This is a genomic window from Kitasatospora sp. NPDC057692, assembly GCF_042799475.1.
Lineage (GTDB): Bacteria > Actinomycetota > Actinomycetes > Streptomycetales > Streptomycetaceae > Kitasatospora.
On the sequence record NZ_JBHVIV010000048.1, the window covers coordinates 1 to 55,123 of the forward strand.

Consider the following 55,123-nt stretch of genomic DNA (forward strand, 5'->3'; position numbering starts at 1 on the left):
TCACCTATACCCCTCGTGCTAGCCCCACTGGCGGTATTCCGGCCGGGCCGCGCCGCTCCCCCCCCCCAACCCCCGGCCGCCCCCCCCCCCCCCGGCCGGGGCGCGCCGCTCCGTGAATCCCGGTCAGGCCTTCGGGCCGGTGGCCTGGACGACGTCGAAGGACCAGAGGGTGGAGCCGGTGGCGGCGGGGCGCTTCGGGGCCTCGCCCTCCGGGGCGGCCGGGCGGTGGGCGGCCTGCATCGGGCCGGAGAGCCAGGCCTGGAAGGACTCCTCGTCGCGCCAGCGGGTGTAGACCAGGTACTGGTCGGTGCCCTCGACCGGGCGCAGCAGCTCGAAGTACTCGAAGCCGTCGGAGTTCTCCACCGCGCCGGCCCGGGCGGCGAAGCGCTTCTCCAGTTCCTCCCGCTGCTCAGCGGGGACGGTCAGGACATTGATCTTGACGACGGACATGCCGTACCTCCTCGGGGTTGCTCTGAGAAGGCAGTCTGCTACACCTGACGCAATCGACGGCGCGGCGGGCGGGTCAGAAGGAGCGGCCCTCGCCGTGGTACGGGGCCTCGGGGCCGGTCCGGTCGGGGCGGTCGCGGGGATCGGCGCAGAGGGTGGAGGCCAGCCGGGTGAGCAGGTCGGCGAGGTCGTCGAACTGCTTCTCGTCCCAGTCGCCGAGGAGTTCGGCGAGCTGCGCCCGCCGGGCCGCGACCAGTTGGAGGGCCGCCGCCTCGCCCGGTTCGGTGAGGCGCAGCGGCAGGCCGCCGGTGCGGGCCGCCAGGCCGCGTCCCTCGACCTCGCGCACCGCCTCCTCCACCACCGGGAACGGGATGATCCGGCGCTCCGCCAGTTCGGAGGGCTCCACGGAGCCGTGCTGGTGCATCTGGAGCAGCAGCCAGCTGGAGGCGGGCTTGAGGTCGAGGCCGGCGCCGGCGGTGATCCGCTTGAACAGGTCGCGCCGCGCCTCCCGGGTGCTCAGCACGGACAGGGCCCGGCTGATCTCGTCCAGCGAGGTGCGCTCCACCGGGTTGACGCCGATCGACTCGCCGAGGTCGGGGGCGGTCACGGTGCTGCGCAGCTTCTGCTCCCGCAGGAACAGCGAGAGGACGAAGGCGACCGCGGCCACCGGCACCGCGTAGAGGAAGACCCGGGTGATCGACTCGGCGTAGGCGTGGTGGATCCCGTCCTGGACGGCGGCGGGCAGGGTGTCGACGACGCGCGGGTCGGCGGAGACCGCGCCGGGGTCGAAGCCGGGCGGCAGCGGGATCCCGGCCAGGGCGTCCCGCAGCCGGCTGTTGAGGCCGGAGGCGAAGACCGTGCCGAAGACCGAGACGCCGACGGAGGCGCCGATGGAGCGGAAGAAGGTGGCACCGGCGGTGGCGACGCCGAGGTCCTGGTAGCCGACCGAGTTCTGCACGATCAGCACCAGCACCTGCATCACCAGGCCCAGGCCCAGGCCGAAGACCAGGAAGTAGCAGCTCATCACGAAGGTGCTGGTGTGCTCGTCGAGCAGCGAGAGCAGCAGCAGGCCGACGACGGTGACGGCGGTGCCGGCGATCGGGAAGACCCGGTAGTGACCGGTGCGGGCCACGATCTGACCGGAGCCGATCGAGGTGACCAGCATGCCGATCACCATCGGAAGCATGTGGATGCCGGACATCGTCGGCGAGACGTTCATGACGACCTGGAGGAAGGTCGGCAGGTAGGTGAGCGCGCCGAACATCGCGAAGCCGACCACGAAGGAGATGACGGCCACCAGGCTGAACGTCCGCGAGCGGAACAGCCGCAGCGGCAGGACGGGCTCGACGGCGGTCCGTTCCACCAGGACGAAGGCCAGCAGCAGGACCAGGCCGAGCACGCCCAGTCCGACGATCTGCCAGGAGCCCCACGCCCAGGTCGTACCGCCGAGCGAGGTCACCAGCACCACGCAGGTCGCGACGGCGGCGATCAGCACCGTGCCGAGGTAGTCGATCCGGTGCCGGCGCCGGGTCTGCGCCCCGTGCAGCACGGTCGCGATCACGGCGAGGGCGACCACGCCGATCGGCAGGTTGATGTAGAACACCCAGCGCCAGCTGAGGTTGTCGACGAACAGCCCGCCGAGCAGCGGCCCCAGCACGCTGGTGACGCCGAAGACGGCGCCGAAGACGCCCTGGTACTTCCCGCGGTCCCGGGGGGCCACGAGGTCCCCGACGATGGCCTGGGAGAGCACCATCAGACCGCCGCCGCCCAGGCCCTGGACGGCGCGGAAGGCGATCAGCTCGCCCATGTTCTGGGCGACGCCGCACAGCACCGAGCCCAGCAGGAAGATCACGATGGACGCCTGGAAGAAGACCTTCCGGCCGTACATGTCGCCGAGCTTGCCCCAGAGCGGGGTGGCGGCGGTGGAGGCGAGCAGGTAGGCGGTGACCACCCAGGAGAGGTGCTCCAGGCCGCCGAGGTCGCTGACGATGGTGGGCAGGGCGGTGGAGACGATGGTCTGGTCGAGCGCGGCCAGCAGCATCGCCAGCAGCAGGGCGCCGATCGACAGCCACAGGGCGCGGCCGGTGACCGGGGTCGGCCCCGGTTCGCCCGCCGGCGCGCGGGCGGGGTCGGCGATCGGATCCGTCATGGCGTCTCCGTATCCGTAGCGGCTCGGCGGTGATCACTCCCGGCTCACCATGCTGTCAGAAATGCACCGGTTCGCGCGTTTTGAGTTGAGCCGAACGTAATCCCGTCAGGTCGTGCGACGTTCAGGTCGACACATCGACCGTTCACCGGTCCCCAACCCCCACCAACCGGCACAAGGCCCCCACCACGGGCCGGACGCCCCTGTCCCCCCTCAGGGACGTCCTGCATAATCAGGCCCGTCCCCGTCCGAGAACACGTGTCCGACCGCAGCCCGAGTTCGAGACCGCCACCGACCGAGAACCGAGGAGGGCCGGCCGATGCCGGACCAGCACTGCCCGACGTGCGGCGCCGCCCGCTCCCCCGGGTGCGGCTGCCTCGTCCCGGACGGCAGCCTCGACGAGACCGCCGTCCTGCCGCACCTGGAGGGCCCGCCGCTGGTCCGCCCGTACGTGCCGCAGGCGGTCGGCCAGGTCGCGGACGGCCCGCCGGTCGGGGTGGCCGTCCGAGCGCACGTCGAACCCCACCCCGGACCGCGCCACGACCCGCACCCGGGACCGGCGGACGACCCGTTCGGCACGACCGTGCTGCCGCCGGGCGCGCCGCCCGCCGTCCCCCCGCTGGGCCCGGACGCCGACGCCTACGCGACCACCGTGCTGCCGCCCGTCTCCTCCGCCCCGCCGTTCCAGCCCCCGCAGCCGCCCGCGCCCACCGGGAACGCGCCGGAGGACGGACCCGTGGAGGGGCCCGAGGACGAGCTCGGTGTGTTCCCCTTCGCCCACGCCGCCCCCGCCGCCGCTCCCGGCAGCGGCCGGGCCGCCCGGCGCGCGGCGGAGCAGCCGGACACCGGCGGCCCGCTCGCCCGCCGCAAGGGTCTGCTGATCGCGGCCGGCGCCGGCCTGCTGGCCCTCACCGTGGGCCTCGCCTACGCGCTCACCCCCTCCGCCGGGTCGGACGACCGGGCCGTGCCCGCACCGACCGCCACCCTCGGCCTCACGCCGGTGGACCCGACCGTCCCGGCCCCGCCGAGCCCGAGCGCGCCACCGCCCGCCTCGGACACCCCCAGCGCGACGCCGACGCCGACCCGGACGAGCGCCAAGCCCTCCCCGGCCCGGACGACGGCCGCCAGCCCTCCCCCGGCGGCGCCCGCGACCACGGTCGCGGCCGCTCCCCCGGCACCGGTCCCGATCCCGGTCCCCGACCCGGCGACCACGCCCCCGCCGTCGGCCCCCACGCCGACGCCCCCGGCACCGACCACGCCCCCCGCCCCGAGTGCCACTCCGACCCCGACCCCTACGGTGCGCGTCCTGGAGTACGGCATGGAGGGACCCGACGTCCAGGCGCTCCAACGCAAGCTCAGTGTCGTCATCTGCTGGGAGAAGGTGCCCCCGACCGGCAGGTACGACGACCGCACCAGGCTGATCGTCACGTACTTCCAGGACATCTACAGCGTCCGGGGTGACGCCCGGGGGGTCTACGGCCCGATCACCCGCGCCGCCCTGGAGCCGCGCAACAGCTGCTGAACGGGTGAACGGGTGTCGGGCCGCCCGCCGGGTCAGCCCTTGATCGCCTGGAAGATGCTGAACGCGGCCATCAGCACCATCACGCTCGCCGCGACCCGGATGATCATCTTCATCGGCACGTGCTTCAGCAGCTTCTGCCCGCCCAGGATCGCGATCCCCGCGACGGCGCACAGCGCCAGCCAGGCGCCCAGGCCCACGGCGAGCGGGTCGGCGTACTTGGCGGCCAGGTTGGCGGTCATGATCTGGGTCAGGTCGCCGAACTCGGCGATCGCCACGACCACGAAGCTGGCCCCGGCGACCTTCCAGAAGCTGTTGGCGGACGGCTCCTTGGCGGCGTGGCCGTCCTCGTCGTCGCCCCCGCCGTGGAACAGCAGCATCGCCGCGCCGGCCAGGAACAGCACGCCGGTGACGCCCTCCACCCAGCGGTGCGGCAGCAGCGAGAGCAGGTGCCCGGCGACCAGCGCGATGCCCACCTGGAGGGCGAAGGCGGCGGCGATGCCGGCGAAGACGTAGCTCGCCCGGTACTTGGCGCCGAGCATCAGGCTGGCCAGGGCGGTCTTGTCCGGCAGTTCGGACAGGAAAATGATGCCGAACGTGATCGCGGCGACGGTCAGACTCATCGGGGGTGGTGTCCCTCGGGTTCGGGCCGCCGGACCGCAGCAGCTCCGTCAGGGGTCGCTCCGGCCCGACAGCACTGGTTGGCAATCCACGGGACGCGCACGACGCGCTCCCGCACACACAGCACTGCGGCCGAAGGTCTCGCCGGCACCGGTCGCGGAACCGCGGTGCCCCGGGCGCCGGGCCCCGAGGGGCCAGTGTGTCGACGGTCCGGTGGAGGGCTACTCCCCTTCAACGCGCACCAGCCTACCCGATCGGGCCTCCCGGCCGCCCGGTGCGCACCAGGCCCCGGCCGACCAGCTCCAGCACCACCACGACCGCCACCGACTCCACCGCCAGCAGCCCGACCAGCACGAACAGCTGCACCGCGCCCGCCCGGACCGGCGAGGCGCCGCCGAGCAGCATGCCGACGAAGGCGCCCGGCAGGGTGACCAGGCCCACCGTCCGGGTCTGGTCGAGCGCCGGGACGAGTGAGGTCGCGGCGGCGGTGCGGCAGATCTCCATCCGGGCGTCCCGGTCCTCGAAGCCGAGCGCCAGCGCCGCCTCGACCTCGCCGTGCCGCTGGCGCAGCTCGTCCAGGGCGCGCCGCCCGGACAGCGAGGTGGCGGTGAGCCCGCCGCCGATCAGGATGCCGGCGACCGGGATGACCGACAGGCCCTTCGGCGGCAGCAGTCCGCTGCCGAGCAGCAGCACCAGCACCGGCAGCACCCCGGCCCCGATCGGCGCGGCCGCCCACAGCCACCCGCGCCCGGGGGCCGGCACCATCCGCCGCCCGGCCGTCCGCACCGCGACCGTGAACATCAGCAGCACGAAGAGCGCCGACCACCAGCGCGAGCCGACCACCCAGGTGATCACCAGCGCGACGGCGGCGAGCTGCACCACCGCGCGCAGCCCGGCCCGCAGGACGGCGCGCCCCTGGCCGAGCCGCCCCCAGCCGGCGACCGCGACGGCGGCCAGCAGCAGGAGGGCGGTGACCGCGCCCAGCCCCGGGGTGACCGGCAGCAGTTGCCCCGCGTCGGCGAGCGGCGCGGCGGCCCACCCGCCGGACACCGGTCAGATCCAGCTGGTGAACCACATCCGGTCCTGCCAGGACGTCATCGGGATCACCTCCGCCGTGTACAGCGGGTAGAAGAAGGCGAAGCAGGCCACGATCGCCAGCACGATCACCCCGGCGCCGACCGCGCCGATCCGGCGCCGCTCGGGCGGGCAGCCCGCCGGGCCGAGCATCGCCCCCAGCATCTGCGCCACGGCCAGGCAGAGGAAGGGGACCAGCACCACCATGTAGAAGGAGAAGACCGTCCGCTCCTGGTACTGGAACCAGGGCAGGTAGACGCCGGCGACGCCGCACAGCACCGCGCCGGAGCGCCAGTCCCGGCGGAAGAACCAGCGCCAGAGCAGGTAGACCAGCGCGAAGCAGGCGGTCCACCAGAGCAGCGGGGTGCCGAGGCCGAGGATCTGCGCCGCGCAGCCGCCGGAGTCGGTGCAGCCGCGCTGGCCGGCCGGCACCTGCTCCCAGTACATGGAGACCGGCCGGCCCTGGACCAGCCAGCTGAAGGGGTTGGACTGGTAGGTGTGCGGGCTGCTCAGACCGGTGTTGAAGTCGTACATCTGGGCGTGGTAGTGCCAGAGGCTGCGCAGCGGCGCGGGCACCCAGCTCATCGACACCTGCGGCAGTCCGATGCCGAGGACGCTGTCCGGGGAGAGGCCGGCCCGGTCGTCGGCCCAGTGGCGGTCGAAGCCGCCGCCGGTGGAGAGCCAGCCGGCCCAGCCGCCGACGTAGACGACGAAGGCTGAGCCGACCATGGCGAGGAAGGCGGGCAGCGCGTCGAGCCGGAGCATCGAGCGCCAGGGGCGGCGGGCGCCGGCCCAGCGGCGGCCGGAGTGGTCCCACAGCACGGTGAGCAGGCCGAAGGCGGCGAGCACCATGACGCCGTTCCACTTGACCCCGGTGGCGGCGCCCAGGCAGAGCCCGGCGGTGATCCGCCAGGGCCGCCACCCGAGCCGGACGGTGTCGCCGCCGTTGTCGGGCAGCACGGCGGCGAGCCGGGCGCGGGTGCGGTCGCGGTCGATCAGCAGCGCGCCGAAGGCGGCCAGGACGAAGAACATCTGGACGCCGTCGAGCAGGCCGATCCGGCTCATCACCAGCTGGAGGCCGTCGACGGCCATCAGCAGGGCGGCGGTGCAGCCGATCAGGGTGGAGCCGAAGAGCCGGCGGCCGATCCGGGCGAGCATCAGCACGGTGACGGTGCCGAGCAGCGCGGTCATGAACCGCCAGCCGAAGGGGTGCAGGCCGAAGCCCCACTCGCCGAGCGAGATCACCCACTTGCCGAGCGGCGGGTGGGCGATGAACTCGGGCGCGGAGGTGAGCGGGATCTGCTGCGGGACGGCCAGGACCTGCTCGTTCGCGTGCTCCGGCCAGGTACCCTCGTAGCCCTGCCGGAGCAGGGACCAGGCGTCCTTGGGGTAGTAGGTCTCGTCGAAGACGAAGGCGTTGGGGTAGCCGAGGTTCCAGAACCGCAGCAGCCCGGCGAAGAGCGCCACGGCGATCGGTCCGAGCCAGTCCGAGCGGTCCGCCGCCCGGCGCAGCAGCCCCCGCCGCCGCTCCGGTGCCGGGTCGGCCGGGGCCGCTGCCGCCGGGGGGTGGGTGAGCGCCGCTTGGGTCATGGTGTCGGTAGCCTCGCCGGTTCGCCTGTCTCGCCTGTGCCGGCCGCCGTGCGTTCCGCCGGTGGCCGCGGTCGGCCCGCACCGGCCGGAGGGCGGCCTGGACCGGCCCGGACGACCGCGGCCGGACGGCCGACAGCCACCGACACTATGTGCCGGTGGGCGCGAAACCAAGCGCGACGGGCGCCGGACAGGTGACCTGTCCGACGCCCGTCGGGGCACGTCCGCCCGGGGATCAGGCGGCCGCCCGGAGCTCGCGGACCGCCGGGACCGGCGTGCGGACCGGGGCCGCGGGGGCCTGCTCGCCCCCGGCGGAGCCGGCCGGCGCGTTGTCCTGGGCCGCGGTGAGGTACGGCCGCAGGCGCAGGGCCAGGACGACGATCAGCACGGTGGAGCCGGCCATCGCCGCCAGGTAGAGCGGCCAGGTGCCGGAGCCGACCATCAGGACGCCCACGGCCGGGCCGACGGCGATCGCGACCTGCTTCACCAGGGCGTACCCGGAGTTGTAGGTGCCGAGCAGCCGGGCCGGGGCGAGGTCGGCGACGATCGGGCCCATGGTCGGGGCGAGCAGCGACTCGCCGACCCCGAACAGGGCGTAGATCGAGACGACCGCGACCGTGGCGGCCAGCGCCTCGGTCCGGATCAGGCCGGCCACCAGGGCCATCGCCCAGGCGCCGAGCCAGACCACGCCGGCGGCGGCCATCGCGGTGGTGCGCCGGCGGCGGGCGGTGATCCGCACCATGAACATCTGCAGCACCACGATGGTCAGCGCGTTGGCGCCGATGGCGATGCCCAGGGTGGACGGGGCGGTGCCGACGGTGTCGGTGGCGAAGGCCGCGACGCCGGACTCGAACTGGCCGTAGCAGGTGAAGAAGATCAGGCCGGCGAGCACGCTGAGCCGGACCATGGCCTTGTCGGCGAGCAGCGCGCGCAGGCCCTGCGGCCCGTCGTTCCGCTCCTGGACGAGCAGCGGCGCGGCGTTCGGGATCCGGGCGGTGCCGGTCACCAGGGCCAGGCCGAGGAAGGTCGCGGCCTCGATGGTGAACAGCCGGGTCAGGCTGGCCGGGTCGGCGACGTCCACGATCTGCCCGCCGACCAGCGCGCCGATGCCCATGCCCAGGTTGATCAGGGTGAACTGCAGCGCGAAGGCGTGCGAGCGGGTCGCCGCGGTGGAGCAGCGCACGATCATCGTGGCGAGCGCCGGCTGGCAGGTGGTGACGCCCGCGCCGAACAGGAACGAGGAGACCAGCAGCGCCGGGGTGCCGGTGGCGTGCCCGAAGGCGAACGCGCCGGTGGCGGCCAGCGCGGCGCCGGCCAGCAGCACCGGGCGCGGCCCGTACCGGTCGATGCCGCGGCCGGTGAACGGCAGGACGGCGAGCGCGGCCAGCGCGAAGACGGTGAACACCATCCCCGCGGCCAGCGAACCCAGCCCCCGCACCTGGTCCACGTACACGAACATGTACGGCATCGTGAACCCGCTGCCGAACGCGCTGAGCGCGTTGCCGATCTGGACGCGGCGCAGCGGGCCGCCCGCCCCGCGTCGCTGCTGCCTCTGCTGCTTCACCGTGCCGATCACCGTGCACACCCCTTCACTGCGGTCGGAGCCGTCAGGGCTCCGTCAGTTTTCGTTGCGTACTCTTAAGGGAAGAAGACTTAAGAGCTAAAGTTTGACTCTAAAGTCTTAGCACCAGAAGAGTGCCGAGTCAAAGGCTTAAGGAGTGCACTTCACATGGGACACTGGTCCGCATGACTGCAGAGAAGCCCGCGCCGGCCACCCCCCGCGAACCGGGCATCGCCGAGCAGGTGGCGCTCTACCAGCGGGAGTTCCCCACCGTCGACCCGCAGGTGGAGACCATCGTGCAGACGCTCTCCCGGGTCGCCCGGCGGATGACCGTCGCCTACGACCGGCAGCTCACTGTGCTCGGAATCACCTCCGCCGAGTGGGAGGTGCTCAAGGCCCTGGTGGTCGCCGGCAGCCCGTACCGGCTCGGGCCCGGCGAGCTGGCCAAGCGGCTCGGGCTCACCCCCGCCGCGATGACCCACCGGATCGACCGGATGGTCACCGAGGGGCTGGTCACCCGGGAGCGGGACGAGGCCAACCGGGTCCGGGTGATCATCGAGCTGACCGAGCTCGGCCGGGACAAGTGGCTGGAGTCGATGCGGATGGCCGCGGTCTTCGAGGAGGAGCTGCTCCAGGACCTCGTCGGCGAGGACCGCACCGTGCTCTCCGGGATGCTGGCCCGGATGCTGCGCCGGATCGAGGAGAGCCAGCCGGACGCCCTGGGGCGCACCGCCGACCTGGCCTGAGCGGCCCGCGGGCAGACAGAAGTCCGGCCCGCCGGGGGACTCCCCCGGCGGGCCGGACTCCTTGGTGCGAGGTGCGAGGTGCGAGGGTCCGTCAGGCCCTCATCCGATCAGTGGTGGGTCGGGGTCAGCAGGGACCGTTGTCGGTCCAGACGCCCCACTGGCCGCTGAGCGACGGGTCGTCGCCCTTGGTCCACCACTTGTTGGTGTAGTAGTGACCCTTCCAGGAGACCTTGGTCGAGGTCGCGTAGGTGGCGGCCGCGTCCCAGCTCGGGGCGCCCGCGCAGCCGGCCGGGGTGGTCGGCGGCGTGGTCGGCGGGGTCGTGGGCGGGGTGGTCGGCGGCGTGGTCGGCGGAGTCGTGGGCGGGGTGGTCGGCGGCGTGGTGGTCGGCGGGGCCGGGCAGGCCGCGGCCGAGCCGTTGGTCGCCTCGACCATCTTGTCGAACAGCGCCGTCTTGGTGCCCAGGTCGTACAGCGAGAAGGCGAAGGAGCCGCCGAGGCCGTTGCAGTGCGCGTAGTCCAGCTTGGCCTGGATCGAGCGGGCGTCCTCACCGGACCAGAAGACGTTGCCGTCGTAGAAGTACGTCGCCTTGGCCGCGTCGTCCCAGTAGGTCTTCGACGGGTTGTCGACGAAGCCCGCGAGCTCCTTGTACATCTGGATGCCGGCGACGCTGCCCGAGAGCGGGGCGCCCGGAGCCGGGGCGGTGGCGGACTGGAACAGGCCGTTCTTGCCGTTGTTCGGCACGCCGGTCCAGCCGCGGTAGTAGAACGGCACACCCACGTTGATCTTGTTGGCGGGGAAGCCGCCCGCGATGCCGTACTGCGGGTCACCGGCGGTGTAGGCCTTGATGGCCGCGTCGATGTTGTACTTGCCGTTGCCGCCCGGGACCGGGGTCATCGGGTCGTTGGGGCCGGAGTAGATCGGGGCCTGGTGGTTCGTCGGGCCCTTGGCCTCCCAACCACCGTGCATGTCGTAGGTCATGACGTCCAGGAACGTCAGGTACTGACCGATCTTGTCGGTCTCGACGTTCTTGATCTTGTCCTGACCGGCGCCCACCGCGGCCGCGGTGTAGTACTGCTTGCCGTCGGCCTTGCCCTGCGCGTCGAGCTGCTCGCGCAGCTCCTTCAGCAGCAGGGTGAAGTTCTGCTTGTCGTTCGGGCTCGCCTGGTTGCCGAGGTGGCCGCCGCCGCCCGGGTACTCCCAGTCGATGTCGACGCCGTCGAAGATGCCGGCCGCCGTGCCCGGGCCGCCGTAGCCGGCCTCGACCGGCAGGTTGCCCTTGATGAACATGTCGATGCAGGACGAGACCAGCTTCTTGCGGGAGGCGTCCGTGGCCGCCGCCGACGAGAAGTACTTGGAGTAGGTCCAGCCACCGAGCGAGATCAGGATCTTGAGCTTCGGGTTCTTCGCCTTCAGCTTCTTCAGCTGGTTGAAGTTGCCCGCGATCGGCTGGTTCCAGACGTCGCCGACGCCGTCGACCGAGATGTCCGGGCCGAAGCTCTTCTGGTAGTCCGCGAACGCGTCCGCCGCACCGTCACCCGCGTTGGGGTTGTTCTCGTCCTGGCTCGCGGCCTTGGTGGCCTGGAAACAGGTGCCGTTGGTGGGGTGGATGTTGGCGAACGAGTAGATCATGTAATCCAGCTTCCCGGCGACGCCGGTGTCCTGGATCGTCTTCGGGTAGTACGCGTTCGAGTAGATCGACCACTGGTCGAAGTAGGCGACCTTGATGCCACCGCTGGTGGCGGGCGCGCCGGTGGTGTTGCCGACCGCGGCGTTGGCGGTGGCGCCGCCGCTGAGCGCGAGGGCCGTGCCGAGCAGCAGGGAGGCCGTGGTACCGGCGGCGATCGCGGTCAGGCTCTTGGACCGCTTGCGACGGCCGCCCTCCTGAACCGGGGCCCCGGCCCTTTCGATGCGTGAACGGAGCATGGGTGCGTGACTCCTGGGTGTGGGGGATTCCGACCTGTCCCGGGGCGCAGGTACGGGGTGGGGCCGTACGACCGGGACATGACAGAACGGGATGGGGGAATCGAGCGGAACATGCCTTGACGGACGCCGGGATATGCCGAACCGGCGTCAGCGGCGAACCACTGACGCCGGCTCAGGGGCTCCCTGCACCTGGGGACTAAAATGGACTAGACCAACTACCCCGTCAAGGGGTGCCGTTGCGGCTTGAGCCGCCGTTAAGGTTCCCCGGAAACCCGCGGGCCCCCGCTGACCTGCGGGTCAGCGGGGGCGCACGGGTGCTTCGACCGGCCCTGCGCGGGGCCGGCGGCGCTCAGTAGCGGACGGCGTTGGCGACGACGGCCTTCACCGAGCCCGAGAGGTCTCGGTTGCTCTGCGCCTTGGCCTCGGTGCTCTGACCCGCCGCCAGATCCGGCACGGTCACGGCCGTCACGTCCAGCACGTTGCCGCTGTCGTCGGTGAAGTTGACCTGGATCACGTACCGGCCGGCCTGCTGCCCGTGGTTGGTGACGGTCAGCGTCGCCTCGGCCTTGTCGTTGACGATGGACACGGATCCGACCGCGATGTCCCCCTTCGCGTCCAGCCCGCCCTTGATCCCGGCGATCGCCGAGGAGGCCTTCGCCTCCGCCGAGGCGACCGCGGAGGCCGCCGCCGAGGAGAGCCCGGTCGCCGCCGTGCCCAGGGCCGCGCTCGCCGCCGAGGCCGCGGCGGAGGCGGCGCCGGCGATCGCCGAGCCCGCCTGTGCGGCGGCGGAGGAGGCCGCGCTGCCGGTCGCGCCCCCGTCGCCGTCGGAGGAGCAGCCCGCCAGCGCGGCCCCACCGAGCAGAGCGGCGCCCAGGGCGGCGGCCAGCGCCCGGCGCGGGCGGCGGACGGCGGGGGCGTGCGGGTCCGCGGCGGTCGGCCGGGGCGGGGCCGCGGGGCTGCGGGTCGACTGGCGGTCCATCGGGATCCTCGATTCTTCGCCGGTGGCGTCTGGCCGGCGCCGGGTAGCCCGGCGTGCCTCCCCGCCCACGTTCCGGGGCCCGGCCCCGGCCCGCCAACAGGGCTGGGGCGTTCGGGTGAGCCCGGGCCGCGAGGGGCCGCCGGGGGCCGCGCGGGTCCGGCGGGACGGGCTCAGGAGAGCCCCGCGCCGTCCTGCGTCTCCGCCTCCACCGCCGCGCGCTCCTCCGCCAGCCGGACGGCGTGCCGGCGGCGGGCCACCACCCCGTACGCCGAGGCCGCGCTCGCCGCGAAGGCCAGCAGGCCGGTCCACGGCTGGTTGAAGGCGTGCCCGGTCAGGTGGTCCAGCGAGTACCGGCCCGGTCCGGCCAGGCCCAGCGCCAGGCCGGTCGCGCCGAGGAACGCCGGGTACTCGTAGCCGCCGGACATCGCGAAGAAGCCCGCCGGGGCGTGCACCGCGACCGCGCCCGCCATCGTCCCGGCCACCACCGCGCCGGCCGCCGGCGTGGCCAGCCCGGCCACCAGCATCGCGCCGCCGCCCGCCTCGCCGAGGCCCGCGGCCAGCGCGCTCTGGCGCGGCGGGTGGAAGCCCATCGCCTCCATCGCCTTGGTGGTGCCTTCCAGGCCGCCACCGCCGAACCAGCCGAACAGCTTCTGGGTGCCGTGGGCGATCAGCACCCCGCCCACGGCGCCTCGCAGGGCCAGCAGGCCCAGGTCGATACGGTTCAGAGCCATGTCCTCGTCCCCTTCGGGAGCCCTCCGCCGCGCGGAGGGAAGGTCCGGCTTCCATGGCAGCCGAAACCGCCCGCGGACTCGACCCGGGGCACCCGTTCGGGCGAACCGCGGTACGAACGGGAATAATTCGGACAGGCGTGGCGGCCGGGCGGCGATGATCGCCGCGGCCATGCTTGGCGCATGTTCGTCTTCGACCTGAGCAGCGCCTTCATCGCCTTCTTCGCCGTGGTCGGCCCGCCGAAGGTGCTGCTGTCCTTCGCCCGGCTGGCCTCCACCCGCAGCGCCGGGGAGCTGCGGCGGCTGGCGGCGTGGAGCACGCTCATCTCGGCCGTGATCGGGGTGGTCCTCGCCTTCAGCGCCGACTTCGTCACCTCGCTGTTCCACATCAGCGACCAGTCGCTGCAGCTCGCCGGCGGGCTGATCTTCTTCGTCTACGCGGTCGCGCTGGTCTTCGGCGTCCACCTCGGCGCCGGCGCCGACGAGGCGGACGAGCACCTGGCCGGCCCGCTGGTGGACGGCATCCGCGAGCTGATGCTGCCGTACCTGGCCAGCCCGCTCGCCGTCACCGCGGTCCTGGTCGGTTCGCTCGCCAAGGACGACTGGGGCTGGCACGCCACGGTGGCCGGCGCGTACGTCGCCGTGGTGGTGATCAACTTCATCTGCGTCGCCGCGCTCGCCCCGCTGATGCTGCGCACCCACCGGACCTCGCTGGAGGTGGTGGCCCGGCTGCTCGGCCTGCTGCTCGCGGCGGTCGGCGCCGAGCTGTTCCTCGAAGGACTGGCCGGGCTCGGCGTGCACCTGCCCGAGGAGCACTGAGCCGCGCGTCGAGCCGCGTTCCGGCGCGGCCGGCGACGGCGGGGCGGGCGACGGCGCGCCGGGTCAGCTCGCCGCGGCCAGCCGGACCAGCGCCTCCCCGATCCGGTCGCGCACCAGCGGGTCGGCGACCAGCCCGTCCGCGCCGACGTCCCCGCGCGCCAGCGGCACCCGGACGCAGGCCGCCTCGACGACGGCCGCCCCCGTGTAGCGCAGCACCGTGCCCAGCGCCTCCTCGGCGCCCAGGCCGCGGCCGGTCCCGGCGGCGTTGATCCAGGCGGCCGGCTTGTCCGCGATCTCGACGCCGCCCACCGTCCAGTCCAGCAGGTTCTTGAAGGACCCGGGCAGGGTTCCGGCGTACTCGGGCGTACAGATCAGCAGGGCGTCGGCGGCCTCGACCGCCGCCCGCAGCGCGGCGACCGGCTCCGGCAGCGGATCGGTGTCGAGGTCCGGGTTGAAGTGCGGCAGCCCCGCCAGCCCGGTGAAGTAGGTGGTCGCGAGGCCCTCGGTGGCCAGTGCCACGGCGGCGGCGGTGCGCAGCACGGTCTCGTTGACGGACCCGGCGCGCAGGCTGCCCGGGAGCAGCAGGATGTGACGGTCGTTCGGCATGGGGAGGAACCTATCGGCCGGCTCAGGGCACGACCACAGGCCGCCAGGGAACGGGGCTGGAGAGGATCATCGAACTGGCCGGCTGTCCGTAGCCGCCGAGGCGGTCGATGAGGGCCTCGAAATCGGCCATCGCCGGAACGGCGACCAGCAGCGCGCAGCAGGCCCCGCCGGTGACCCGGTGCAGCTGGAGCACCTCGGGCCAGCCGGCCACCTCCGGGTCGCGCAGCACGCAGCGCGGGCCGTAGCACTGGAGCTGCACCAGCGCGGTGATGGGCAGGCCGGAGCGGGTGAGGTCGACGTGGGCGTGGTAGCCGGTGATCACCCCGTCGGCCTCCAGGCGGCGGACCCGTTCGGCCACGGCGGGTGCGGAGAGGCTCACCCGGCGGGAGAGTTCGTTGTAGGAGAGCCGCGCGTCGGCCTGCAGTTCGGCCAGCAGTCTGCGGTCGACGGCGTCCACGGAGGCTCCTGAGGGTGTGGTCCGGTTGGCTGGATCCCGCTGCTTTGCGATCGTGAAGAGGATCGGGAAAACACCTCTCGTACGACAGGCGCGGCCGCGGTTGCCGTGCCCGCCGCCCATTCAAATGCGCGGCGGGCCGCCGCACAATGGGGCCCCGGTACTCGCCGACGACTTCTGGAGGGATCGGGCATGGGGCACGACACGGTGGAGAGGCCCAACCTGTCGTTCGGACGGACCGACGAGCCGGAGCGGGGCACCCCGTACGCGCGCTACGTCCGGCTGGACGAGCTGCACAGCCTGCAGCACCCGCTCAGCGAGCAGCCCGCCGAGCTGTCGTTCATCGTCACCACCCAGGTGATGGAGCTGCTGTTCGGTCTGCTGCGGCACGAGTGGACCCTGGCCCAGCAGGCCCTGCGCGCGGACGACCTGCCGGGTGCGCTGGCCGCGCTGCGCCGGGGCACCCACGTCCAGGACGTGCTGGTGGAGTCCTGGGACCTGCTGGCCACGCTCACCCCGCGGGAGTTCAACGCCTTCCGCCCGCTGTTCGGCGAGGCCTCGGGCTTCCAGTCCTCGGCCTTCCTGCACCTGGAGTTCCTGCTCGGCAACAAGAACGCCGCGCTGCTGAACATGTACCGGGACAGCCCGCGGACCCACGCCGAGCTGGACGCCGCGCTGCGCTCCCCCAGCCTGTACGACGACGCGCTCGCGCTGCTCGCCCGCCGCGGCCTGGCCGTGCCGGACACCGTCTCCGCCCAGCGGCACCAGGCCGACGAGGCGGTCGCGGCCGCCTGGCGGCGGGTCTACACCGAGGCGGAGCACGCCGGGCTGCTGCCGCTGGCCGAGGCGCTGCTGGACGTCGCCGAGCGGGTGACCCGCTGGCGCCAGCGCCACCTGGCGGCGGTCAAGCGGGCGATGGGCGGCAAGCCGGGCTCCGGCGGCTCCAGCGGCCTGACCTGGCTGCGCCGCTCCGCCGAGCAGGACGTCTTCCCCGAGCTGTGGGCGATCCGGGACGGGCTGTGACGCCGCCGCGTCCGGCGGGCATGAACAGGCAGTGGGCAGGAAGCGGTCGGCAGGAGCAGGCCGCGGGCACGGGCGACACGATGGAGGGGCAGGGCATGATCACGCGCGAGGAGTGCGCGGCGCTGGACGCCGCCGACCCGCTGGCGGCGTTCCGCGAGGAGTTCGCCCTGCCGCCGGGGGTGATCTACCTGGACGGCAACTCGCTCGGCGCGCTGCCGGTCCGCACCTCCGAGCGGGTGCGGACGGTGGTCGAGCAGGAGTGGGGCCGGGAGCTGATCCGCAGCTGGAACGACGCGGGCTGGTTCGAGCAGCCGTACCGGCTGGGTCGGCGGATCGCCCCGCTGGTCGGGGCCGCCCCGCAGGAGGTGGTGGTCTGCGACACCACCTCGGTGAACCTGTTCAAGGTGCTGGCGGCGGCGCTGCGGCTGCGGCCCGGCCGCTCCGCCGTGCTGGGCGACCGTGCCGCCTTCCCGACCGACCTCTACATCGCCGAGGGCGTGACCGGGCTGGTCCCGGGCACCCGCAGCGTGCTGATCGACCCGGCCGAGCTGGACGCCCACCTGGACGGGGACGTCGCCGCGGTCGTCCTCTCGCACGTCGACTACCGGACCGGCGAACTGCTGGACATGCCCGGGATCACCGCCCGGGTGCGGGCCGCCGGGGCCCTGATGATCTGGGACGTCTGCCACTCGGTGGGCGCGCTGCCGGTCGAACTCGCCGCGAGCGGAGCCGACTTCGCGGTCGGCTGCACCTACAAGTACCTGAACGGCGGGCCCGGCTCGCCGGCCTTCCTGTACGTCGCCGAGCGGCATCTGGCGGCCGGGGCGCCGCAGCCGCTGAGCGGCTGGTTCGGGCACGCCCGGCCGTTCGCCTTCGAGCCCGGCTACGCGCCGAAGGAGGGCGTCGGCCGCTTCCTCACCAGCTCGCCCTCGCTGCTCGGCCAGGCCGCGCTGGAGGCCTCGCTGGACGTCTGGGAGCGGGCCGACCGGGCCGCGGTCCGGGCCAAGAGCCTGGCGCTGACCGATCTGTTCATCGGACTGGTGGAGGGCCTGGACGGCATCGAGGTGGTGACCCCGCGCGAGCACGCCCGGCGCGGCAGCCAGGTGGCGCTGCGGCACTCCGACGGCTACCCGGTGGTGCAGGCGCTGATCGCCCGCGGGGTGATCGGGGACTTCCGGGCGCCGGACCTCATGCGCTTCGGCTTCACCCCGCTGTACCTCTCGCACACCGAGGTGTGGGACGCGGCCCGGCACCTGGCGCAGGTGCTGGAGAGCGGCGAGTGGAAGGACGAGCGCTTCTCCCGCCGCGGCGAGGTGACCTGAGGCGGGGCCTCGCGGTCCCGCCCCCGGGCGCGCCGGGGCGGGACCGCCGGCGTCACGGAGCCGTGAGCTCCTCGATCAGCCTGCCGTACACGGCGAACGCCGGCTTGGGCGTGTAGTCGTCCCGGAGCAGGCCGAAGCGGTGGAACGGGCCCGGGCCCGCGCTGTCCGCGTCGCGCAGCCCGAAGTGGCCGTAGCCGGTGAGGTTCAGCTCGCCGGCGAGGCCCGCGATCGTCCGGACCACCTCCTCGACCACCTCGGCCTGCCGCCGCTCCGACCGGTCGGGGCCGGTGGGCCAGCCGTGCTCGCAGATCCGGACCGGCACCGCCGGACCGATCCCGGCCCGGGTGACGACCTCCCGCCGGAAGCCGGTGAGCACCGCCGCGACCGCCGCGCCGAGCCGCGCGGCCGGGACGGGGCGGAAGACGTCGGGGAAGAAGTCCAGGCCGACGTAGTCGAGCGCGCGGTGGAACCGCTCGTCGGCGAGCCCGCCGAGGGCGGGCCAGAACGGGTCGGCCGGGTCCGGGCTGAACGCCGCGTTGAACCCCACGGCGAGGTCGAGGCCGAGCGCCAGCGCCTCCTCCTTGGCCGCGACCACCCCCTCGACCAGGGCCCGCCGGACGTTCGGCACGGAGCCGTCGAGCACCGGGCAGTCGGCGTTCGGCTCCTCGCAGATCTGCAGCGTGCCGATCCGCCGTCCTTCGGCGCGCACCGTCCGCCGGACGAAGTCCGTCCAGCCGTCCAGCCGCCCGGCCGGCTCCCGGAACTGGAGGACCAGGTCGAGCCGGCGCCCCTCCCGGGCGTACCGCTCCGGGGCGGCCGGGGTCGGCGGGGTGGCCGGCCCCTCGGGGAACGAGCGGTAGGCGCGGACCAGCAGGGTGGGCGCCGCGCCCTGGAGCGCGCGCAGGGCGGCGGTGATCCGCTCCGGGTCGTCGGGGCGGACGGGGGTGATCACGCGGCTCTCGTCTCCGAGCAGGCCGCCGGGATAGACGCCGAAGGTGAAGGTCATGGCCCCACCGTAGCCGAAATTTTTGGTGTCACTGCAAATTTGGCGCGGCGCTAGGATTTTCCCATGGGACTTCGCGAGGAGAAGAAGCGGCGGACCCGGACACTGCTGGCCGACACCGCGACGGCGCTGTTCGCCGAGCGGGGGTTCGAGCGGGTCACGGTGGCCGAGGTGGCCCGGGCCGCCGGGGTGGCCGTCAACACGGTGTTCAACTACTTCCCGACCAAGGAGGACCTCTTCTTCGACCGGCAGGACGAGGTGGTGGACCGGCTGGCCCGGGTGGTGCGGGAGCGGCCGACGGGCGCCTCCCCCGTCGACGCCGTCCGGGCGGAGCTGCTCGCCGGGCTGGACGCCGGCGAGCCGACGTACGGGCTGGACCCGCAGGCCGCGGCCTTCTGGCGGACGGTCGGGGACAGCCCCGCACTGCGGGCCCGGCTGCTGGACCTGGGCGAGCGGGCCGAGGAGGCGCTGGCGGCCGCCCTGGCCGAGGAGGCCGGCCTCCCGGCGGACGCCGCGCTCCCCCGGGTGGTGGCGGGCGCGCTCGCCGGAGCGCACCGGGCGGCGCTGGCGGAGGTCCGGCGGGGCGTGGTGGCCGGTGAGCCGGTGGACGCCGTCCGGACCCGGGTCGTGGCGGCGGTGACGGCGGGCTTCGACCTGCTGGCGGCCGGACTCGCCGGGTGGCCGGCCGGGCGCGCGGGGGCCTGAACGCGTCGGGCCGCCCGGTCGGAGTGACCGGGCGGCCCTGGGTGCGGCTACGACCGCGAGCGGCTAGCTGTGGCGCCCGCGGCGACGGGCGGCCACGACGGCGAGGCCGCCGAGGGCGAGCAGGCCGGCGCCGATGCCGAGGAGCAGCGGGGCGTTGTCCGAACCGGTCGACGGCAGCTGACCCCCGCCACCGCCGCCGTGGGTGGGTGCCGGGTGCCCGGTGGTCGGCCCGCCGGTCGTCGGACCGCCGCTGGTGGGCGCGGCACTGGACGAGCTGGACGTCGCGGTCGGGCTCGTCGGGGCCGGGGACGTGGTGGTCTGGGTCGGCGTCGGGCTCGTCGGGGCCGGCGAGGTGGTGGTCTGGGTCGGCGTCGGGGACGTCGGGGCCGGCGAGGTGGTGGTCGGGGTGGGCGTCGGGGACGTCGGCGAGGGCGAGGTGGGCGTCGGGCTCGGCGTGACCTCGCAGTCCGGCAGGTCGCCGTCGAACGGGTAGCTGTGGATCTCGTAGCCGCCGTTACCGGTCTGGACCAGGTTGCCCGCCAGGTACACCCGGCCGTTCAGACCCGGCATGGCGATGGTCGTGGTGCCCGCCGGGTTGCCCGCCATCACCGAGCCCTGGAACTGCGCGCTGCCGTTGATCTGCGCCGAGGTGGCCGTGGGGAAGTTCCACATCAGCTTGGAGCGCATCTCGGTGGTCTGGTCGCCCGGCAGGCCGGTGCCGGTGTAGGTGTTGACGACCGGGTCGGCCGACAGCATGTTGACCACGACGGTCGCGCCGGCCGGGATGCCCGCGAACACCAGGCCGATCTGCCCACCGGTCGGCGAGGTGAGGTTCCCGGTGACGTTGAAGACCTGCTTCATGCTCGTGCCGTCGCCGGTGAAGGTGGCCTCGCTGGCGGTGAGCGCGACGGTGCCGGTGGCGGTGGCCCGGCCGACGCAGGCGGAGACGTCCTCGATCTGGGTGAGCACCGACCGGTAGGGGGCGGCCGCGTTCGCGTCCTGGATCGCCTGGCCGGTCGGGTCGATGGCGACGGTACCGGTGAGCGCGCCCGCGTACCGCAGGTTGCCGAAGGCCTGGCCCTGGGAGTCGCTGCCGCCGATCAGCAGGGAGTTGCCGGGCAGCACGGTGACGTTGCCGCCGACGGTGAGGAAGTCGCTGCCGTTGGGCGGGACGACCCGCGAGCCGACGCCGACCACGCCCGCGTTGAAGTTGCCGCCGCCGTTCTTGTCCACGGTGAAGTCCCCGAGGGTGACGATCTTGCCCTCGGCCTCGGCCGCCCGGCCGGCGACCGTGTAGTTGCCGCCGGTGAAGACGTTGATGCTGGCGTCCCGGCCGGTGAAGTCGCCGTTGTTGACCGGCGGCCAGGTGGCCGGGCAGTCCGGCCCGCTGCACGCCCCCAGCGGCGGGGCCAGCGGCGCCGCCGAACCGACCGTCAGCACCGCCGCGAGCGGCAGCACGGCGGCGGCCACCGCCACCGCGATCCGGGTGTTGCGGCGACCGCGGGGGGCGGGGGGCCGCTCCACGGTGGATCTTCCGCGACCGGGCGTACCGGTTCCCTGAGTCATCGACACATTCCTCCGCGCAGAGAAAGAGGCAGGTGGGGGAGAACGCCTGCCGCGTTCAGTTGACCCCGGATCATCCCGGCCCATTCACAAAGAGTCAGTAGATATCGGCATATCCAATACCAAATCGGACGGTCCTTACCGTACAGACCATCAGCGTTGAACGGAAAATCCCCCGCCCGGGCGAGGCAATCGGGTCCTCCCGGGCCGACCGCCGCCCCGCTAGGTTGGGGGCATGACTTCCGCGGGCATGACTTCCGACGCGATCGCCACCGTCGCCACGAGCGCCGACGTGCTGCGCCACCCCGGGGCCGGCGAGCACCTGCTCACCACCGTGGAGAAGGAGCGCGCCGCCCGGTTCCGGCACGAGTCCGGGCGGGTCGACTTCATCGCCGCGCACGCCCTGGTCCGGCTCTGCGCCGCCGGACTGCTCGGCGTCCCGGCCACCGCGCTGACCCTCGCCCAGCACTGCCCCGACTGCGGCAAGGGCGACCACGGCAAGCCCTTCCTGCCCGACCACCCCGGGATCGAGGTCAGCCTCTCCCACACCAAGGGCGTGGTCGCGGCCGCCGCCGCGCACCGGCCGATCGGCGTCGACGTGGAGCTGACCGACCGCGGCGGCACCCTGCTCGACGTCGCGCCCCGGGTGCTCGCCGAGGCGGAGCTGCGGCGGGTGCGGGAGCACGCCGACCCGGCGCAGGCCTTCCTGCGGCTCTGGGTCCGCAAGGAGTCGCTGATCAAGATCGGCCGGACGACGCTCGACGGGCTGGCCGCCGTCGACCTCTCCGGGCTCCCGCTGGACCTGCCCGGCGACGGGCCGCTGCTCAGCCCCTTCGAGGGCCTCCAACTGCTCGACTGGGTGGACCGGGCGCACGGCGCCGCCGTCGCGGCGGCCTGCGGGACGGCGCCGCGGGTGGTGGCGCTGGACGCCCTCTGAGGCCCGACCCGGGTGGGGGTGGAAGCCGGTCGGATAAGCGGTGTTAGCGTCCTGGTCGGGGCGAGGAGAACCGTCCGCCCCGGCTGCCCGCCCCGCGACCGCCGACGGGCGGCCCCCGTTGAGTCACAAGGGTGCCCCGCCATGGCCAAGTTCCTGCTGAGCCTGCACGTCCTCGCCTCGGTGCTGTTCATCGGCCCGGTGGCCGTGGCCGTCAGCATGTTCCCGCGCCGGGCGAAGGCCGCGTTGGCCGGCGGGCCCGAGCAGGCCGCCGACGCCGGAATGCTGCGGCTGCTGCACCGGATCACCCAGGTCTACGCGCTGCTCGGGGTCACCGTGCCGGTACTCGGCATCGGGGTCGCCCAGGTGATGGACGTGCTCGGCCAGTCCTGGCTGATCGCCTCCATGGTGCTCACCGCCGTCGCTGCCCTGGCGCTGCTGCTGTTCGTGCTGCCCGCGCAGCAGGCCGCGGTGGACGCGCTCGGCATGGAGTCCGGCTCGGAGGACCACGGCAAGGCGGTCAAGGGGCTCGCGCTGCTGCCGATGACGGCGGGCGTCTTCAACCTGCTGTGGGCGGTCGTCGTGGTGCTGATGATCGTCCGGCCGGGCTCGACCACCGGCGCCTGACGACCGGGCTCCGCCGGTAGTACTGTCCGGCCATGACGATCATGGTGGGGATGGGGCCGGAGACCGCCGGGACGGGTGTGGGCGTGCTGCTGCGCGGCTGGCGGGAGCGGCGCCGGCTCAGCCAGTTGCAGCTGGCCCTGCGGGCGGACTCCTCGGCCCGGCACATCAGCTTCATCGAGAACGGCCGCGCCCGGCCGAGCCAGGAGATGGTGCTCAGGCTCGCCGAGCACCTCGACGTCCCGGTCCGCGAGCGCAACGCGCTGCTGCTGGCCGCCGGGTACGCGCCGCACTACCCGGAGAAGCGGCTGGACGACCCGGCGATGTCCGCGCTGCGCTCCGGGATGGAGCGGCTGCTCGCCTCGCACGACCCGTACCCGGCGCTGGTCGTCGACGGGACCTTCCAGGTCCTCGCGACCAACCGGGCGCTCGGGCTGCTGCTCTCCGGGGTCGCCCCGCACCTGCTGGAGCCGCCGCTCAACGCGATGCGGATCACCCTGCACCCGGAGGGCGTCGCGCCGCGGATCGTGAACCTGCGGCAGTGGCGGCGGCACCTGCTGGAGCGGATGGAGCAGCAGGTCGGGCTGGTCCGCTCGGAGCCGCTGCGGGCGCTGCTGGAGGAGGTCCGGGCCTACCCCGAGCCGCCCGCCGCGGCGGCGGACGGGGACGAGGAGGACATCACCGAGCTGTTCCCGTTCGCGCTGCCGCTGCGGATCGCCCACGACGGGCGGGTGCTGTCGTTCCTGTCGACGATCGCGACCTTCAACACGCCGATGGACGTCACGGTCTCCGAGCTGGCGATGGAGACCTTCCTCCCGGCCGACCCCGAGACCGCCGCCTACCTCCAGGCCGCCGTGGGCGCCGTGCGGTAGGGGCGGGCGTCGGACGGAGCGGGCGTCGGACGGAGCGGGCGGGGAACGGGGCGGGCGGGGGTCAGTTGGGCAGGCGGCGGAGGGTGGTGAACTGGAGGGCGGCGAAGAGGGCCACGGTGGCGGCCTGGAGCGGGATCCAGACGTAGCCGGCGGTGGTCGGCTCGAACCACAGCTCCATCGCCGCCACGCTGAGCACCGTCCAGACCAGGTTGATGTCGATCACCGCCCGCACCGCGAGGCCCGGCGGCTGCGGACGGGCCGCCAGCAGGCCGACCGCGAGGCCGAACACCGCCAGCACGGCGCCGAGTTCGAGCAGGGTGGAGCGGCCGACGCCCAGCAGCTCGCCGAGCGGGCCGGGGAAGGCCAGGTAGGCCAGGCCGTTGCCGCCGCTGACGACGGCGTCGAGGGCGAGCCACCGGCGCAGCGCCGTCCGGGAGGCGGAGGCGGTGCGGGGGGTGGTGGTCAGGGTGTGCGCGGACATGGCGGATCGGCCTCCGGGGCTGGGGTGGGATCCCGGTCGGCGGTGCCGCCGCCGGGTGGGCACCACTGTGCCGGGGCGCTGAGCGGACGTCGATGACCTCCGAGGTCATGCCCGGGCGCGCGGCCGCCGCAGGGTGACGCCCGCCCGCTTGACGGCCCGCGCCACGATCGTGGTCTCCGCCCGGCCGACGCCGAGCGGGCCGAGGGTGTCGGTGACGAACCGATAGAGCCCGCGGTGGTCCGGGCAGAACACCGCGGCCATCAGATTGGCCGGCCCGCTGGTCGCGAGGACGCCGTGCACCTGCGGGTGCCGGGCCAGCGCCGCGCCGACCGCCGCGAGCCGGCCCGGCGGCACGTCCAGCCAGAGGTTGGCGTCCACGGCGAGGCCCAACAGCCGCGGGTCGACGGTGACATGGGTGCGCACCAGCCCGGCGCCCTCCAGCCGGTGCAGCCGGCGCCGGACGGTCGACTCGGGGGTGCCGACGGCCGCCGCCAGCGTCGCGTGGGACTGCCGGGCGTCCTCGCCGAGCCGGGCCAGCAGCGCGCGGTCCAGCTCGTCCGGCCGCTCCCGCGGCACCCCGCCCGGGGCGGGCCGGACGGCCGGGGGGTCGGCGAGCGCCGCCGCCTCGGCCTCGCCCAGGTGGCCGGAGCGCCACTGGCCGGCGTCCGCGAAGGCGTGCAGCACGGCGTGGACGGTGGTCTCGGCGACGGCGGCGGTGGCGGGCAGCTGCCCGTAGAGCAGGCGGTCGCGGCCGCCGGAGTCGCCGAGCATCACCGCGCCGATCTCCTGGCCGCCGAGCATGACGTCGACGAACGGCACGTCCGGCCGGTCGGCGAGGGCCTGGGCGACGGTGTCGGCCTTGCCGCGCAGCACCCGGATCCGCAGCAGCAGCGCGCCGACCGCGGCGTCCTCGGGATCGGGCATCCGGACCACCCGGACCAGGCCGGTCTGCTGGAGCCGGGCGAGCCGGCGGGTGACGGTGCGCGGGGAGACGCCGAGCACCTCGGCGATCCGCCCGGCCCCGGCCCGGCCGTTCACCTGGAGCGCGCAGACCAGCCGGCGGTCCAGGGTGTCCAGCACGGTGTCCGGATCAGCAGCTGTGACGTCCATGATGTCCGATCTCCGTCGCTTCTTCGCCGTTCGCGTCCTGTCCGGCCGCCCCGACGGTACTCCTGGACCGTGCGACCGGGACGAACGGGAGAGGGACGATGAGCGACGACGAGGTGCGGGAACTGCGTGAGCTGCTGGCGGGCGTCGAGGCGGCGGTCCGGGAGGTGGGCGCGCGGCTGGCCGCCCGCCGCCCGGCCGGGCCGATCCCGGCGTTCACCCTGGAGGAGGCTACCGCGCGGTTCGCCGCGCTGGACGGCCCGGCGGCGGCCGAACTCCGTTCCCGGCTGGCTGGGTTGCGCCCGCAGGCGGGCTGGGTGGGCGGAGAGTTGGAGGGCGCGGTACCGGCCGAGGGCGAGTGGTGGCTGTGCGACGCCGTGGACGGCGCGGTGCAGTTCCTGCTCGCCCTGCCGCAGTGGGCGGTGACCGCGACGCTGGTGCGGGACGGCGCGGCGGTGCTGGCGGTGGTGCACGCACCGCAGCTCGGGGCCACCTACCGGGCGGTGCGCGGCGGCGGCGCCGAGCTGGACGGGCGGCCGATCGCGGCCGTGGAGCGGGAGTTGGCGGCGACGGTGGCCGGGACCGGCCAGCCGCCGCTGGTCGCCCGCGACCCGGTGGCGCTGCGCCGGGCCGGCGCCTCGCTGTCGGCGGTGGCGGGCGCGGTGCTCGCGGTGCGCAACCTCGGGCCGACCTCGCTCCAGGTGGCCCAGGTCGGCTCCGGACACCTCGGCCTGTTCTGGGAGTTCGGGCCGGACGCGCCCAACCTGCTGCCGGGCGCGCTGGTCGCGGCGGAGGCGGGCGCGGCGGTGACCGACGCCGCCGGGGCGGCCTGGACGCCCGCCGCGGACGGCTTCCTGGCCGCCGCGCCCGGTCTGCACGCCCGGGCACTGCCCCTCCTCAAAGATCTTGACTGAGTGTCAGATCCCGAACAGGGCGGCCGCGTTGTCGTGGCAGACGGCGCGCAGCCACTCCTCCCCCAGCCCGAGCCGGTCCAGCGCCTCCAGCTGGTGCCCGTACGGGTAGGGGATGTTGGGGAAGTCGCTGCCCAGCAGGACGCGGTCGCCCAGTGCCCGCAGCCGGGGCAGTTCGGCGCGCGGGAACGGCGCGTCCCGCTCGGCGAAGTCGGTGAACGCCATGGTGGTGTCCAGCCGGACCCCGGGGTACCGCTCGGCGAGGCCGAGGAAGTCCGCGTACTCGTCCATCCCGAGGTGGGCGACGGCCAGGGCCAGCCGGGGGTGCCGGGCGAGCACCTCCCCGATCGGCCCGGGGCCGGTGTGCTTGCCGGGGACGGGGCCGGAGCCGCAGTGGGTGACCACCGGTGTGCCGGTCTCGGCGAGCAGGCCCCACACCTCGTCGAGCAGCCCGTCCCGCGGGTCCCAGCCGCCGACCTGGAGGTGCGCCTTGAACACCCGGGCGCCGCCCTCCAGCGCCCGGGCCGTGTACCCGGCGGCGCCGGGCTCGGGGTGGAAGGTGGCGGTGGCCAGGCAGTCGGGGGTGCGGGCGGCGAAGTCGGCGCCCCAGGCGTTGAGCCACTCGGCCATCCCGGGCTTGTGCGGGTAGAGCATCGCGGTGAACGCCCGGACGCCGAACTCCCGCAGCCGGGCGACCCGCCGCTCCTCCGCCTCGCGGTAGGTGATCGGCCAGGGGCGGCCGGTCAGCGGGCCGGCCGCGTCGAAGTACGCCCACACCTTGTCGAGGACGTTCTGCGGCATGGTGGGCCCCTCCTGCCCGAGGGCGGGCAAGGAGGGAGGGTGTGGACGTCGATGAGGCCGGGCAGGCCGAGGCGCTGCCAGAAGGCGCGCACCCCGGCCGCCTCGACGGCCGGGTCGGGCACGGTCATGCGGCGGGCACCGGCTTGGCGCGGTCGATGATCGCCTCGACGTCCGGGCCGGTCGGCAGGGTGCCGAAGGCCGCGCCGTGGTCGCCGCCCAGCCGGGAGGCGCAGAACGCGTCGGCGACCGCCGGGTCCCCGTACCGGACGAGCAGCGAGCCCTGGAAGGCCAGCGCCATCGCCTCCACCAGCCGGCGGGTGCGGTACTCCAGCTGGTCGAGGTCGGTGAGCTGCTTGCGCAGCCCGGCGACGGCCGCGTCCAGCCGGCGGTCGGCGCCCGCGGCGGCGTCCAGCTCGCCGAGCAGGGCGTCGACGGTCTCCGGGTGCCTGGCCATGGCGCGCAGCGCGTCCAGGGCGGCGACGTTGCCGGAGCCCTCCCAGATGGAGACCAGCGGCGCCTCGCGGTAGAGCCGGGGCATCCCGGACTCCTCGACGTAGCCGTTGCCGCCCAGGCACTCCAGCGCCTCGGCGGCGTGCGCCGGACCGCGCTTGCAGACCCAGTACTTGGCGACGGCCAGGCCGAGCCGGCGCACCAGCGCCTCCTGCTCGTCCCCGGCGAGCGCGGCGTCGGTGGCCTGGGCCAGGCGCATCGCCACCGTGGTGGCCGCCTCGGACTCGACGACCAGGTCGGCGAGCACGTTGCGCATCAGCGGCTGGTCGACCAGCGCCCGGCCGAAGGCGCGGCGGTGCAGGGCGTGCTGGACGGCCCGGGTGGCGCCGAGCCGCATGCCGGAGGCGGCGCCGATGGTGCAGTCCAGGCGGGTCATGTTGACCATCTCGATGATGGTCCGCACGCCCCGGCCCTCCTCGCCGACCAGCAGGCCGTGGGCCTCGTCGTACTCGATCTCGGCGGAGGCGTTGGACTTGTTGCCCAGCTTGTCCTTGAGCCGCTGCAGCCGCAGCCGGTTGCGGGTGCCGTCCGGCAGGACGCGCGGCAGCAGGAAGCAGCTGAGCCCGCCGGGTGCCTGGGCGAGGGTGAGGAAGAGGTCGGACATCGGCGCCGAGGTGAACCACTTGTGGCCGGTCAGCCGGTAGCCGCCGTCCGGGTGCGGGACGGCGGTGGTGGTGTTGGTGCGGACGTCGGAGCCGCCCTGCTTCTCGGTCATCGACATGCCGGCGATCAGGCCGCGCTTGCCGTGCGGCTCGCGCAGCCCGAAGTCGTACTCGGTGGCGGCGAGCAGCGGCTCGAACTCGGCGGCCAGCGCGGGGGTGGCGCGCAGGGCGGGGACGGCGGCGTAGGTCATCGAGACCGGGCAGGTGTGGCCGGCCTCGACCTGGCCCCAGACGTGGAACTTGGCGGCGCGGGCGGTGTGCGCGCCGGGGCGGTCGTCGCGCCAGGGGGCGGCGTGCAGGCCGTGGCCGACGGCGGTGCGCATCAGCTCGTGCCAGTACGGGTGGAACTCGACCTCGTCGATCCGGTGGCCGAAGCGGTCGTGGGTGCGCAGCACCGGCGGGTTCTCGTTGGCCAGCCGGCCCCACTCGGCGGCCTGCTCGGAGCCGGCCAGCCGGCCGAGGGCGCGCAGTTCGGGCTCGGCCCAGCCGGCGCCGGCCCGGTGCAGGGCGGCGAGCAGCGCGGGGTCGGCCGCGGTGTCGTGCCCGTACGGGAGCGGGACCTGGTTGGTGACCTCATGCGTGGCTGTCATCGCGTACTCCCAGAGATCGGAGGGTGAAGGTGACCAGGGCGGGGACCACCGCGTCGGGGGTGGTCCGGGAGTCGGGCGGGGGTGCGGCGGCGAGCGGGCCGGTGAGGGCCTCGGCGGTCGCACCGACGATCGCGGCGGCGGTCAGCTGCGGGTCCTGGGGCGGCAGCCCGCCCGCGGCGAGGGCGGCGGCGATCTCGGCGGCGAGCACGTCGCGGAAGGTGCGGCGGAAGACCAGGCGTTCGGCGTCCACCGCGGTGTCGGCCGGTTCGACCAGCAGTGCGTGGGCGAGCCGGGGGGCGCGCAGGGCGCGGGTGGCGAAGGTCTCGACGACGGCCGCGATCCGCTCCCGGGGGGTGTCGTGACGGGTGACCGCCTCGTGCACGGCGGCGACCTCGCGGGTGACCACCCGGCGGAAGAGCTCGACGGACAGCTCGGTCTTGCTCGCGAAGTGCCGGTACATCGAGCCGGTGGCGATCCCGGCGCGCTCGGCGACCGCGGCCATGCTGCAGCCGCCGTAGCCGCGCTCGGCGAGCAGGCCGACCGCGGCCTGGAGCACCTCCTCGCGCTGGGCGTCCAGGCGGGCTTGCACGGCGGGGGTGCGTCGGTAGGCCATGGAAGAAGTGAAGCACTGATTCACTGCTTCGGGAAGGGACCGCGCGGGCCCGGGAACGGCGGAGGGCCGCCCGGTGCCGGGCGGCCCTCGCGGTCGTGCTTCGGTCGTGCTTCGGTCGTGCTTCGGTCGTGCTTCGGTCGTGCTTCGGTCGTGCTTCGGTCGTGCTTCAGCCGTACGGAACGCGGAGCACCGGGTGCGCGCGGCGGACTACAGCCGGACGCGGTCCTGCTGCAGTCCCGCCTCGTCCAGCGAGCCGATCGGCGGCACCTGGTAGCCGCCGCTCAGCGCGCGGGCGGCGTCGGAGCCGAGGCCGGCCCACTCCAGCACCTTGGCGGTGGCCGCCGCGGACTCGGCGGCCGGCAGCCTGGAGATGTTCGAGCCGTGGTTGCCGCCGGGCACGGTGTAGACGTAGCTGTCCTCGCTGCCCCGGCCGAGGCGGAACGGCTCGGCGCCCCACGGGTCGTTCTGGCCGTAGACGTAGATGATCCGCTCGGCGGAGGTGCGCACCCAGCGGTCGATGTCGCGCATGGCGGACGGGTCGAACCGCATCGGGATGCCGCGCGGCACGTAGGTGCGCGGGGCGTACAGCTCCTTGTAGTCGTAGTGCAGCAGACCCTTGAGCGCCGAGACGTCGAAGGAGGGCGAGCCCAGTTCGGTGCCGGCCTGGTAGTAGTACGCGGTGTACCCGGCGAGCGCCTCGTCGCTGTTGCCGGTGATGCCGACCTGCGCGTCGAGCCAGGCGTACAGCGCGTCGTCGGTGCCGGCGGCGCCCGGGGCCTTCACGCAGTCGGCCTCCAGGCTGTACTGCCAGAACGCCCACACCGAGTCCAGCACGGCGAGCTCGTAGGCCCGGTCGGCGCTGCCGATGGTGGTGAAGGCGGAGCCGGCGGCGGTGTTGTCGGCGGCGTAGCGGGCCCCCAGCCGGTCGCGGCGGGCCAGCAGCTCACGCTGGGTGGCGGTCAGCGCGGCGCGGCACTCGGGGGTGCCGACGTTCTGGAAGAACCGGCTGTACGCGGAGTCCTCGCGGTCGTTAACGTCGTTGGGCGCGACGTACGCGATGGTGCCGGCCACGTCGTCCGGGAAGAAGCGGCGGTGGTAGGTGGAGGACATGCCGCCCTTGGAGGCGCCGGTGGAGAGCCACTCGTGGTGGTAGATCCGCTTGAGCGCGGTGATCAGCCGGTGCGCGTCGGTGGCCGCCTGCTCGATGCCGGCCTTGGTCCAGTCGGCGGGCGCGGGCCGGGACGGCGTGAAGTAGCGGTATTCGATGGAGACCTGGTTGCCGTCGACCAGCCGGGCCGGCTCGGTGCGGGTGGGCGCGGTGCGCAGCGTGTAGCCGTTGGTGTAGAAGACGGTCGGCCGGTCGTAGCCGCGGTGCAGCACACTGAGCCGCTGCTGGAAGGTGCCCAGCCAGGGGCGCTTGTGGTCGATCGGCTGGGTGTAGGTCAGCAGGAAGTAGCGGTGGCCGGTGGTGGTGGGCTGCTCCTCGGTGACGGTCATCCCGGGGATCGCCGCCAGGCGGGCCTTGACGTCGGCCGACGGGTCGTCGGCGGGCGAGCCGGCCGCGGCGGCCGGGGCCTGCGGCCCGGCGGCGAGCGCCGTCGGGGCCAGGCCGAGGCCGAGCAGCGGTATCAGCAGAACGGCGACCAGCAGCCTTCTCATCGTGGTGGTCATCAACTCTCCATCGGGTCAACGGAACTGGGTGGTGCTGTGGTCCGTACCACGCTCCGGCGGCGGGTACACCGCCGCCGGCCGGACCGGGCCGTCCGATAGACGGCCGAATGGGCCACCCGCCGGTCGCGGATGGCCCATCGGGGACGAACGTGCTGGTCAGGGGCGGGGCAGGGCGCAGCCGGCCCGGGTCAGGTCGAGCCTGTTCCCGGGGCCGAAGCAGGCGGGGATGAGGTAGGTCTCCTGGGCGTAGCCGATGCCCCGGCGGACCGTCACCGCGCCGTTCTGGTCCACCTCGCAGGGGTTGTTCAGGGTGCAGCGCTGGCCGCTCTCGTTGATGGTGTTGTTCACCGCGACGACCTGGCCGCTGTTGGCGTCGACGACCGGCGAGCCGGAGGTGCCGCCGATGACGTTGCAGCTGGAGGTGTAGCGGAGGGAGTCCTTGAAGGTCCAGTCCGCTTCCTTGAGCCGGTAGGCGAAGCCGTCGGCCGAGCAGGAGTAGATCCGCTTCCAGTACCCGGAGACGACCTTGATCGCGGTGCCCTGCACGGGGTGGGTGGCCGCGACGGTCAGCGGGGCGATGCCGTAGCTCGACTGGATGGCGGAGTAGGTGGTGTTCAGCTGGTAGATCGACACATCGGTGTCGGTCATGGTGCCGTAGACCATCTTGGTGGCGCGCAGGGTGCCCGCCGATCCGCCGCTCGCGTTCAGCAGCGTGAAGGTGCGGCTGGAGGCCTGGTTGACGACCACCTGGCCGGGGCCGGGCATGCCGGTCTCCAGGCAGTGGCCGTTGGAGAGCACCAGCGCCGGGTCGCCGGCGGCGGAGCCGGGGAACCTGATCAGCGAGCCGGAACAGTTGCTGAGGGCCACGGTGCCGGCGAAGTTGACGGCGGCGACCTTGCCGGCCTGCGCCGATTCCGCACCGGCCGTGGTGGAGGCGGTCGCGACGGGCGCTCCGGCGAGGGCGGTCGCCCCGGCGGTGAGGAGCGCGGCCAGCATGCCTATGAGCGGCTTCTTCATGAGAGACCTCTCGGTGTGGGGGTGCCCCAAAGCTGGCGCGGACATGACGCCCTGTCAAGGGATCGAACAGCGTCCGGAGATCCCGACACCGTGTTCCGGCCGCCGGACCCCGGTACTGTGACCGGGACGGCAGGGACGACCACCAGGGGGACTGACATGGCCGGTGACAACCACGCGGACGCCACGCGGCGGGGAGGGAGCGGGGGCCGGCTGCTCGCCGTGAGCGACCTGCACGTCTCGTACCAGCAGAACCGCGAGCTGCTCGAACAGGTGCGGCCCGATTCGCCCGAGGACTGGCTGATCGTGGCCGGTGACGTGGCCGAGTCCACCACCACCATCCGCTGGGCGCTGGGCCTGCTCGCCGAGCGCTTCGCCAAGGTGATCTGGGCCCCCGGCAACCACGAGCTGTGGACCCACCCCAACGACCCGGTCCAGCTGCGCGGCGTCGAGCGCTACGAGCACCTGCTGGGCATCTGCCGCGAGCTCGGCGTGGTGACCCCCGAGGACCCCTACCCGGTGTGGACCGGCGCGGGCGGCCCGGTCGCGGTCGCCCCGCTGTTCCTGCTGTACGACTACTCCTTCCGGGCCCCGGGCACCACCACCAAGGAGGAGTCGCTGGCCGCCGCCTACGAGTCCGGCGTGGTCTGCGCGGACGAGCGCTTCCTGCACCCGGACCCGTACCCGGACCGCGACTCCTGGTGCCGCGAGCGGGTGCGGCTGACCGAGAAGCGGCTCACCGAGCACGACCCCGGGCTGCCGCTGGTCCTGGTCAACCACTACCCGCTGGTCCGCCAGCCCACCGAGGTCCTCTGGTACCCCGAGTTCGCCCAGTGGTGCGGCACCGAGCTGACGGCGGACTGGCACCGCCGGTTCAACACCGCCACGATGATCTACGGGCACCTGCACATCCCCCGGCGCACCGTCTACGACGGGATCCCGTTCGAGGAGGTGTCGCTGGGCTACCCGCGCGAGTGGGGCAAGCGCGGCGTACCGGACCCGCTGCTGCGCGAGGTCTTCCCGGACGCCTGACCGGAGCGGGCGGCGCGCCGGGCTCCTCCGGTGCGCCGCCCGGGCCCCTCACTCGGCCTGGGCCCGCGCCTGTGCCTCCGCCTCCGCCTCCGCGAAGGTCGCCGAGCGCTCCGGCCGCGCCAGCGCCACCGTCAGCTCGCCGTCCGACACCTCCGCGAGGAGGGTGTCCCCCTCCTGGACGGTGCCGTCCAGCAGCAGGTTGGAGATCCGGTTGTCCAGCTCCTGCTGGATCGTCCGGCGCAGCGGCCGGGCCCCGAACTCCGGCAGGTAGCCGCGGTTCACCAGCCACTCCTTGGCCCCCTCGGTCACCTCCAGGTCGATGTCCTGGGCCTTGAGCCGGCGCCGGGAGCGCTCCAGCAGCAGGTCCACCACCTGGAGCAGGTCCTTGCGGGCGAGCGCGTGGAAGACGATCACCTCGTCGATCCGGTTGAGGAACTCCGGCCGGAACCGACCGCGCAGATCCCGCATCAGGTCGTCCCTGATCTCGTCGACGGCGCCCGCGTGGTCGAGGATCCGCTGCGAGCCGATGTTGCTCGTCATGATCACCACCGTGTTGCGGAAGTCGACGGTGCGGCCCTGGGCGTCCGTCAGCCGGCCGTCGTCCAGCACCTGGAGCAGCAGGTTGAAGACGTCCGGGTGGGCCTTCTCCACCTCGTCGAAGAGCAGCACGCTGTACGGCTTGCGGCGCACCGCCTCGGTGAGCTGGCCCGCCTCGTCGTAGCCGACGTAGCCGGGCGGCGAGCCGACCAGCCGGGAGACGGTGTGCTTCTCCTGGAACTCGCTCATGTCGAAGCGGATCATCCGGTCCGGGTCGCCGAACAGCAGCGCGGCCAGCGCCTTGGCCAGCTCGGTCTTGCCGACCCCGGTCGGGCCGAGGAACAGGAAGGAGCCGGTCGGCCGGTCCGGATCGCCCATCCCGGCCCGGCCCCGGCGCACCGCCTGGGCGACCGCGGTGACCGCCTGGTCCTGGCCGATCACCTTCTCGTGCAGGTGCTCCTCCAGCCTCAGCAGCCGCTCGCGCTCGGTCGCGTTCAGCTCGGCGACCGGGATCCCGGTGCGGCGGGAGAGCACCTGGGCGATGTCCTCCGCGGTGACTGCCACGACCTCCTCGCGCGACTCGGCGATCGCGGCCAGCTCGTCCTCGGTCTGCCGCAGCTCGGTCTTCAGGTTGGCGGCCCGGACGAACTCCTCGTCCGCCACCGCCTCCTCCAGCTCGCGGCGCAGCTTGGTGATCCGGTCCTGGACCGGCATCGCGACCGTGGAGCCGCTCAGGCTGCGCAGCCGCACCCGGGCGCCGGCCTGGTCCAGCAGGTCGATCGCCTTGTCCGGCAGGAAGCGGTCGCTGACGTAGCGGTCGGAGAGGGTGGCGGCCGCGTCCAGCGCCTCGTCGGTGAACCGCACCTGGTGGTGCGCCTCGTAGGCGTCGCGCAGGCCGTGGAGGATCTCGACGGTCTCCTCGACGCTCGGCTCCGGCACCAGCACCGGCTGGAAGCGGCGCTCCAGCGCGGCGTCCTTCTCGACGTGCTTGCGGTACTCGTCCAGGGTGGTCGCGCCGACCACGCTCAACTCGCCGCGGGCCAACGCCGGTTTGAGGATGTTGCCCGCGTCCATCGAACCCTCGCCGCCGCTGCCCGCGCCGACCACGGTGTGCAGCTCGTCGAGGAACAGGATCACGCTCTGCTCGGCCTCGGTGACCTCGTCGATCACGCTCTTCAGCCGCTCCTCGAACTCGCCCCGGTACTTGGAGCCGGCCACCAGCGCGGTGAGGTCCAGGGTGACGACCCGCTTGTCCTTGAGGCTCTGCGGGACGTCCCCGGAGACGATCCGCTGCGCCAGGCCCTCGACGATCGCCGTCTTGCCGACCCCCGGCTCGCCGATCAGCACCGGGTTGTTCTTGGTCCGGCGGGAGAGGATCTCGACGGTCTGCTCGATCTCCTCGGCCCGGCCGACCACCGGGTCGAGCCGGCCGGACCCGGCCTCCTCGGTGAGGTCCCGCCCGTACTCGTCGAGCGTCGGCGTCCGGCTCTCCTGCGCGCCGCCCCGGCTGCGCTCGCCGCCCACCCCCCGGCCGTCCAGCACGGTGCGCAGCGCCTCCTGCGAGGGCGCGACGTTGCGCAGCGCGGCCCCGGCGCCCGAGCGCTCCTCCTCCAGCAGGGCGCCGAGGATGTGCTCCGGCCCGATGTACGAGACCCCGGCGCCCTGCGACCTGGCGTGCGCGGCCAGCAGCGCCCGCTTGGCGGACGGGGTGAGCGCGGGCGGACCGCCCGGCTCCGGCTGCGCGTCCCCGGAGGGCAGCGCCTTCTCCAGGTCGCCCGCCAGCCGGTCCGGGTCGATCCCGGCCCGTTCCAGCATCCGGCGCGAGGGCTCCACCCGGGTGGCCGCCCAGGCCAGGTGCGCGGTGTCGAGATCGCTGCCGCCGTCCTCGGCGGCCCGCTGGGCGGCGGTGGCGAGCAGTTCCTGGGCCGACTCGCTGAGCAGCCGCCCGATCGGCACCCGCTGCACGGCGGGCGGGGAGGCGAGCGGGCTCATTCCGAAGAACCGGCTGAGCAGATCGGAGAAGGGGTCGTTCGAGCCGAACGGCGGCATGGTCACGGAAGGTCACCTCTCCCAAGCGGTTGGTGCCCACACAAACACACCCCGCAACCCCCCGCCCGTCGAACGGACCGGGCGCCGGACCGGGCGCCGGCCTGCGGCGCCGGGGCCGCGGCGGAGGCGCCCTGTTCAGCGGCGGCCGGAGTCGGCAGGCTGTGGACATGACGACTCCGCGACGGATCGACGTACAGCTGGGTGACCGCTCCTACCCCGTGCACATCGGCCCCGGGGTCCGGCACCTGCTCCCCGGGATCGTGGCCGGCACCGGAGCGGCCCGGGCGGTGGTGGTATCGGCGCGCCCGCCGGAGGAGGTGCCCGACCCCGGCGTCCCGCACCTGCTCGTCCCGGCCCAGGACGGCGAGCACCGCAAGACCCTGGCCACCGTGGAGGAGCTGTGCCGGGCCTTCGCGGGCCACGGCCTGACCCGCGGCGACGTGGTGGTCTCCTGCGGCGGCGGCACCACGACCGACACGGTCGGCCTGGCCGCGGCGCTCTACCACCGGGGGATCGCGGTGATCCACCTGCCCACCACCCTGCTGGCCCAGGTGGACGCGGCGGTCGGCGGAAAGACCGCCGTCAACCTGCCCGAGGCCAAGAACAAGGTCGGCGCCTACTGGCAGCCCCGGGCGGTGCTCTGCGACACCGACCACCTGCGCACCCTGCCGCCGGTCGAGTGGGCCAACGGCTACGGCGAGATCGCCCGCTGCCACTTCATCGGCGCCGGGGACCTCAGCGGGCTGCCGGTGCACGAGCAGATCGCCGCCAGCGTGGCGCTGAAGGCCTCGGTGGTGGCCGCCGACGAACGGGACGGCGGGCTGCGGCACATCCTCAACTACGGGCACACCCTGGGCCACGCCCTGGAACGGGCCACCGACTTCACGCTGCGGCACGGCGAGGGCGTGGCGATCGGCACGGTGTTCGCCGGGCGGCTGGCCGGGGCGCTGGGCCGGATCGGCCCGGAGCGGGTGGCCGAGCACCTGGCGACGGTCCGCGGCTACGGGCTGCGCGAGCGGCTGCCGGCCGGGGTGCGGACGGCCGAGCTGATCGCGCTGATGCGCCAGGACAAGAAGGCCGTCGCCGGCTCCGGGCTCGCGTTCGTGCTGGACGGGCCGCGCGGCGTCGAGCTGGTGCCGGACGTCCCGGAGCCGGTGGTGGCCCGCGTCCTGGACGCGACCGAACGCGAGCCCGAGTAGGGTCCGCCCGTCAGAGCCGGCCGTGGGCGCGCAGCGTGCGCAGCGCCTCCAGGGTGGCGATCGGACGCCACTCGGCCGCCGAACCGGGCGCCCACAGACGCCAGTTGACCGGCCACCCGCCGTCCGCCTGCTGGACGGCGGCCAGCCGGTCGAGGCCGGCGGAGATCTCGCGCTCGGTGAACCAGGCGCGGGCCAGCGTCCGGGGGTCGCGCAGCACGTCGGTCACGTAGTGGTACTCCCCCGGCGCGTACCCGGGGCCGATCGGGAAGTCCTCCTCCCGGGCCGGGTCGGTGACCAGCAGCCGCTGGTCCCGGACCAGCTCGCCGAGCCGCCGGCCGGCCTTCTCCGCCCGGCCCCGGTCCGGGACGCCGTCCAGGAACACCAGGGCGGCCTCCACCTCGTACGGGTGGGAGCGGGTCAGGCCGTCCACCGCCGCCCAGCAGAACTCGGTGGCGGCTTCCAGCCACGGGTCCTCGATGCCGTTGCGGTGCAGCAGCCCGGCCACCACCCCGGTGGCCATCAGGCCGCCCGGCGGGTTCCGCCGCACCGCGAGGACGGCCGAGGACGGGTAGCCGGCGATGCCCGGATGCAGCGTGGGCAGGCCGCCGTCGGGCGCGGTCAGGCTCGGCAGGTGCGCGCGCAGCCGGGCGGTCCGGGCGGCGTCGCACCGCCCGATCTCGGTCAGCACCTGGAGTGCGGCGGCGGCCGCCAGCGGCTGCGAGGCCGGGCCCCGGACGTCCGGCTCCAGGGCGTACGCGTAGCCGCCGTCCGGCCGGGCGTAGGCGGCCAGCGCGGTCTCCACGGCCTCGGCCGGACCGCCGAGGAAGTGGTGGGCGAAGCGGTGCTGCTCCAGCGGGCGGGCGGAGAGCCAGACGAACCATTCGGCACGGTCGAGGACGGTGCGCACGCGGGGCCTCCCGAAGGGCGGTACAGAAAGGAAATTGACGCAGGGTCACCCGGTCGGCGGGGCAAACGATACCAGCCGGAGTACCGAGAAAACGGACATCTCGCCGCAGGCGCCCTGGCGTGCCCGGCGGCGGCCGGGTCACAGTGGACACGCACATCCGAGCAGTCCGACGACGGAGGGCACACGTCGCATGAGGCGCAGGATTCTGGGCGGCACCGGCATATCGGTCAGTGAGTTCGCCCTCGGAGCCATGATGTTCGGCTCCTGGGGGAACACCGACGCCGAGGAGGGCGTCCGGACGATCCGGCTCGCCCTGGACGCGGGCATCAACCTGGTCGACACCGCCGACATCTACGGCTCCGGCGGGTCCGAACGGATCGTCGGACGGGCGATCCGCGGCCGCCGGGACGACGTCGTCCTGGCCACCAAGTTCCACAGCCCGATGGGGCCGGACGCCAACCAGCAGGGGAATTCCCGGCGTTGGATCGTCAAGGCGCTGGAGGGCTCGCTGCGCCGGCTCGGCACCGACCACGTCGACCTCTACCAGGTGCACCGGATCGACCCCGACACGGACATCGACGAGACGCTCTCCGCGCTCTCCGACCTGGTCCGGGCCGGCAAGATCCGCGCGATCGGCACCTCCAACTTCCCCGCCGACCAGCTGGTCGAGGCCCAGTGGGCCGCCGAGCGGCGCGGCCACGTGCGGTTCCGCAGCGAGCAGCCCCAGTACTCGGTGCTCGCCCGCGCCGTGGAGACCCACGTCCTGCCCACCGCGCAGCGGCACGGCGTGGGGGTGCTGCCCTGGGGCCCGCTCGGCGCGGGCTGGCTGACCGGCCGGGAGATCCGCCCCGGCGTCGGCCGGGCCGTCCTGGAGCAGCGCAAGTTCGACCTGTCGGTGCCGGAGAACGCCGTCAAGGCGCAGGCGGTGACCGAGCTGCGCAAGGTCGCCGCCGACGCCGGCCTGTCGCTGACCCACCTCGCGCTCGCGTTCGTCAACGCGCATCCGGCCGTCACCTCCGTCCTCCTCGGCCCGCGCACACCCGCACAGCTGACCGACCTGCTGGGCGCGGCCGGGGTGGATCTCGACGACGAGGTGCTCGACCGGATCGACGCGATCGTGCCGCCGGGCGTCGACCTCAACCGGGCCGACCACCACTGGGTGCCCCGGGTCCTGACCGACGCCTCGCTGCGCCGCCGCCCGCTCGCCCGCGGCCGGGGGACGGCGTGACGGCCCGCGTCCCGCTCTCCGCGCGCACCAGGGAACTGCTGGAGGGGCCGGTCTTCGCGGTGGTCGCCACCCTGCGGCCGGACGGCACCGCGCACCAGTCCGTCGTCTGGATCGGCCACGACGGCACCGACCTGCTCTTCGGGATCGAGCGCGGCAGCCGCAAGGAGCGCCATCTGCGGCGCGACCCGCGGGTCTCGATCCTGCTGCACCCGGCCGACGCGCCGTACACCTACGTGGCGGTGCGCGGGGTGGCCGGCTTCGAGCCGGTGACCCGGCACGAGGGCCTGATGGACGCGATGTCCCACCGGTACACCGGGAAGTCGCACGCCGACTTCCTGGGCGACCTGCTGCCCCCCGACGAGGACCTGCTGGTCGTCCGGGTCGCGGTGGACTACCTGCTGGACCGCTGAACGGGTGCCGGGCCCCGGGGGCGTTCCCCCGGGGCCCGGCACCACGCCGACCGCTCAGCGCGGCAGGGTCACCATCGGCAGGTCCCCCATCCCGACCAGGGCGCGCGGCTTGGGGTGGACGGGCGTGTCCGAGGTCGGCCGCAGCCGCCACTTCGACGCGATGGTCGCGAGCGCCAGGGTGGTCTCCACCATCGCGTAGTCGTCGCCGATGCACTTGCGGCTGCCCGCGCCGAACGGGATCATCGCGCCGCGCGGCACCTCGCCGACCCGCTCGGGCGACCAGCGGTCCGGGTCGAAGCGCTCCGGGTCCGGGAACAGCTCGCCGTTGCGGTGCAGCGCGTACGAGCTGTAGAAGACGACCGCGCCGACCGGCAGCCGGACGCCGCCGAGTTCGGTGTCGGCGGTGACCACCCGGGTGACCAGCCACCCCGGCGGGTAGAGCCGCAGCACCTCGGTGACCACCTGGCGGGTGTAGTCCAGCCCGTCCCGGCCATGCGCGTCGACCCCGCCCGAGGCGGCCCAGGCGTCCGCCTCCTCCTGGAGCCGGCGCTCGCAGTCCGGGTTCCGCCCGAGCAGTTGCAGCGCCCAGGCCAGGGCGGTCGCGGTGGTCTCGGTGGACGCGGTGAGGAAGTTCATCACCTGGTCGTGGATCTCCTGGTCGGACAGCCCCAGGCCGTCCTCGTCGCGGGCCGCGAGCAGCCCGGACAGCAGGTCGCCGTGGTCCTCGGCGGAGCCCCGGTAGTCGCGGATGATCGAGTCGATCAGCTCCCGCAGGTCGGCCAGCGCGGCGTCGAAGCGGCGCTGTTCGGGCGCGGGCAGCCGGTACACCAGGCCGACCGGGGCGACCATCCGCTTGTACATGCCCTTGAGCACGATCGGCAGGCCGCGCAGGATCCGGTCGACGTGGCCGACGCCGATGTCGGTGGAGAGCAGCACCCGCGCGCCGATCCGCGCGGTGACGGCGTGCATCCGGTCATTGGCCTCGATGGTCCCGCCGGGGCGCCAGTTCGCCGTCTCGGCCGCCATCTCCTCGCGCATCACCCGGGGGTAGGTGCCGATCCGCTCCCGGCGGAAGGACGGCTGGACCAGCAGCCGCTGGCGCCGGTGGTCGGCGTAGGGGCAGTTGCCGAGGCTGTTGCCCATCAGCAGCTTGGTCTTCTCGTAGAACGGCCCGCCGCGGTCGAAGGTCCGCGGGTCCTTGAGCACCTGGGCGACCAGGTCGGGGTGGCAGACCATGTGGACGGTGCGGCGGCCCATCCTCAGCTCGACCACGTCGCCCTCGTGGGGCAGCGAGGTGAGGAACTCCAGCGGGCGGCGGCGCAGCGGCACCAGGTGCCCCAGCAGCGGCAGTCCGCCCGGCGCGGTGGCGGTCCGCCAGTCCGCGGCGGCGGCACCCGGTCCGACCCCGGTCGTCAGTGCCATCGTCAGCGGCTCCCTTCGCGCTCGGCGGTGTCGTCCGGCTTGCGGATCGTGACCACCGCGTAGCCGAGTTCGGTGATCGCCCCGAACCGGGCGAGGTCCTCCACCATGTAGCGGAACTCCTCCTCGGAGACCTGGGCGCGCAGTTGCTCCCCGTTGCGGGCGAGGTTGTGCCCGACGACCCGGTAGGACGGGCGGACGTGGTCGCCGAGGTCGGTGAAGTCGACGACCTCCAGGCCGGCGGCCCGTACGCAGGCCTCGTACTCCTCCTGGGTGAGCATCGGGCCCTGCTGGTAGTTCTTGATCGCCGCGGCGACCAGGGCCCGGTGCTCCTCGCTCTCCAGCGGGCGCAGCAGGACGAAGTCGGTGACCACCAGCAGGGCGCCCGGCCGCAGCACCCGGGCGAGCCCGGCGAAGGCCTCGGTGCGGGCCTCGGCGTGGCAGATCGACTCGATCGCGACGGCCGCGTCGAAGGAGGCGTCCGGGAAGCCGAGCGCCAGCATGTCGTGGACCTCGAAGTCCAGCGCGTCGGCCAGGCCCAGGGCGGCGGCCAGCTCGGTGGACTGCCGGACCTGGTAGGGGCTGAGCGTGATGCCGGTGAGGTGCACGCCGTGCCGGGCGGCGATCCGGGCGGCGGCCTTGCCGTTGCCGGAGCCGACGTCCAGGACGCGCTGCCCGGGGGCGAGCCGCAGCCGGTCGGCGACGAGGTCGGTCAGCCGGTCGCCGGCCTGCTCGACGGTGTCCGGGTCGATCGGCTCCTCCCAGTAGCCGCCGTGCAGGTAGCCGCCCATGGCCGCGGCGAGGGCGTCGTTCACCCGGTCGTAGAAGGTGCCGAGGTCGTCCCCGGCCCCGGGGGATCCGGTCATCGCCGACTCACTTCCCGTTCCTGGTGGCGACCACCAGCAGGTGGCCGAACTCGGCGACGTCGATCATGTCGTGGGGGTTGAACTGCTCGACCAGCTCGGAGCCGTGCGCCTCGGCGAGCGCCTCGGCGGAACCGCCGATCCGGGCCGAGAGCTCGACGAAGGTGCGGCGCAGGGTGGGGTCGCTGATGTCGGTCAGCTCCTCGAAGCGGAAGCCGGCCCGGCGGAGCATCGGCGGGTAGTCCTCGGCCTGGATCATCGTCATCAGGAACTCCCGCAGGTAGCGGTCGACGGCGGCCCGGCCGGAGTCGGGGATCGGCGCGCGCTCGAAGAAGTCGGTGAGCACCAGCCGTCCGCCCGGGCGCAGCACCCGGGCGACCTGCTCCAGCACATGGGCGCGGTCCGGCATGTGGATGATCGACTCCAGCGCGATCACGGCGTCGAAGGAGGCCTCGGCGAACGGCAGGTCCATCGCGTCGGCGTGCTCGAAGCGGGCCCGGTCGGCCAGGCCCAGGGAGGCGGCCAGGGTGTTGGCCCGCTCGACCTGGCGGCCGCTCACCGAGATCCCGGTGACCTGCGCGCCGGTGCGGCGGGCGATCCGGGTGCCGGGGGCGCCGGTGCCGCAGCCGAGGTCGAGGACCCGGGCGCCGTGGCCGACGGCCAGCCGGTCGGTCATCAGGTCGGTCAGCCGGTCGGTCGCCTCGGCGAGCGGGACGGTGCTGTCCGGGGTGTCCCAGTAGCCGAAGTGCAGGCTCTCGCCCAGGGTGGCGCTGCCCAGGTCGGTGTAGCGGTCGTAGAGCCTGCCCACCTCGACCGGATCGGGGAGGAACGGGAACGCGGGCTGCTGTGCCATCGGGCGCCTTCCTGGCTGGGACCGGCAGCGGGCCGGGACGGGGGAGAGTGGGGGCGGCGGTCAGGCGAGGCCGAGATCCTGGTAGACGGCGTCGGCGATCCGGACGATGCGTTCGCGGTGGCGCTCGTGCTCGACCTTGCCGTTCAGGTGGACGGCCACCACCAGGTCGGCGTCGGGGTCGGCGAAGGCGACGGCGGTCCACAGGCCGTCGTGGCCGAAGGACCGGGGCGAGGCGTGGGTGCCGAAGCTGGTGTAGGCCGGGTCGAGGGTGCGGCATTCGAGCCGCAGGCCGAAGCCCCAGTCGGCGTTGCCGTAGCGGTCGTGCAGCCCGGTGCGGTGGCGGGCGGTCAGCGCGGCCACCGTGGTGGGCGCCAGGACCCTGCCGCCGGCGGCGGCGCCGTCGGCCAGCAGCATCTCCAGCAGCAGGCCGAGGTCGGCGAGCGGGCCGCGGGTGTTGACCCCGGGGACGCAGCGGGTGGTGGCGCCGCGGGTGGACCAGAACCAGGTGGGCTGCGGGGTGTCGCCGAGGTTGCTGACGTGGATCAGCGGCAGCCGGTCGCCGTACGCGTCGTAGTCCTCCGGGGAGAGGTGGACCCTGGTGCGGTCCATCCCGCAGGGGCGCAGGATCTCCTGCTCGACGTACGCCGGGTAGTCGCGGCCGTCGATCGCGGGCAGCAGCCCGGCCAGCACGTACCAGGCCCACCACTGGCTGTAGTTGATGCCGGGGCCGGGCGGGCGCGCGCCGACGGCGGCGGCGTAGGCGCGGCGGCTGCGCTCCTCGTCGGGGCCGGTGACCACGCCGTGCAGCGGGTCGGCGCCGGTGGGCACCGGGCCGGTGTGGGTGAGCAGCTCCATCGAGGTGATGGCCGACTTGCCCGCGGTGCCGAACTCCGGCAGGTAGTGGGCGACCGGGAGGTAGGGGTCGAAGTCGCCGGCCTCCCAGAGCCGGCCGAGGGCGACCGAGAGCAGCGGCTTGGCGCAGCAGTACCAGAGCGGCGCCGAGCCGGCCGACATGGCGACCCCGGGGCGGGCCAGCCCGAGTCCGACGTCGGCCAGCGGCCGGCCGTGCAGCGAGGCGTAGAACTGGGCGCCGGGGGTGGAGGTGCCGACCTCGCGGCGCAGCTCCCGCAGGGTGCGCGGCAGGTTCCCGGCGGCCAGTTCGAGCGCCTCGGTGTCGGCCGGGGCGGGGGCGGCGGCGGGCGGGACGGGCTCCGCGCCGGTGCCGCGGACGGCGCCGGGCGGCGGCTCCGCGGTGCCGGAGCGCAGCGCGGCGGCGTGGCCGGAGCGGTCGCGCTCCAGGGCGGCGTCGACGAAGAACAGCAGGCTGAAGTTGCCGAGGACGGTGACGTCGCCGCGTTCCAGGATCCCGGCGCGGGCCTGGGCCGGGCCGAGCAGCAGGGTGTAGGCGGCGGCGTACGGCAGGTCGATCAGCAGGCCCGGCGGGTCCCCGGCGGCGGGGGTGACCGCGAGCCGGCCGCCGGCCAGGTCGACCAGGACGTCGGCGGCCCCGGCGGTGCCGGGCGGCGGGTCGGTGACCCGCAGGCGCAGGCCGACGGTGCTGCGCGGGGCGGGGTCGGGGGCGGCGAGCCGGCCGGCGGTGCCGGCCAGCCAGTCCGGGGAGAGGAAGGCGGGGGCGGACGGCACCGGCTCACCCCTCGCCGACGGGGACGGCGGGCGCGGGGACCGGGGCGGGCACCGGCGGGCCGGGCACCGCGGGGACGACTTCCGCGGCGAACCGGCGCAGGCCGGCCGTCTCGGGGTAGTCGCGGAACCAGAGCAGGAACTCCCCCACCCCGGCCTCGGTGTACCGGGTGGCCCGCTCGACCAGCTGCTCCGGCGTCCCGTACAGGCTGCGCCGGGCCAGCAGGTCCGGGTGGTGGCTCCAGAACACCACGACGTGCGGGGTGGAGAGCCAGCGGTCGCGCGCCACCCGGTCCTCGAAGACCCGGCTCTCGGCGGCCAGCGCGTGCCGCACCCCGGCCGGGTCCAGCCCGAGCCGCTCGCGGCGGCGGCCGTACTCCGCGATCGCGGCGGCCAGATCGCCGGGCTCGCCCTGCCACTGGACGACGGCGCACTCGCGCACCGCGGCCTCGGGCAGCCGGGCGGCGGCCCCGGGCACGGCGGCGTCCACCCGGACGGCCAGCGGCAGCCGCGGCTGGGCGGGGACCGGCACCGCGTGCGCCCCTGCGAGCGGGACGGCGGGGCCGGGCGCGTCGGTGCGGGTGCCGGACCACAGGGCGCGCAGCGCCGCGATGGTCTCGGCGAGCACGTCCCCCGCGCCGTCGCCGTCGGGGCCGTCGGTCGCGGCGGTCAGCGCCGAGCCGGGCACGGTGCCGGCCGCGACGTGCTCGGGCAGCGCCCCCGCGGCGGTCAGGCCGAGCGAGAGCCGGCCGCCGGAGATGATGTCGGCGCCGGCCGCCTGCTTGGCGAGGACCACCGCGTTGCGGTGCGGCGGGGCCGCGGCGAGCAGGCCGAGGTCGATGCCGGGCACGGTCGCCGCGAGCGCGCCGAGGGCCGTCCACGCCTCGACCACCGGCTGCGGCTCGCGGCGCGGCAGGGTGTCGGTGCGGTCCTCCAGCCAGAACGCGTGGTAGCCGCAGTCCCGGGCCAGCGCGGCGGTGTCGGCGACGGTCCGCCAGGCCTCGGTGCCGCCCAGGCCGGCCAGTTCGAGGCCGGCGCCCTGCGGGGCCGCGACGCTCCAGCGCGGCCCGTCGGCCGCCCCGGCGCTCACCGCTCGCCCCCGGGCACCAGGGCCAGCAGCTCGGCGGGCTTGGCGAGGACGAAGTCCGGCCGTTCGCCGAGGAGTTGGTCGGTCAGGGTCTCGCCCCACAGGGCGGCCGCGGTGGCCGTCCCGGCGGCCCGGCCGCTCTGGATGTCGATCACCGCGTCGCCCACCATGACGGCGCCCGCGGGATCGGCGCCGAGCCGGCGCAGGCCCTCGCGGACGATGTCGGGAGCCGGTTTGGGCCGGTCCACCTCGTCGCTGCCGACCACCGCGTCCAGCAGCGGCAGCAGGCCCACCACGTCCAGCACGGCGCGGGCCCGGTCGCCGGACTTGCCGGTGGCGATCGCGGTGCGGACCCCGCACTCGCGCAGCCGCGCGAGCACCATCGGCACGTCGGGGTAGACCTGGACCTCGTGGATCAGCCGGTGGCTGGCCTCGACGAAGGGCCGCTCCATCTCCCCGGGCAGGTTCATCAGCCGCATGATGTCGGGGAAGTAGCGCCCCTGGTGGGTGCAGTACTCCTCGAACGGCGGCTCACCGTCGCCGACCACCTCGCGGTAGGCGACGGCGAACGCCTGCCGCATCACGCCGAAGCTGTCGATGAGCACGCCGTCCAGGTCGAAGACCACGGTGGGGAACGTCTGATGCGCCGTCATCTGCTTCCGCTTCCTGGAGGGTTGGGCCGCGCTGACCGGACGGGAGGGGCGCGCGGCGGCGTCGGTGCGGCAGGTGGTGCGCGGTGCCGTCAGGCCGCGGCGAGGACGTCCGCGAAGACCTCGGCGAGCCGGTCGAGGACGGCGGTGTCGGCGAGCAGCACCCGGTGGTGCAGCCAGAGGCAGTCGGTGCCGACTTCCTCGGAGACCGGGCAGCGCTTGGCGATCTCGTCGACGTCGCCGATGGCCGGGCCCTCGAAGTAGCCGGCGGTGCGGTAGACGGGCGGGAAGCCCACGAAGGCCGGGATGCCGTGCGCGATCAGCGCGTCCACCACGGCGAGCCGGCGCTCCGCGGTGATGCCGGGGAGGCGGACCATCGCCATGTAGTGCGAGTTTCGGTCGCAGCGCTCGTCGCGGCCCTGCGGGACGACGCCCGGGATCCGCCCGAGCAGCGCGTCCAGGTGCCGCGAGCGCTCCTCGCGCAGCGTGACCTGGGCCTCCAGCCGGGTGAGCTGGCCGCGCAGCACGGTGGCGGAGAACTCGTTCATGCGGAAGTTGGAGCCCTGCGTGAGGTGGGCGTAGAGCCGGTCGCCGGGCGGGCGGCCGCAGCCGTGCCGCAGGTAGGCGTCGCGGTGGGTCTCGTCGTCCGGCAGCAGGACGGCCCCGCCCTCGCCGGCCGTCATGAGCTTGCCGTTCTGGAAGCTGAAGGCGGCGATGCTGCCGAACTCGCCGACCCGGCGGCCGCGCCAGCGGGCCGAGTGGGCGTGCGCCGCGTCCTGCAGGATCGCCACGCCGGCGGTCTCGGCGAGGTCCGCCAGGGCGTCCATGTCGGCGAACTGGCCCGCCATGTGGACCGGCATCACCGCCTTGGTGCGCGGGGTGACCAGCCGGGCGGCGGCCTCCACGTCGAGGCAGTAGGTGTCGGGGCGGATGTCGCAGGGCACCGGCACGGCGCCGACGCGCTGGACGGCCATCGAGGAGGCGATGAAGGTGAAGGCCGGGACGATCACCTCGTCGCCCGGGCCGACGCCGAGCACCGACAGGGCCAGCTCCAGCGCATGGGTGCCGTTGGTGGTGGCGATGGCCCGGTGGGCGCCGTGCAGCTCGGCGAACTCCCGCTCGAAGCTGTCGACTTCACTGCCCCCGTTGCGCCACCAGCCCTCCTGCTCCAGGACGCGCAGCAGTCCTTCGCGCTCCTCGGTGCCGTGCTGCGGCCAGGCGGGGAAGGTCAGGGGCGGCTGGACCGGAATCGATGACATGGATCAGGGCCTCTCGGTCGTGTGCGGCATGGGGGCAGGCCGCCGCACCCGGGGCGGGCCTGCTGCAACCGGTCGAACCGTCGGGCGCAGCCGCCGGGCACGGGATGTGGCGCGACCCGCCGGACTGCCGCTCGGACGTGGGCGTGGCCGCCGGTCGGGAACCTGGGACCGGCCTGCCTCGGGCGTACTGCTCCGTGGGAATAACGGCCGGCAGGGAGGGGCGGAAATACCGTTCGCTCAGCCACGCAAATCATGTCCAGCTCGGCCCGAACACGTCAACACCGTGTCCGGGCCCGGGTCGGGGCGCCTTCGGCACCATCGGTTTCACGCCACTCCCGGACGCGGTGGCGCACGACCGGAACGCCGCTGCCCAGAAGCGTCCGCCCGCCGTCCACCACCGACCTTTTCGGCCGTGGGGACCGTGGTAATTGGCCGGAAGCACATGCCCGGCGGACAAAAGTCGGTCCGGCATGGTGGTACGCCGCCGGGAAATGAACCATGCTCAGGAGCGCGCCGTTCCGCACGTCCCGTCCGGCCCCGGCTGCCCCGCCCGCCAGATCACCGGGCCCACGCACGGGAATTCCGATCATTTCCGATCACCCGGATCACACGAATCACACGGACCACCCGAATCACCCGGATCACCGAAGGCCGAGCACTCGCACGCCCCGGCGATCTCCGGTGATCCGGTGATTCGGTGATCGTTTCGTGCCGCCCGCCGTCCCCGAAAGGAATGCCCGCCCGTGGAAGAGATCAAGGCCCGCCTGCGCAAGGTCCTCGTGGATTCGCTCGAACTCTCCATCGCCCCTTCCGAGATCCCGGACCGCGGGCTCGTCGAGGCGCTCGGACTCGATTCGATCAACACCATCGAGTTCCTGATCTGGGTGGAGAGCGAATTCGGCGTCGAGATCGCCGACGAGGACCTCTCGATCAAGCTGATCGACGACCTCGACCTGCTCGCGGAGTACGTCCACGGCCGGACGGCCGGTGCCGGCACCGGCTCCGGCGCCCCGACCGCCTGACCCCGGGGAGGCGGCAGACATGGCAGAGCGCGCCCTCGCCATCGGGCTCGACGGCATGCCCAGAACCCTGCTCGCCGAGCTCGCCGCCGACGGGGTCATGCCCCGGCTCGGCGCCCTGCTCGCCGAGGGGTACTGCGCCCCGCTGCGCGCCCCCGTCCCGGAGATCAGCTCCACCTCCTGGGCCACCTTCCTGACCGGGACCAACCCCGCCCGCCACGGCATCTTCGGCTTCACCGACCTCGTCCCCGACGAGGGCTACCGGATCTGCTTCCCCAACCTGCTGCACCTGCGCGAGCCCGCCCTCTGGGCCCTCGCCTCCGCGGCCGGCCGGCGCACCGTCTGCCTCAACGTGCCCGGCACCTACCCGGCCCCCGCGGTCGACGGGGTGGTGGTCTCCGGCTTCGTCGCCCCGCGGATCGAGAACGCCGTCACCCCCGACCGGCTGCTGCCCGAACTGCGGCGCTTCAACTACGAACTGGACGTCGAGGTCGGCGACGTCGCGGGCGACCCGCCGGGCTTCCTGGCCCGCGCCGAACGCGCCCTGCGGGCCCGCACCGACGCCATGGTGCACGTCCTCACCCAGGAGCCCTGGGACCTCGGCATCGCCGTCCTCACCGAGACCGACCGGGTCCACCACTTCCTCTGGCGGTCCGTCGAGGACCCCGCCGATCCGCTGCACGGCGCCGTCCTCGACTTCTACCGGCTGGTCGACGAGTGCGCCGGACGGCTCGCCGACATCTGCCGCCCCGAGGACGAGCTCTTCCTGGTCAGCGACCACGGATTCGGCCCCGTCGACCGGCAGTTCTACCTCAACGCCTGGCTGCGGGAGGCCGGCCACCTCGCCGACACGGACACCACCGGCCGGCTCGCCGACCTCGACGGCCGCAGCCAGGCCTTCGCCCTCGACCCGGCCCGGATCTACCTCCACCGCAAGCACCGCTTCCCCCGCGGCGGCCTCACCGACGCCGAGGCCGACGCGCTCACCGAGGAGATCGCCGCCGAGCTGCTGCGGCTGCGCGGCGACGGCACCCGGGTCGGCACCGACGTGGACGGCCCGCTGCTGGTCTCCGCCGTCCACCGGCCCGCCGAGCTGTACCACGGCCCGCTGCTCGACCACGCCGCGGACCTGCTCGCGCTGCCCGCCCCGGGCGTCCAGCTGCGCGGCGCCTTCGGCGGCACGGCGCCGCTGCGCACCGACACGCTCACCGGCACCCACACCCGCGAGAACGCGCTGTTCTACCGCCGCGGTGCCACCCCGCCGCCCGCCGGGCCGGACGGACCGGCCTCGCTGGACATGCTCGACGTCGCCCCGACCCTGCTCGCCGCCGTCGGCGTCCACCCGCTCGGCCTCGACGGCACGGTCGCCCTCGGTGCGGGCGGAGGGGGTGGCGGGTGAGCGAACTCCTGCTGCTGAACGGCCCCAACCTCGGCACCCTCGGCACCCGGCAACCGGAGATCTACGGCACCACGACGCTGGCCGAGATCGAGGCCGCCGTCGCCGAGGAGGCCGCCGTCCGCGGCTGGAAGGTCGTCGCCGCCCAGCACAACGGCGAGGGCGAGCTGATCGACGTCCTCCAGCGGCACGGCGGCGTCGCCGGCGCCGTGGTCAACCCGGGCGCCCTGATGATCGCCGGCTGGGGGCTGCGCGACGCGCTCGCCGACTTCGCCCCGCCGTGGATCGAGGTGCACCTGTCCAACGTCTGGGCGCGCGAGGGCTTCCGCCACAGCTCGGTGACGGCCCCGCTGGCCTCCGGCGTGGTGATGGGCATGGGCGCGCTCGGCTACCGGCTCGCCGCCCGCTCGCTGACCCTGCTGGTGCCCGACGACCGCCCCTGAGCCCCACCGCCCCGAGGAAGGACCCAGATGCCACACCCCGGCCGGGTGGCCGTGATCGGACTCGACTCGGCGACCCCGCAGTTGCTGTTCGACCGGTTCGCCGACGACATGCCCGTGCTCACCGCCCTGCGCCGGCGCTCCCTGTGGGGCCCGATGCGCAGCGTCGACCCGCCCATCACCATGCCCGCCTGGTCCTGCATGATGTCCGGCCGCACCCCGGGCGAGCTGGGCGTCTACGGCTTCCGCGACCGCGCCGCGCACGACTACGGGCCGCTGGCCTTCGCCACCTCGCACAGCATCAAGGCGCCGCGGATCTGGGACGAGATGACCGCCGCCGGCCGCGACAGCGTCGTGCTCGGGGTCCCCGGGACGTACCCGACCACCCCGATCCGGGGCGCCATGGTGTCCTGCTTCCTCGCGCCGTCCACGAAGGCCCAGTACACCTCTCCCCCGGACCTCCGCGACGAGATCGAGAAGCTCACCGGCGGCTACGCGCTGGACGTGGAGAACTTCCGCTCGCCCGAACTCGCCCGGGTCTCCCAGCAGATCTTCGACCTCAGCGAGCAGCGGTTCCAGGTCGCCCGGCACCTGGCCACCACCCAGGACTGGGAGTTCCTGTCCTTCGTCGACATGGGGCCGGACCGACTGCACCACGGCTTCTGGAAGTACTGCGACCCGGAGCACCCCCGGCACGAGCCCGGCAACCCGTACGTGAACCTCTTCCGCGACTACTACCGGGCGCTGGACCGGCACATCGGCGAGTTCCTGGCCTGCCTGCCGGAGAACACCACCGTCATGGTGGTCTCCGACCACGGCGCCCAGCCGATGGTCGGCGGACTGTTCATCAACGAGTGGCTGCGCCGGGAGGGGCTGCTCGTGCTCGCCGAGGAGCCGTCCGGGCCGACCCCGATGAGCAAGGCGAAGGTCGACTGGAAGCGCACCACCGCCTGGGCCGAGGGCGGCTACTACGGCCGGATCTTCCTCAACGTCGAGGGCCGCGAACCGCACGGCACGGTGCCCGCCCGGGAGTACCAGGACACCCTGGACCGGATCGCCACCGCGCTGGAGCGGCTCCCCGACGACGCCGGCCGGCCGATGGGCACCCGGGCGCTGCGGCCCGACCAGCTCTACCCGGAGGTCAACGGCATCGCCCCGGACCTGCTGGTCTACGTGGGCAACCTGCGGTGGCGGGCGCTCGCCACGCTGGGCATGGGCCAGGGGCTGTACACCACGGAGAACGACACCGGCCCGGACCACGCCAACCACGGGGACACCGGGATCTTCCTGCTGGACTCCCCCGGCATCACCCCGGGCCCGGCGGAGGGCCTGTCCCTCTACGACGTCGCACCCGCGCTGCGCGAACTGCTCGGCCTGCCCGGCGGCCGGCTGCCGCACTGAGCCCGGCCGCGGCACCGCGGGCCCGGCGGACCGTCGAGGTCCCGCCGGGCCCGCGTCATTCCCCGTCGGCGGTGCGCCGGGCCAGCAGGAGGGCGCCGTGCAGGGAGGCCCGGGCCCCGCAGCGGGCCCGGCGGACGGCCGGCGGGGGGACCCCGGGCCGGGCCAGCCGGCGGGCCTCCCGCCGCACCCGGGCGACCAGCCCCGGCACCCCGTGCCCGAACCCGCCGCCCAGCCGCACCTCGGCGCACTGGAGCAGCTCGCCGAGGTTGACCACCGCGACCGCCAGGGCGGCCGCCGTCTCCTCCAGCGGCCCGACCGCCCAGGCCCGGCCCTGCGCCAGTCCGGCCCGGAACTCCTCGGCGCCGAGCGGCCCGGCGCCGCGGGCCGCGGCGGCCCGGGCCAGCGTCGCCGTGCCGGAGGCCACCGCCTGGAGGCAGCCGGAGCGCCCGCAGACGCAGACGGCGCCGCCGGGGTCGACCACCAGGTGGCCGATCTCGGCGGCGCCTCCGTACGGGCCGGTGTGCAGCCGGCCGCCGAGCACCAGTCCGCCGCCGACGCCCGTCCCCAGGCCCAGGTAGGCCAGGTCGCGGACGCCGCCGCGGTCGGCCTCGGCGAGCGCGGCCAGGTTGCCGTCGTCCTCGAACCGGACCGGGACGCCCGGCAGGATCCGCTCCAGCACGGTGTCCAGCCGCAGCCCGGCCCAGGAGGGCCGGGAGGGCCAGGTGGTGAGCCGGCCGTCCCGGACGGTGGCCGGCAGGGCCAGGCCGGCGGCGCGGACGGCGCCGGGGCCGTCCGGTCCGGTTATCCGGGCGACCGCCGCGGCGAGCGCCGCCAGATCGGCCTCCCGGTCCGCCTCCCGGCCGCCCGCACCGCCGGTCCGGTGCGGCCAGTCGAAGCGGGCGTGCACCGGACCGCGGAGGCCCGGGCGTTCCAGGACCAGGGCGGTCTTGGTACCGCCGATGTCGATCCCCAGCAGTGTCACGGACCGGGCCTCCCCGGGGAGTTCGGCGACGTTACGGCGTCCTACAGCACGCTGTAGAGGTCGACGGCGTTGCCGTCGGGGTCGAGGACGATCGCGTAGTGCTGGCCCCACACGGCGTCCCAGGGCTCCTTGTGGCCCACGTAGCCGGCGTCCACCAGCTCGCGGAACTTGGCGTCGACGCCCGCCGCGTCCGGGAACTCGAAGGCGACCGCGAAGCGGTTGCCGCCGGTCGGCGCCTGCCACTCCGGGTCGAAGCTGTGGATGGTCTCGACCGGGTCCCAGGCCAGCCGCAGGCCGCCGGGCAGGACCACCTCGACGTGCGGGGAGGTGTCCGCCTCGGCCGGGATGTCGAGTCCGAGGAGGCGGTAGAACGCCAGGGACTTGGCCAGGTCGTCGGCCACGATCGCGAACAGGGTCAGCTTCGGGACTGCCATGAGCAGTGCTCTCTCTCGGTCGGTTGTCGTGCGGGGGGTGCGTCCGGGCCGGGCTCAGCCGCGCTGCAGCGTGAGCCGGTCGCGGGCCGCCTTGGGCATGCCGGCGACCACGCGGTCCCAGGAGTGCTCCACCATCTCCTGCAGTTCGGGGGTCGGAACGGTGGAGTCGAGGACGACCGTGTTCCAGTGGCGCTTGTTGACGTGGTACCCGGGCCCCACGGCCGGGTACTGGTCGCGCAGGTGGAGCGCGAGGTCCGGTTCGCACTTGAGGGTGACCTGGGCCGACTGGTCCGGCGTCTCGTCCTGGAGGATGGCGAAGACCTTGCCCTCCACCTTGAACACCGTCGCGCCGGGGCCGAACGCCTCGTCGTCGGTGGTGCCCGGCAGTTCCAGTGCGAAGTCGAACAGCTCCTGCGGAGTCATCGCCCCATCCTTCCGTCGTCCTCAGAGAGTTGGGGCCCCAGTGGCACCAGGGGACGGGTCCAGCCTAGGCCGTGCGCGGAGTCCGCACGGCCACGACACCGGGCGCGGCGGGGAGATGTCCGAAATCAGTCCGTCGCCCACCGGCCCGTCGCCCACCGGTCCGTCGCCGCGGACGAGCCGGTCGGCCGGTTCAGTCGGCGCCCGCCCCGTCCGCGTCCAGCCGCTCGGTGGGGATCGACACCTGGGCCCAGATCCCGGCGTGGCTGGCCACCTTGGTGAACCGGTCGGACAGCCGGTGGAACAGCGCCCCGGGCCGGCCGTCCGGCGGGAGGGCCCGGACGTCCAGGCCGCCCCAGTCGTTCATCGCCCGGACCAGCAGCGGGTCCACCGGCACCCACACCCCGTCGACCAGGAACTCCGCCCAGCAGTGCGGGGTGGAGTACGGCTGGGCCACCAGCAGGCCGAAGGAGAAGCGGGTCCGCAGCCCGCGCCGCTCCCCCTCGGACACCAGCCAGGCGGCCGCGCCGCCGCAGTCCGCCATCCGGGTGCGCCACATGAACGCCTGGTCCCAGCGCACCGCCTCGGGCAGCAGGAAGAACCCGATGTCCCCGACCTCGTTCAGCAGCTCCCGGACGCCGGACGGCAGCTCGGGCCACTCGTGGACCGGCCGGACGACCAGCCCGGCCAGCCGGGCGTCCACCGGCCCGCCCTCGACCGGCCGCCGGCCCGCGGCGGTGAGCACCCCGTACCCGCAGGGTCCGGGATGCCCGGGCACCGGGCAGCCCGCCGTCACCTCCAGCCGGTAGGCGGGGGCGCCCGCCGTCAGCGCCCTGGCCCAGGAGCGCATGGACCGGCTCTGCACCGAGACCAGGCCCAGGTGCAGGGCGGCGTTGCCGAGGTCGTACGCGTCGTGGAGCCGGTCCTCGCCCTCGCCGACGTACGGCACGCCGGCGGCGGTGAGGGCGGCGAGCAGCTCCGGCCGGATCCCGTGCTGGCGGCGGGCGCCGGTCGCGGTGACGGCGAAGCGCCGCTGCCGGTCGGGCAGTTGCCGCAGGCGCCGGACGAGCGCGTCGAGCTCGGCGGGTTCCGGCACCTGCGGGCGGCGGGTCGGGCTGCCGACGGTGGTCGCCATCGGGGGTTCCTCCGGGTCGCTGGAAGGTCAGTCGATGTAGCCGAGGGCTTCGAGGCGCGCGGCCACCTCGTTCTGCTCCTCCGCGCTGTACGGTGCCGCCACCGGGGCCGCCGTCCGCTCCAGCGCGCGGAGCACGCCGTCGACCCCGTCCGCGGAGGCCTCGGAGCCCTCGGGGGCCTCCTCCGCCGGGGCGAACGGCGAGAAGCCGGCCAGCCGCGGCAGCACGCCCTCGGCGTACAGCTCCATCGAGCGGATCGCCTCGGGGCCCACGATGTCGCCGAAGGCGAACTCCGCGAACAGCGTGTTGAAGAAGCCCTCCCGGGCGGCGGCCTCGATCCGCTCGGCGACGGTCGCCGGGGAGCCGACGAACACCAGGTTGTGGTCCAGCAGGAACTTGAAGTCGTGGCACCCGGCCAGGATGTCGGCGGTGCTGAGCCTGCTGGCCGGCGCGGCCGGGGTGCCGGAGCGCTGCACCGAGCCGTAGCGCAGGGTGTTCACCAGCGCGTCGTAGACCTGCGCCTCGGCCCGGGCCTCCGCCTCGGCGTCGGTCTCGGCCACGTGCACCAGGCTCCAGTAGCCGATGTTCGGCTCGCCCGACCAGCCGGCCTCCCGCCACCAGTCGGCGAAGTGCCGGTAGACGGTGGCCGTCGCCGCGCGCGGCACGATCATCGTCGAGGCGGTGTGGCCGCCGATCGAGGCCAGGTAGCGCAGGATGGACCGGTCCCCGGTCGGGATCCACAGCGGCGGGTTCGGGCGCTGCACCGAGCCGAAGGACAGCTCGACGCCGCGCAGCTGGTGCACCGGCCCGTCGAAGTCGAACGGCCCGTCCGCCGCGAGGGCGGTGCGCAGCAGGTCGGCGCACTCGCGGTTGAGGACCTTGCGGTTGGCGAAGTCGGCGCCGAACGGCACGAACGGCTCGTCGCTGACCCCGGAGGCCAGGCCCACCTCCAGCCGGCCGCCGAGCAGCTGGTCGAGGGTGGCCACCTCCTCGACGATGTGCAGCGGGTGGCGCAGCGGCGGGACCCAGCCCATCGGCCCGACCCGGATCCGCTCGGTGCGCAGCGCGGCGCCGGTGGCGAAGGCCACCGGGGAGGACATCCAGCTCTCCCGGGGCGTGCAGTGGTGCTCGACCGAGAAGGCGTAGT

The 55,123-nt window shown here is 74.3% G+C and carries 51 protein-coding genes and 1 pseudogene (1 of these 52 cut by a window edge); 18 read left to right on the top strand and 34 right to left on the bottom strand.

Annotated elements, in window-relative coordinates; translation table 11 throughout:
* Positions 1-123: 123 nt before the first annotated feature.
* Both ACFVFS_RS24900 and ACFVFS_RS24905 read right to left on the bottom strand, forming a co-directional pair.
* Positions 124-450 (bottom strand): antibiotic biosynthesis monooxygenase family protein, encoded by a 327-nt coding sequence (locus ACFVFS_RS24900; protein WP_376096116.1) that lies wholly within the window; start codon positions 448-450, stop codon positions 124-126.
* Between the two features lie 73 nt (positions 451-523).
* Positions 524-2,596, bottom strand: a complete 2,073-nt coding sequence (locus ACFVFS_RS24905) for a DHA2 family efflux MFS transporter permease subunit (protein ID WP_380626904.1) — start codon at positions 2,594-2,596, stop codon at positions 524-526.
* Between the two features lie 316 nt (positions 2,597-2,912).
* On the opposite strand from ACFVFS_RS24905, the gene ACFVFS_RS24910 reads away from it, so the two are divergent.
* Positions 2,913-4,115, top strand: a complete 1,203-nt coding sequence (locus ACFVFS_RS24910) for a peptidoglycan-binding protein (protein WP_380626905.1) — start codon at positions 2,913-2,915, stop codon at positions 4,113-4,115.
* A gap of 32 nt (positions 4,116-4,147) precedes the next feature.
* Here ACFVFS_RS24910 and ACFVFS_RS24915 read toward each other — a convergent pair whose 3' ends face one another.
* The 4 genes from ACFVFS_RS24915 to ACFVFS_RS24930 all read right to left on the bottom strand — a co-directional run bounded on the left by ACFVFS_RS24915 (position 4,148) and on the right by ACFVFS_RS24930 (position 8,970).
* Positions 4,148-4,735: a TMEM165/GDT1 family protein gene (locus ACFVFS_RS24915; protein WP_380626906.1), complete on the bottom strand. Its 588-nt coding sequence runs from the start codon at positions 4,733-4,735 to the stop codon at positions 4,148-4,150.
* A 244-nt stretch (positions 4,736-4,979) separates the two neighbouring features.
* Positions 4,980-5,783: an ABC transporter permease gene (locus ACFVFS_RS24920; protein ID WP_380626907.1), complete on the bottom strand. Its 804-nt coding sequence runs from the start codon at positions 5,781-5,783 to the stop codon at positions 4,980-4,982.
* Between the two features lie 3 nt (positions 5,784-5,786).
* Entirely contained in the window at positions 5,787-7,397 is a 1,611-nt protein-coding gene (locus ACFVFS_RS24925; RefSeq protein ID WP_380626908.1) for a dolichyl-phosphate-mannose--protein mannosyltransferase, read from the bottom strand.
* 232 nt (positions 7,398-7,629) lie between these two features.
* Complete coding sequence (locus ACFVFS_RS24930) at positions 7,630-8,970, bottom strand: MFS transporter (protein WP_380626909.1); 1,341 nt, start codon at positions 8,968-8,970, stop codon at positions 7,630-7,632.
* A 170-nt stretch (positions 8,971-9,140) separates the two neighbouring features.
* On the opposite strand from ACFVFS_RS24930, the gene ACFVFS_RS24935 reads away from it, so the two are divergent.
* Positions 9,141-9,701, top strand: coding sequence for a MarR family winged helix-turn-helix transcriptional regulator (locus ACFVFS_RS24935; RefSeq protein ID WP_380626910.1), 561 nt, complete (start codon positions 9,141-9,143; stop codon positions 9,699-9,701).
* Between the two features lie 124 nt (positions 9,702-9,825).
* On the opposite strand, the gene ACFVFS_RS24940 is transcribed toward ACFVFS_RS24935, so the two are convergent.
* From ACFVFS_RS24940 to ACFVFS_RS24950, 3 genes are all read right to left on the bottom strand, one after another.
* Complete coding sequence (locus ACFVFS_RS24940) at positions 9,826-11,625, bottom strand: glycosyl hydrolase family 18 protein (protein WP_380626911.1); 1,800 nt, start codon at positions 11,623-11,625, stop codon at positions 9,826-9,828.
* Between the two features lie 349 nt (positions 11,626-11,974).
* Positions 11,975-12,604, bottom strand: a complete 630-nt coding sequence (locus ACFVFS_RS24945) for an FxLYD domain-containing protein (RefSeq protein ID WP_380626912.1) — start codon at positions 12,602-12,604, stop codon at positions 11,975-11,977.
* Positions 12,605-12,774: 170 nt separating this feature from the next.
* Positions 12,775-13,335: a DoxX family protein gene (locus ACFVFS_RS24950; RefSeq protein ID WP_380626913.1), complete on the bottom strand. Its 561-nt coding sequence runs from the start codon at positions 13,333-13,335 to the stop codon at positions 12,775-12,777.
* A 180-nt stretch (positions 13,336-13,515) separates the two neighbouring features.
* Between ACFVFS_RS24950 and ACFVFS_RS24955 the strand changes: the two genes are divergently transcribed.
* Positions 13,516-14,151, top strand: a complete 636-nt coding sequence (locus ACFVFS_RS24955; protein WP_380626914.1) for a MarC family protein — start codon at positions 13,516-13,518, stop codon at positions 14,149-14,151.
* A 63-nt stretch (positions 14,152-14,214) separates the two neighbouring features.
* Here the strand turns inward: ACFVFS_RS24955 and ACFVFS_RS24960 are convergent, their stop codons facing one another.
* Both ACFVFS_RS24960 and ACFVFS_RS24965 read right to left on the bottom strand, forming a co-directional pair.
* Entirely contained in the window at positions 14,215-14,757 is a 543-nt protein-coding gene (locus ACFVFS_RS24960) for an NADPH-dependent FMN reductase (protein ID WP_380626915.1), read from the bottom strand.
* Positions 14,758-14,779: 22 nt separating this feature from the next.
* Entirely contained in the window at positions 14,780-15,214 is a 435-nt protein-coding gene (locus ACFVFS_RS24965) for an Lrp/AsnC family transcriptional regulator (RefSeq protein WP_380626916.1), read from the bottom strand.
* Positions 15,215-15,403: 189 nt separating this feature from the next.
* On the opposite strand from ACFVFS_RS24965, the gene ACFVFS_RS24970 reads away from it, so the two are divergent.
* Both ACFVFS_RS24970 and kynU read left to right on the top strand, forming a co-directional pair.
* Complete coding sequence (locus ACFVFS_RS24970; RefSeq protein WP_380626917.1) at positions 15,404-16,234, top strand: tryptophan 2,3-dioxygenase; 831 nt, start codon at positions 15,404-15,406, stop codon at positions 16,232-16,234.
* 95 nt (positions 16,235-16,329) lie between these two features.
* Positions 16,330-17,556, top strand: coding sequence for a kynureninase (kynU, locus tag ACFVFS_RS24975; RefSeq protein ID WP_380626918.1), 1,227 nt, complete (start codon positions 16,330-16,332; stop codon positions 17,554-17,556).
* Positions 17,557-17,608: 52 nt separating this feature from the next.
* Here the strand turns inward: kynU and ACFVFS_RS24980 are convergent, their stop codons facing one another.
* Positions 17,609-18,562, bottom strand: coding sequence for a hypothetical protein (locus ACFVFS_RS24980; protein ID WP_380626919.1), 954 nt, complete (start codon positions 18,560-18,562; stop codon positions 17,609-17,611).
* Between the two features lie 63 nt (positions 18,563-18,625).
* On the opposite strand from ACFVFS_RS24980, the gene ACFVFS_RS24985 reads away from it, so the two are divergent.
* Complete coding sequence (locus ACFVFS_RS24985) at positions 18,626-19,264, top strand: TetR/AcrR family transcriptional regulator (protein WP_380626920.1); 639 nt, start codon at positions 18,626-18,628, stop codon at positions 19,262-19,264.
* Positions 19,265-19,327: 63 nt separating this feature from the next.
* Here the strand turns inward: ACFVFS_RS24985 and ACFVFS_RS24990 are convergent, their stop codons facing one another.
* On the bottom strand, positions 19,328-20,788 hold the full coding sequence (locus tag ACFVFS_RS24990; protein ID WP_380626921.1) for a choice-of-anchor A family protein: 1,461 nt from the start codon (positions 20,786-20,788) through the stop codon (positions 19,328-19,330).
* 274 nt (positions 20,789-21,062) lie between these two features.
* On the opposite strand from ACFVFS_RS24990, the gene ACFVFS_RS24995 reads away from it, so the two are divergent.
* The 3 genes from ACFVFS_RS24995 to ACFVFS_RS25005 all read left to right on the top strand — a co-directional run bounded on the left by ACFVFS_RS24995 (position 21,063) and on the right by ACFVFS_RS25005 (position 23,257).
* Positions 21,063-21,764 carry a 4'-phosphopantetheinyl transferase family protein gene (locus ACFVFS_RS24995; protein ID WP_380626922.1) on the top strand — a complete coding sequence of 234 codons (702 nt, stop codon included), beginning with the start codon at positions 21,063-21,065 and terminating at the stop codon, positions 21,762-21,764.
* A 141-nt stretch (positions 21,765-21,905) separates the two neighbouring features.
* Entirely contained in the window at positions 21,906-22,388 is a 483-nt protein-coding gene (locus ACFVFS_RS25000; RefSeq protein WP_380626923.1) for a hypothetical protein, read from the top strand.
* A gap of 32 nt (positions 22,389-22,420) precedes the next feature.
* Positions 22,421-23,257 (top strand): helix-turn-helix domain-containing protein, encoded by an 837-nt coding sequence (locus tag ACFVFS_RS25005; RefSeq protein WP_380626924.1) that lies wholly within the window; start codon positions 22,421-22,423, stop codon positions 23,255-23,257.
* 61 nt (positions 23,258-23,318) lie between these two features.
* On the opposite strand, the gene ACFVFS_RS25010 is transcribed toward ACFVFS_RS25005, so the two are convergent.
* Positions 23,319-23,738, bottom strand: a complete 420-nt coding sequence (locus tag ACFVFS_RS25010) for a hypothetical protein (RefSeq protein ID WP_380626925.1) — start codon at positions 23,736-23,738, stop codon at positions 23,319-23,321.
* A gap of 105 nt (positions 23,739-23,843) precedes the next feature.
* The gene (locus tag ACFVFS_RS25015; RefSeq protein ID WP_380626926.1) at positions 23,844-24,848 is read right to left on the bottom strand and encodes an Lrp/AsnC family transcriptional regulator; all 1,005 of its coding nucleotides are present in this window, start codon (positions 24,846-24,848) and stop codon (positions 23,844-23,846) included.
* Between the two features lie 98 nt (positions 24,849-24,946).
* Between ACFVFS_RS25015 and ACFVFS_RS25020 the strand changes: the two genes are divergently transcribed.
* Entirely contained in the window at positions 24,947-25,759 is an 813-nt protein-coding gene (locus tag ACFVFS_RS25020; RefSeq protein ID WP_380626927.1) for an inositol monophosphatase family protein, read from the top strand.
* A 3-nt stretch (positions 25,760-25,762) separates the two neighbouring features.
* On the opposite strand, the pseudogene ACFVFS_RS25025 reads toward ACFVFS_RS25020, so the two are convergent.
* The 5 genes and pseudogenes from ACFVFS_RS25025 to ACFVFS_RS25045 form a co-directional block, all read right to left on the bottom strand.
* Positions 25,763-26,685: pseudogene (locus ACFVFS_RS25025) on the bottom strand (amidohydrolase family protein).
* Positions 26,682-28,319 carry an acyl-CoA dehydrogenase family protein gene (locus ACFVFS_RS25030; protein ID WP_380626928.1) on the bottom strand — a complete coding sequence of 546 codons (1,638 nt, stop codon included), beginning with the start codon at positions 28,317-28,319 and terminating at the stop codon, positions 26,682-26,684. Before ACFVFS_RS25030 ends, ACFVFS_RS25025 begins: the two are co-directional and overlap by 4 nt.
* The gene (locus tag ACFVFS_RS25035) at positions 28,303-28,932 is read right to left on the bottom strand and encodes a TetR/AcrR family transcriptional regulator (protein ID WP_380626929.1); all 630 of its coding nucleotides are present in this window, start codon (positions 28,930-28,932) and stop codon (positions 28,303-28,305) included. Before ACFVFS_RS25035 ends, ACFVFS_RS25030 begins: the two co-directional genes overlap by 17 nt.
* Positions 28,933-29,139: 207 nt before the next feature.
* A complete protein-coding gene (locus ACFVFS_RS25040) occupies positions 29,140-30,603 on the bottom strand; it encodes a S28 family serine protease (RefSeq protein WP_380626930.1) in 1,464 nt (487 codons plus the stop codon).
* A 156-nt stretch (positions 30,604-30,759) separates the two neighbouring features.
* Positions 30,760-31,620 carry a serine protease gene (locus ACFVFS_RS25045; RefSeq protein WP_380626931.1) on the bottom strand — a complete coding sequence of 287 codons (861 nt, stop codon included), beginning with the start codon at positions 31,618-31,620 and terminating at the stop codon, positions 30,760-30,762.
* Positions 31,621-31,776: 156 nt separating this feature from the next.
* Here ACFVFS_RS25045 and ACFVFS_RS25050 point away from each other — a divergent pair, with 156 nt between their 5' ends.
* Positions 31,777-32,649 (top strand): metallophosphoesterase family protein, encoded by an 873-nt coding sequence (locus ACFVFS_RS25050; RefSeq protein ID WP_380626932.1) that lies wholly within the window; start codon positions 31,777-31,779, stop codon positions 32,647-32,649.
* Positions 32,650-32,697: 48 nt separating this feature from the next.
* Here the strand turns inward: ACFVFS_RS25050 and ACFVFS_RS25055 are convergent, their stop codons facing one another.
* Positions 32,698-35,235, bottom strand: coding sequence for an ATP-dependent Clp protease ATP-binding subunit (locus ACFVFS_RS25055; protein ID WP_380626962.1), 2,538 nt, complete (start codon positions 35,233-35,235; stop codon positions 32,698-32,700).
* Positions 35,236-35,402: 167 nt separating this feature from the next.
* Here ACFVFS_RS25055 and ACFVFS_RS25060 point away from each other — a divergent pair, with 167 nt between their 5' ends.
* Positions 35,403-36,434, top strand: coding sequence for a 3-dehydroquinate synthase family protein (locus tag ACFVFS_RS25060; RefSeq protein WP_380626933.1), 1,032 nt, complete (start codon positions 35,403-35,405; stop codon positions 36,432-36,434).
* A 10-nt stretch (positions 36,435-36,444) separates the two neighbouring features.
* Here the strand turns inward: ACFVFS_RS25060 and ACFVFS_RS25065 are convergent, their stop codons facing one another.
* Positions 36,445-37,341 (bottom strand): hypothetical protein, encoded by an 897-nt coding sequence (locus ACFVFS_RS25065; protein ID WP_380626934.1) that lies wholly within the window; start codon positions 37,339-37,341, stop codon positions 36,445-36,447.
* Between the two features lie 190 nt (positions 37,342-37,531).
* On the opposite strand from ACFVFS_RS25065, the gene ACFVFS_RS25070 reads away from it, so the two are divergent.
* Positions 37,532-38,569, top strand: coding sequence for an aldo/keto reductase (locus tag ACFVFS_RS25070; RefSeq protein WP_380626935.1), 1,038 nt, complete (start codon positions 37,532-37,534; stop codon positions 38,567-38,569).
* Positions 38,566-38,979 carry a PPOX class F420-dependent oxidoreductase gene (locus ACFVFS_RS25075; RefSeq protein WP_380626936.1) on the top strand — a complete coding sequence of 138 codons (414 nt, stop codon included), beginning with the start codon at positions 38,566-38,568 and terminating at the stop codon, positions 38,977-38,979. Before ACFVFS_RS25070 ends, ACFVFS_RS25075 begins: the two co-directional genes overlap by 4 nt.
* 54 nt (positions 38,980-39,033) lie before the next feature.
* Here ACFVFS_RS25075 and ACFVFS_RS25080 read toward each other — a convergent pair whose 3' ends face one another.
* The 7 genes from ACFVFS_RS25080 to ACFVFS_RS25110 all read right to left on the bottom strand — a co-directional run bounded on the left by ACFVFS_RS25080 (position 39,034) and on the right by ACFVFS_RS25110 (position 46,751).
* Positions 39,034-40,401: a cytochrome P450 gene (locus ACFVFS_RS25080; RefSeq protein WP_380626937.1), complete on the bottom strand. Its 1,368-nt coding sequence runs from the start codon at positions 40,399-40,401 to the stop codon at positions 39,034-39,036.
* Between the two features lie 2 nt (positions 40,402-40,403).
* The gene (locus ACFVFS_RS25085) at positions 40,404-41,264 is read right to left on the bottom strand and encodes an SAM-dependent methyltransferase (RefSeq protein WP_380626938.1); all 861 of its coding nucleotides are present in this window, start codon (positions 41,262-41,264) and stop codon (positions 40,404-40,406) included.
* Between the two features lie 7 nt (positions 41,265-41,271).
* On the bottom strand, positions 41,272-42,114 hold the full coding sequence (locus ACFVFS_RS25090; RefSeq protein WP_380626939.1) for a methyltransferase domain-containing protein: 843 nt from the start codon (positions 42,112-42,114) through the stop codon (positions 41,272-41,274).
* A 60-nt stretch (positions 42,115-42,174) separates the two neighbouring features.
* Positions 42,175-43,758 (bottom strand): serine hydrolase domain-containing protein, encoded by a 1,584-nt coding sequence (locus tag ACFVFS_RS25095; protein ID WP_380626940.1) that lies wholly within the window; start codon positions 43,756-43,758, stop codon positions 42,175-42,177.
* Positions 43,759-43,762: 4 nt separating this feature from the next.
* The gene (locus ACFVFS_RS25100; RefSeq protein ID WP_380626941.1) at positions 43,763-44,845 is read right to left on the bottom strand and encodes an LLM class flavin-dependent oxidoreductase; all 1,083 of its coding nucleotides are present in this window, start codon (positions 44,843-44,845) and stop codon (positions 43,763-43,765) included.
* The gene (locus ACFVFS_RS25105; protein WP_380626942.1) at positions 44,842-45,495 is read right to left on the bottom strand and encodes an HAD-IA family hydrolase; all 654 of its coding nucleotides are present in this window, start codon (positions 45,493-45,495) and stop codon (positions 44,842-44,844) included. Before ACFVFS_RS25105 ends, ACFVFS_RS25100 begins: the two co-directional genes overlap by 4 nt.
* 89 nt (positions 45,496-45,584) lie before the next feature.
* Complete coding sequence (locus ACFVFS_RS25110) at positions 45,585-46,751, bottom strand: DegT/DnrJ/EryC1/StrS family aminotransferase (RefSeq protein WP_380626943.1); 1,167 nt, start codon at positions 46,749-46,751, stop codon at positions 45,585-45,587.
* A gap of 743 nt (positions 46,752-47,494) precedes the next feature.
* Here ACFVFS_RS25110 and ACFVFS_RS25115 point away from each other — a divergent pair.
* Genes ACFVFS_RS25115 through ACFVFS_RS25130 form a run of 4 tightly spaced genes read left to right on the top strand, consistent with a single transcriptional unit; the run spans position 47,495 to position 51,007 of the window.
* On the top strand, positions 47,495-47,773 hold the full coding sequence (locus ACFVFS_RS25115; protein WP_376096244.1) for a phosphopantetheine-binding protein: 279 nt from the start codon (positions 47,495-47,497) through the stop codon (positions 47,771-47,773).
* Positions 47,774-47,792: 19 nt separating this feature from the next.
* Positions 47,793-49,169 carry an alkaline phosphatase family protein gene (locus ACFVFS_RS25120; RefSeq protein ID WP_380626944.1) on the top strand — a complete coding sequence of 459 codons (1,377 nt, stop codon included), beginning with the start codon at positions 47,793-47,795 and terminating at the stop codon, positions 49,167-49,169.
* Positions 49,166-49,609, top strand: a complete 444-nt coding sequence (locus tag ACFVFS_RS25125; protein WP_380626945.1) for a type II 3-dehydroquinate dehydratase — start codon at positions 49,166-49,168, stop codon at positions 49,607-49,609. Before ACFVFS_RS25120 ends, ACFVFS_RS25125 begins: the two co-directional genes overlap by 4 nt.
* 27 nt (positions 49,610-49,636) lie before the next feature.
* The gene (locus tag ACFVFS_RS25130; RefSeq protein ID WP_380626946.1) at positions 49,637-51,007 is read left to right on the top strand and encodes an alkaline phosphatase family protein; all 1,371 of its coding nucleotides are present in this window, start codon (positions 49,637-49,639) and stop codon (positions 51,005-51,007) included.
* A gap of 55 nt (positions 51,008-51,062) precedes the next feature.
* Here ACFVFS_RS25130 and ACFVFS_RS25135 read toward each other — a convergent pair whose 3' ends face one another.
* The 5 genes from ACFVFS_RS25135 to ACFVFS_RS25155 form a co-directional block, all read right to left on the bottom strand.
* The gene (locus ACFVFS_RS25135) at positions 51,063-51,989 is read right to left on the bottom strand and encodes an ROK family protein (protein WP_380626947.1); all 927 of its coding nucleotides are present in this window, start codon (positions 51,987-51,989) and stop codon (positions 51,063-51,065) included.
* A gap of 41 nt (positions 51,990-52,030) precedes the next feature.
* Positions 52,031-52,423: a VOC family protein gene (locus ACFVFS_RS25140; RefSeq protein ID WP_380626948.1), complete on the bottom strand. Its 393-nt coding sequence runs from the start codon at positions 52,421-52,423 to the stop codon at positions 52,031-52,033.
* Positions 52,424-52,477: 54 nt separating this feature from the next.
* Positions 52,478-52,846 (bottom strand): MmcQ/YjbR family DNA-binding protein, encoded by a 369-nt coding sequence (locus tag ACFVFS_RS25145; RefSeq protein ID WP_380626949.1) that lies wholly within the window; start codon positions 52,844-52,846, stop codon positions 52,478-52,480.
* Between the two features lie 190 nt (positions 52,847-53,036).
* On the bottom strand, positions 53,037-53,978 hold the full coding sequence (locus ACFVFS_RS25150) for a transglutaminase domain-containing protein (RefSeq protein WP_380626950.1): 942 nt from the start codon (positions 53,976-53,978) through the stop codon (positions 53,037-53,039).
* A 27-nt stretch (positions 53,979-54,005) separates the two neighbouring features.
* Positions 54,006-55,123: the 3' portion of an LLM class flavin-dependent oxidoreductase gene (locus ACFVFS_RS25155; RefSeq protein ID WP_380626951.1), read on the bottom strand. It continues 109 nt past the right edge of the window; only the last 1,118 of its 1,227 coding nucleotides appear in the window; the start codon falls outside the window, past its right edge; the stop codon is at positions 54,006-54,008.

Bases quoted from the DNA above. Each gene is read 5' to 3' on its own strand.
- ACFVFS_RS24900 (WP_376096116.1), bottom strand. From the start codon at position 450: ATGTCCGTCGTCAAGATCAATGTCCTGACCGTCCCCGCTGAGCAGCGG.
- ACFVFS_RS24905 (WP_380626904.1), bottom strand. From the start codon at position 2,596: ATGACGGATCCGATCGCCGACCCCGCCCGCGCGCCGGCGGGCGAACCG.
- ACFVFS_RS24910 (WP_380626905.1), top strand. From the start codon at position 2,913: ATGCCGGACCAGCACTGCCCGACGTGCGGCGCCGCCCGCTCCCCCGGG.
- ACFVFS_RS24915 (WP_380626906.1), bottom strand. From the start codon at position 4,735: ATGAGTCTGACCGTCGCCGCGATCACGTTCGGCATCATTTTCCTGTCC.
- ACFVFS_RS24925 (WP_380626908.1), bottom strand. From the start codon at position 7,397: ATGACCCAAGCGGCGCTCACCCACCCCCCGGCGGCAGCGGCCCCGGCC.
- ACFVFS_RS24935 (WP_380626910.1), top strand. From the start codon at position 9,141: ATGACTGCAGAGAAGCCCGCGCCGGCCACCCCCCGCGAACCGGGCATC.
- ACFVFS_RS24940 (WP_380626911.1), bottom strand. From the start codon at position 11,625: ATGCTCCGTTCACGCATCGAAAGGGCCGGGGCCCCGGTTCAGGAGGGC.
- ACFVFS_RS24945 (WP_380626912.1), bottom strand. From the start codon at position 12,604: ATGGACCGCCAGTCGACCCGCAGCCCCGCGGCCCCGCCCCGGCCGACC.
- ACFVFS_RS24950 (WP_380626913.1), bottom strand. From the start codon at position 13,335: ATGGCTCTGAACCGTATCGACCTGGGCCTGCTGGCCCTGCGAGGCGCC.
- ACFVFS_RS24955 (WP_380626914.1), top strand. From the start codon at position 13,516: ATGTTCGTCTTCGACCTGAGCAGCGCCTTCATCGCCTTCTTCGCCGTG.
- ACFVFS_RS24960 (WP_380626915.1), bottom strand. From the start codon at position 14,757: ATGCCGAACGACCGTCACATCCTGCTGCTCCCGGGCAGCCTGCGCGCC.
- ACFVFS_RS24970 (WP_380626917.1), top strand. From the start codon at position 15,404: ATGGGGCACGACACGGTGGAGAGGCCCAACCTGTCGTTCGGACGGACC.
- kynU (WP_380626918.1), top strand. From the start codon at position 16,330: ATGATCACGCGCGAGGAGTGCGCGGCGCTGGACGCCGCCGACCCGCTG.
- ACFVFS_RS24980 (WP_380626919.1), bottom strand. From the start codon at position 18,562: ATGACCTTCACCTTCGGCGTCTATCCCGGCGGCCTGCTCGGAGACGAG.
- ACFVFS_RS24985 (WP_380626920.1), top strand. From the start codon at position 18,626: ATGGGACTTCGCGAGGAGAAGAAGCGGCGGACCCGGACACTGCTGGCC.
- ACFVFS_RS24995 (WP_380626922.1), top strand. From the start codon at position 21,063: ATGACTTCCGCGGGCATGACTTCCGACGCGATCGCCACCGTCGCCACG.
- ACFVFS_RS25000 (WP_380626923.1), top strand. From the start codon at position 21,906: ATGGCCAAGTTCCTGCTGAGCCTGCACGTCCTCGCCTCGGTGCTGTTC.
- ACFVFS_RS25005 (WP_380626924.1), top strand. From the start codon at position 22,421: ATGACGATCATGGTGGGGATGGGGCCGGAGACCGCCGGGACGGGTGTG.
- ACFVFS_RS25010 (WP_380626925.1), bottom strand. From the start codon at position 23,738: ATGTCCGCGCACACCCTGACCACCACCCCCCGCACCGCCTCCGCCTCC.
- ACFVFS_RS25015 (WP_380626926.1), bottom strand. From the start codon at position 24,848: ATGGACGTCACAGCTGCTGATCCGGACACCGTGCTGGACACCCTGGAC.
- ACFVFS_RS25020 (WP_380626927.1), top strand. From the start codon at position 24,947: ATGAGCGACGACGAGGTGCGGGAACTGCGTGAGCTGCTGGCGGGCGTC.
- ACFVFS_RS25030 (WP_380626928.1), bottom strand. From the start codon at position 28,319: ATGACAGCCACGCATGAGGTCACCAACCAGGTCCCGCTCCCGTACGGG.
- ACFVFS_RS25035 (WP_380626929.1), bottom strand. From the start codon at position 28,932: ATGGCCTACCGACGCACCCCCGCCGTGCAAGCCCGCCTGGACGCCCAG.
- ACFVFS_RS25040 (WP_380626930.1), bottom strand. From the start codon at position 30,603: ATGACCACCACGATGAGAAGGCTGCTGGTCGCCGTTCTGCTGATACCG.
- ACFVFS_RS25045 (WP_380626931.1), bottom strand. From the start codon at position 31,620: ATGAAGAAGCCGCTCATAGGCATGCTGGCCGCGCTCCTCACCGCCGGG.
- ACFVFS_RS25050 (WP_380626932.1), top strand. From the start codon at position 31,777: ATGGCCGGTGACAACCACGCGGACGCCACGCGGCGGGGAGGGAGCGGG.
- ACFVFS_RS25055 (WP_380626962.1), bottom strand. From the start codon at position 35,235: ATGCCGCCGTTCGGCTCGAACGACCCCTTCTCCGATCTGCTCAGCCGG.
- ACFVFS_RS25060 (WP_380626933.1), top strand. From the start codon at position 35,403: ATGACGACTCCGCGACGGATCGACGTACAGCTGGGTGACCGCTCCTAC.
- ACFVFS_RS25070 (WP_380626935.1), top strand. From the start codon at position 37,532: ATGAGGCGCAGGATTCTGGGCGGCACCGGCATATCGGTCAGTGAGTTC.
- ACFVFS_RS25080 (WP_380626937.1), bottom strand. From the start codon at position 40,401: ATGGCACTGACGACCGGGGTCGGACCGGGTGCCGCCGCCGCGGACTGG.
- ACFVFS_RS25085 (WP_380626938.1), bottom strand. From the start codon at position 41,264: ATGACCGGATCCCCCGGGGCCGGGGACGACCTCGGCACCTTCTACGAC.
- ACFVFS_RS25090 (WP_380626939.1), bottom strand. From the start codon at position 42,114: ATGGCACAGCAGCCCGCGTTCCCGTTCCTCCCCGATCCGGTCGAGGTG.
- ACFVFS_RS25105 (WP_380626942.1), bottom strand. From the start codon at position 45,495: ATGACGGCGCATCAGACGTTCCCCACCGTGGTCTTCGACCTGGACGGC.
- ACFVFS_RS25110 (WP_380626943.1), bottom strand. From the start codon at position 46,751: ATGTCATCGATTCCGGTCCAGCCGCCCCTGACCTTCCCCGCCTGGCCG.
- ACFVFS_RS25120 (WP_380626944.1), top strand. From the start codon at position 47,793: ATGGCAGAGCGCGCCCTCGCCATCGGGCTCGACGGCATGCCCAGAACC.
- ACFVFS_RS25130 (WP_380626946.1), top strand. From the start codon at position 49,637: ATGCCACACCCCGGCCGGGTGGCCGTGATCGGACTCGACTCGGCGACC.
- ACFVFS_RS25140 (WP_380626948.1), bottom strand. From the start codon at position 52,423: ATGGCAGTCCCGAAGCTGACCCTGTTCGCGATCGTGGCCGACGACCTG.
- ACFVFS_RS25145 (WP_380626949.1), bottom strand. From the start codon at position 52,846: ATGACTCCGCAGGAGCTGTTCGACTTCGCACTGGAACTGCCGGGCACC.
- ACFVFS_RS25150 (WP_380626950.1), bottom strand. From the start codon at position 53,978: ATGGCGACCACCGTCGGCAGCCCGACCCGCCGCCCGCAGGTGCCGGAA.